Genomic DNA, 55,859 nt, shown 5'->3' with positions numbered 1-55,859 from the left:
CGCCGCTGTCAGCAGCGCAGCAACTCTCGCCGCATAGAGTTGAACATGTTGCGTTTTCGTTCGTTCACGGGAAGTTCCCGCTCAGCGGAACCCGGCGTGACGAACCGAAAGTGAGGATCGGAGTGAGTACTGTAAGCAACATGAGCATCCCGGCGGAACCCTCCGCTTCGAACGTCCGCCGGTACGCGGGGTCGCGCTGACGGTGTACTTCGCACAGATCAGGGGCCTGCTCCTGACCTCGTTGGCGCCGCTGGTGGCGGAGGTAAAGAAGGACTTCCCGGTCGTCAGCGAGCGATTCGCGGAGCTACCCTGGAAGTACGACACCGAGGATGACGCGCCGATCCCGCTGCCTGAGGATGACGCGTTCCCGTTCCCCTACCTCTCGTTCGGCAACGGCAGCGGGCACGCCATCAACTTCCAAGACGACCGGTTCCGACTGACCTGGACCTTCTCCGACGCCGCGGACTACCCCGGTTTCGACGAACTGAGCCGGCAGCTTGGAGTGCACCTCGACACGTTCGCTGACCACGTCCGTAGCGAGGCTGGTGCCGATGTCTCCATCAGCCACGTCTCAGTCCAGTACGAGAATCAGCTCGGCGACACCTCAGTCCCAATCGACATCGCGTTGCGCGCGCATGGTGTCCAGTACGACGCTGTCGCATCAGCAACAGCACAGGACGTGCAGGAAGCAACGTTCCACGCCACCGTGCCGTTCGAGTTCGACGGCGGAACCGCGGAGGTGTACCTCCTGACTAGACGCGACGTCGACGGCACGATGTTGGGGTTGCGATCGACGGCTCGGCTGCCCGAGCCCGCCGACACAGATTGGCGGGCTCTTCTGCACCGAGCACACGACAACCTGATTAGTACGTTCGACCGGGTGACGTCGAGGCAGCAGAAAACAGACTGGGGGATCATCAAATGAGCGTTGTCAATGACTTCTATCAAGCACGCGCGACGAATACGTCGTGGGCGAGACGACAACGAAGTGCCTGGCTTCAGAAGCTGCGTGCGAGCACAAAGGTCAGCTCTCACGAACATCACGACCGTCTCGCCGCTGATCGCGACGTGCTTGCCGACGCAGTCATTGTCACCAACGATGCAATTCAGCGGGCTACCAATCAGATCGCGCAGATCGAAGAACACGTTGTTCTCGGTGGCGATGTTCGCAATCGTCTATTGACCTGCCTTCGCGCGTCGCTCAGCGCTGACTCCGTGTTCCCCACCGTCACTAGCGACGGGGATGATGGGCTCATCGCACAGTGGAGGGCTGGAGAGCGCTTTCTCGCTGTAGAGATGACGTCGGACGGCGACTATTCGTTGATGCTTGTCGATAGTGACGGGGTGCTCCGCAGAAACGAGTCCGCAAGTGGGTACCCAGACTTGGACAATCTGAAGGCGCTTGTCCGCGATTTCACTGCCGCGGTCGTTGCACGAAACCCGCGCTGGCGCGACCTGTTCGAATGACCGCCCCCGACCCTGAGTGGGTCGTCGACGATGAAGACGTGCCGGACGAGGCGACTCTTTTCCGGCGGGTCCCCGATCAACCCGACTTCCTCGACGTCGACCTAAACGGCGGCCCGCCCCGTCTGGGCCTTGGCGTCTTCTCCTACAGGGATGAAGACGGAATGTCTGTGTACGTCTCGAGCCGGATGAAGGACGAGGAAATCACAGACGAGGAACTCATCGACTGGAAACGTGTTTACCTCTGCCGGTTCCCCGTCGCTACGGTCCGGCGTGCCGATGCTGCGGGGCCTTATCCGGACGGCACCGCACCGGTTGGATCGGACACGGAGACAGCAGGCGGCGTAATCCTAGATGTCGCCGCATTCCCGGACGACGAGCGTGTGCAGCGGTCGCATGGGCTCGTTCGGATCCCCATCCCGCCCAAGGCGACAGGTTGGCGTCCGATGTGGAACGCGTTCCGGATCAAATTGATGCAAGCCACACATGTCAAGGTCGCGAAATCCGCGGATTGGATTGTCCCGACAACGAACGGCAACCCCGCGCGCTCGACGTAACGCTCGAGACGCAACCGCGCAGGTGGGAAGCCCAGCACTGAGCAGCGTCTCGGCTGTGCTCGCTGGACGAGGGTTTCAGCACGGAAAAGGACGGCGCAGGAAGCGGGAGACGAGGGGTGAAGCAGCTGCGATGCCGGCGCAGATGCTCTCTGCCGAGCACGTCGGTTGGTGCCGCTATTGTCTAGCTGTGGCGCGGAACCGACGACACCGGGAGCAGGTACCGGTCAAGGTCAGAATCGGCCGCGCACTTATCTGGCCGCTCAAGCCCCCGGCACGCGACTCCGAACATGCTTGGGACCTCGAAGCAGTTGCGCGCGAGGAACGTGACGTCCGAACAGGCCTCCTGAGCGCGGGAGTCGCGCTCCTGCCGCTCGGCGCCGCTCTTCTCGCAGCTCTCAACCTGCTACAGCAAGCGCACGGTGACACCCGCCTCACCCTCGCTGTTCTCCAGAATCTCTCACTGACCAGCCTCGCCTTCGCAGTCCTATTCGGCCTATCGACCGCGGTCAGCGCGGGCCTCGCAATCGGGTTCTCCTCCGTCAGCGGTGACCGCTCTATGCCTCCTTCGGTGCGTCGCGCCGCGTCCCTCGGCTCGACTGCCCTCCTGATCGTCACCTTTTACACACAAACAGCGACCGTCTTCCTCTTCGCGCTCGGGATTTGCTACTTTTTCTGGCGATTTCCACCAAAATGGCTTCGAGCCCGCGACCGGCAGCAGTCAGGGTTGCCCGTCGAGGAGTGGCTTCAAGGCTCCCAGCCGCAGGACCGTGTTCTGCGTCAACTCTGGCAGAAAGCACGTCAGCATCCAGCAGAGATGCGTCCCATCGCCGAAAAAGTTCTTTCCCGACAGGAAAACATTGCGCAACACCGCGTGCCCGGACTGCTCTCCGCTGCCTGGGTTGTGCTCTGGGCAATCTTTGGAACCTACGGCTACTCGCTACTCACGACGCCAGTGCAACTCGCCCCACTTGAATCCGTCACCTTCGGAAAGGGCGCATCGGAAGTAGGGTATATCTTCGCGGACTCCGACTCCGGAGGCATCTTCGTCTACCGGGACATGCGAAGCGTCCGGCGCCTCGACAGTGCAACCATCACAGCGCGACAGCTCTGCTGGAGCCCGCCATCCATTTTCAGCCGCACACTCATCAGTGCGTTTAACCACGAGAAACGGCCCGCCGGTCGAGCGGAATGTTGACCGGCATGACAGAGGTCATGGCGGTCGCAGAACCTCAGCTTGTTTCCACAGGGCTCCTCGGCTCGTTGAAGCATTGGGCTCATTCGCGGCGACGTTCGGGCGTTCGCCTTGCCAGCAGGCCCGTCAATGGACGGAGGGGGCACGCCTGTGAGCCGTCGTGACCGCAACTTCTGGAACAGCGATGAGGGGAAGCGCGCACAAGACCGTGCGCGGCAGTTGCGTATCCTGCGTATCCGTCTCGATCGCCAGCCGCTGACGAAACGGTCAGCGGCACGAAGCAAACGAAGGAACGCTGACTTCGCTGAGCTGGTCGAGCGTGAGACGGAAATCTATCGAGCGCTCCCTCGTGACAGTTGGCCGAAGCCACGAGCTGGCGTCGCGCTCGAGGTCATCGTCTCAAGTCCGCAGCCTCCGCGGGTCGACAGCGTCTGTAAATGGCTTCTGGATTTGCTCGGCTCGGAGACTCGGCCTGCCGTGTACGTCGATGATCGGCAGGTCGAGATGCTTCACGCTCGATGCTGGCCGCCGTACGACGTGCGGGAACCGCTCATGCTGATCAGTGCGCGGACAGCAGCGGACGCTCGAGCCGCGCTCCGGCGACGTCACGACCCGGATGTGCGAGATGGCTTCGACGATCTCGACGACCGGCCCTGGGACCGCCACCGTGCGGAGGCCGAACTCGAATTCGCCCTCGACGACCTCGGCTACGCCCCGGACTCACCTGAGTCAGTGGAGGAGCGAGAGTCAGCCGAGCAGCGAGTTCGGAGGACCTGGCAGTCGTACGACCTGGGATCAGTGGACGAGACGATCCGGCTGGTGTACCGAGCGGTCGCCGAGGGACGCGAAGGGAAAGTGAGTCCGGGTGCGACCCTGGAACAGTTGAACTCTGGGCGGCTACCGGTTTTCAACCTCGGTACGGTCCCTAGCGAACACGGTCGAGGCGCCGACTTCAAAGATAGCTTTCGGCGTGCGTTGACTGACTTCACGGCAGCCCACCGCTGGTGGCGGTCCGTTGAAGTGCCCGTCGGGCTGAGCATCTTCCATGCGCCAGGTCCCGCCGGGAAGGACCTCGACAACATCCTGCTGAACCTCGTGCCAATCCTCATCGAGATACTCGAGCCGCCACAGTACGAACGGTGGACCTTGGACAGTGAGACCACCCCGTGGATCTCGTTCATCGAGGCCACAACAGTGCAGGCCGACGAACACCTTCCTGCTGGTGATCTCGTCGTCGCGCTCACCAACGGGGATCGGTACCAAAGCTGGTGGTCGCAGGCCGAGGACGAAGTCGAACGGCATCTCACGGAGTGGTAAAAGTGTCGGCCCACGGTGACGAGTCCCGTCGAGATGCCGCTACGACTTCGTGACGGCGCCTCGGAGGTCATCAGGACGGCGGGAGGCCGACAGTCCAAGGGCTCGAGAACTTGCGTGCCGACGTCGAATCGGCCAGTTGGCAACTCACCAGGGCCGATCTGAGCGGCCTCGCGGTAGCGTAACGCCATGGCAATCGACCCTTATGATCTGGGCCCCGCCCGCGTTCAACACGACCAGTGGCTCGGCACGGCGGCAGCCGAGGAAGACATCACCACGACCTCGGATGATCTGTATGAGGTCGTTGGGTTGGACCGTGCTAAGTGGACGATCGTCGGTCTCGAGTTCTTCGATGGCACATCTGCTCGCGCTTCCCGGGTCACGGTGCAGGCTTTGGATCGGGTGAAGCACGGACTGCTGGACGCCCGGTACGAGGACCTCCGAGCGTTCACCGACAGCCGCGGCCATCTACCCGTCACCAGCTTCGAGGTGCACGGCACGCAGGTCGAGGAGATCACGAAGCGTGTCTTCAAGCGGTATATGGTTCGGCTGACGACCGCGTCGTTTGCCGACACGCCGCTGCGGGTTGAGAAGCTCGGCGACCTGAAGCTCGACGAGTAGACGGTCCCGCGTCGCCCGAATCTGCCGTCCCTCCTGCTGTGCGCTAGAGAATTCGCATTCATCCCGGCGCCGACGAGAGCCTACTTGCCGCCACCACCGGTACGACCCACATCCCGCCCTCGTCCCGCCGTCCGCCCGAGTTCGGGGCGAACGGCTCAACTGAGTGTGACGAGGTCAGGACCCATCGGTCTGCGGAACGAGTCAGCTCAACGCGCCGGATGAGAACGTCGACGGTCAGATCCGCGGTGACCGGCGCCGAACAACGCCATTTGCGAGAATGAAGTCATGGATGACTCCTGGGTTCCGATTGGCGCCAACCCCTTACCTAAACCGCCGCCGCTTGTACCCGGCGTCCCGGAGTGGCTGCGTCCCGAAGTCGGGCAGTTCCTCGCACGATCGGCGCGACGACGCCCGCATTGGCTCGTCGAGTACCGGCTGACTCGCCGGAACACCGTCGACTACGACGAACTGTTCGAGCACGTAGACATGGTGGATCTAGTCAAGGCCCTAGGCGAGGACGAAAGCCTGAATCTTGTCGATTTCGTGTTGCGGTTCGGCGACCCACAACGCCAGCACGTCGAGGAGCTTGCTCACTGGCTGCACATCGGCGGGTCCATGTGGAGAGTCGGGCAACGTTTCGGCCATCCTGGCCTCGAACAGCGAGTGCCCACCTCCGTGCAGAATATCGCCGACGCCGCGATGGATGCTCCCGGAGGTGCCGGCGACCTTCTCGCCGATGCATGGGCAGCAGCTTTTGGCGTGCAGCCGGATCCCGAAGTTGCATACATGAAGACCGTGAAAGCTGTTGAAGCGGCAGCGGTACCTCTCATGTACAGCGATTACAAACTGGCCACGCTCGGGAAGGTGATCAAACGTCTCGAGGATCGGAAAGAATGGACCCTCGGTTTTCGCCTGGAAGGAGCGGGTGTCGACTCCGGCGAGATGCTGTTGGCGATGATGCGGACCATTTGGCGAGGCCACGCCGACCGCCACGGTGGACAGGCCGATTACCAGCCGAGTTCGCAGTCAGACGCGGAGTCAGCCGTGCTTCTAGCCACCGTCCTCATACAACTGATCACCAGCGGCAAGGTCATCCAGCGCGACGCGCGAGATTCAGACCGGCCGTGATGCATCGGGCGCGACAGAGGTGACGAGCCGGACCGCACCCGGGACATGGTTAGTCATCGGGGAAGTGGCCGTGCGCCCGACCACTCGACCCGTACTGACGGCACGACCGCCTCCCGTTATCGTTCCGCGAGGTTCGCAGGGGATTCTGGCGGATCGCTTAGACCATGATGGGGCTGTGTCTTGGCTCGGTTTCGTTGACTCTTTGGTGCGCTCACTCGCGTGGCCCGCTGTTGTCCTCATCGCTGCTCTGCTGTTCCGGACTGAGGTTGCGGGTCTTGTCGCCCGGTTGACGCACCTGAAAGTACCTGGCGGTGAGGCGACGTTCGGCGAGAAACTGGCGAAGGCCGAGCGGACATTCGAGAAGTTTCAGGCATCGGTGACGGGTGCTGAAGCTGCGTCCGGTCAACCGGGTGTGGAGGAGCCTGACGGGGCGGGCATCGCTGATTTCGGGCCACTGGAGCCTTCGGCGCTGGTGTTGAGCTCCTGGGAGCACCTGGCGGAGGAGATCATCGGTCTCGCGCATGTGGCCGTTCCCGGAGTGCGCACGACGAACGCCGCATCTGCAGCGGTGGCTCTTGAACGCGCTGGCACCGTCAACGACCTCTTCGTCGAGACGGTGAATGAACTCCGCCAACTTCGGAACGCAGTTGCTCACGCTAGGGAGACCCCGACCCCGGGCTCGGCGATAGCGTACGCAGAACAGGCCCGCGAGCTGCGGGTGGCCTGCAGAGCGCTCGCGCAGTTGCACAACGGTCGCAGCGAAGCAGCGTCTTGACCCCGAAGCTTAGGTGCTTCCAACTTCGCTTCCCCCGTTCACATGTCAGAGTCGATGTGTGGACCTTGACACGCTGCGGACGCTGCCATCCTCTGACCAGCGGGTGTTCCTGCTCGGCAGGATCACCTCGGAGACGACGAGTCTCGATGCGGCACTCCGGTTCGTGCATGCTGCTCTGCGCGGACGTCACGAGATCGATGCGTTCCTCGACGCGCCGCGGTACATCACGACGATCGTCAAGGAGTGCAAAGCGCTCCTCAGCCAGCGAGATGACATCGATGATGGCGGCCGGCGAGCAGTGAATGCGATCCTGACCGCCGCGAACAAGCTATACACGTCACGGAACCGGTTCATCCACGACATGCTCCGTGCCGACCTCCTCAGCGGTAGATGGGAACTCGCAGGGCTCGAGCGTCAGCCAGACGGCGAGCAGGACATCACCGCGACCACATTCGACGGCATGGTCGGACTTGTTGAAGATCTCGTCGGCGTGACCTGGCGGCTCCGGGGCGCGGCGTTCTACATCCTCAACGGCTCCTGGAGCGGACTCGCGACCGGAGCCGTCGAGGGGCAATGGGACGGCAGTGCCGACTACGTCGGCTGAGGGCTGACGGGGCAGCCGACTCTGCCGCAGCGACACCCTCCCACACTCCTGGAGCGTCCGCGCCTGGTGGCGAGAAGCTCAGATGCGAAGCAGAAGCAGCGGCGAGCGGAATCTTCGGAGAAGTCAGTCGATCCGGTGCACTCGGACCGCCCGGTTCATGCCGTCTACCATCATCTTCCCGCGTTCGATGGTGACCCATGGCATGAACGAGTACCGATACTCGTAGTAGTACTCGTCCTGCTTCCACCGAGAGCCGTCGAAAAGCTCGACGACTGTATCGCCGTCCCATCCGGACCATTCGCCGGCTAGTCGCTGCCGCATCTACGTCACTACCTTCCGCCCGAGTTCATTCGAGGCTATCTTCACACGTCGTCGGATCGTCTTACAACCAATGGTCAGAGAACCGCTCCGCGCGCGAAAAAACAGGTGGCCCGATTCAAATGATCCGTTGACCTCGGGACACAGTCGCTGGTGTTGTTAGGCCGCACCGGAAAGCCCCACCGCGTGCCAGGGGGGCGTGTGCACTCGATCACTTGGAGCCCAGGTCGCTCTTCGGGCGCTTGGTTCTCGTAGCCGGCAGTGACTGCCGGCTTTGTGGCTCCGGTCGTGCGCGCGGACTTCACTGCACCCGATCCATCAGGACTTGACGAATCCCATCGCCCTGAGCGTCTCCACGAGTTGTGACTCGTCATCGGGGTCCCAGGCGACGATCCAGATCCCTTCAGCTCGATACGGTGCCGCGAACTCCTCAGGAACGCCGCCGTCGACGATCAGGAGCTTGCGCTCCCAGTCAGTGGCCCGCAGCTGCCGGATGGCGTCGGCAGCCTGTCGGAGTCGCATCCGCCCCTTCACCTCGACGCCAACCTTGCGATCAGCATCGTCGGTGAGGACGAAATCCACATCGCGACGATTTCGGCCCGACGGGCTTGTCACGTTGAAGCCGTTTGCGAGTCCTATGCGGCGAAGCGTCTCATCAACGCGAAGTTCGAGTTCGACCCCCGGACGCGGGACGCGGACTCCGTTGTCTTCTGCGATCTCCGCCAACCGCTCTTTCGTTTCGAGCGGGATCGCTGGATCAGCAGCTGCTTGGCGCAGCGTCTTTTCCAGCTGTGCGACTCGGCTCAACACAAATCCGTCCTTGTTAAGCTGAATCAGTTGCTGGCCCGTGAGCGATACGTAGAGGAACGCGGCTCCGGCGACGATGAGGAGCGGAACGCCCGCGACGTTGGTGCCTTGCGCGAAGACCGCGATGCAACCGGTCGATGAAAGCCCAATGCCAGCAATTCCGAGGAGGATCCGCGACCAGGGCTTCATCGCTGCTACTGCCTCGTTGTTATTCTCCTCAGACACCAGAGAAGCGTATCGAAGAGTGCGACTGGACGGTACCTTTCTGCACACGACCTGCTGAGCGTGGCCAGCGCCGCGGAACCTCAACGGTCTCGAATGGCGCCGCGCCATGCTCCATGAACAGCTCACCGTGCATGATGGCGCTGCTCGTCCGCGGCATAGCCGGACGAGCGCTGCGTTAGGGCATCGGTTACGGAGCGGTTTCCTCGTCGCTCTCCGGCTCTTGGTCAGGCTCAGCGCCCTCGTTGAAGAGTTCGACGCTGATGAATTTGATGTTCCTTGCGCTGATCAGTGTGGCGGCTGCCTGCATCTCGATCAGATCCTCGGCGCCTTCGGGCTGAACCCACATCGGGTGCTGCAGTACGAGTTCGCGGTCTCCGTGCTCGGCGACTTCACGGCTGAAAGAGTTGAGGTTACCAACGATGAGCGTCCCATCCGTGAGGTGTACAGACACCCTCCGGACAGCGGCGTCGCCCTTGTCGTTCGCGGAGAACACATTCCACCACGCTGACGCCGTCGGATCGTGTCGGCTGTCGTGTCGCGAGATGAGGGCACCGACTCCGGCGACGGCTGCGGCGAGGACGATCGCGAGTACGACGACAGCAAACACCAGGAGCGGACGGTCTTGCCAAGCCGCGACCGGTTCCCGAAGGAACGCCTCAAGCTGTGCTCGTGCATCAGCGTTAGTCACTGCGACGAGAGCCAACCCGACCGCCGGAATGACGTAGGAAGCGGCACTGACTGCCAGCACCACCGATGTCTCGCGGAACGCGGCGCGAGTCCGTGACGGACCCTGTCGATCCCGGAGCGACACGAAGACGAAGCCCGGGAGGAGCGCGACGACGAGGACAGCCAGACCGGCGAACGTGGTGGGGATCACCTGTCAAGGATGCCTGTATCGGAACGGAATGCGAGAATGATCGCAAGCAAAGTCGTATCAGGAGGTCGGTCATGTCCAGCAACAAACAACCGAAGTCGCCGCAGACGCCGTCACGCCGCAACGAAGGGCAGCAGTCCGCGCCTGGAGCGCAACCGCTTCGACGCGACAGCAAGGTAACCAAGCCTGCCCCGCGCCCGGGAACGTCGAAATGACCGAGAAGCGGCCCCGAGACGAGGGCGCCGGTCAGAAAGACACGATGGACGCCCGCGGAGAGACGATGGACGCTCGGGACATCATCGAACACAGTCAGCAGGAGGCTCCCGGCGCTAAGCCGCTGACCGTGCAAAACGTTGTTGTACCGCCGCAACCGAAGCCCCGACCGGAGCCCTGACCTCAGGTGTAGTCAGCACACGAAAACTGCTCACTGCTCACTGCTCACTGCTCACTGCTCAGGGCGTCCACCACTGACGCCAGCGTCCGGTGCAGCTTCACCGGAGCGTGCAGACGTCGGACCGATTGCTCAAGTAGACCAATCGTTCGTCGCTCACCGACAACGTGGTCGGCATACCCGGCCGCGGTGCACAGGTAGAAGAGATCGGTGAGGTCGTTACCTTCCCACCGACCTGAACCGAGCAGCTTGTCGATCATCGTGGCGCGGAACAGCGATATCGCGGGTGCTCCAAGCTCCGGAAGGTGCCACGTCGACTGGGTCCACGCGGACATCTCGCTCAGGCTCAGCCCTGCGTCGAAGCTGGCACGCGCGATCTCCCGGGTGGCATCCGAGAACATGAAAACCTCTGCGGCGCGCCTTCGTTGCTGCTTCGTTCGATTGGTCTCGCCGGAGAGCCATGTAGAAAACTCCTGCACTCGCTGCACCCAACCCGTCATGTCGCCGCGCGGCGTCGCCTGCTGGTCGAGCATCATCGAGGCGTAGACCATGCTCGACAACGACGCCGTGTAGGCGTAAGTCCACTCAGCAGGGAGCTCAGCGTGGTCCTTGCGCGGCGAGGACCCTTCTCGAGTTGCAGGATCGAGAGCAGCGTACGGCTCCAGCGTGAAGACGTCTGGCACTAGCGCCGCCGGCTTGCCGGAGGAGCGGGCGAGGACTTGACGGAACTCTGCGGCCCGAACCTGGAGGGGGTCGCGCATCTGCCATCCGCCGCTGCAGGACAAGATCGCCACCGCCAGCTCGTAGCGTCCCTCGTCGTTCCCGAAGCTGCCTGTCTCTCCAAGATGAGCGGCGGAGAGTGGCAGAACCACCCTGCCAGACGAGGCCAGGCCAATGAGACGCCAAGCCGCCTTCAGCTCGTCGTCTGATTGCACGCGCCAGGGAGCGTGGACCGACTTGCTCAGGGTGCTCCACTGATTCTGATCCAGGTACACAACGGGCCGGTCACGAAGGGGTGACGAGTTGAAGCGCGATCCGAATCTCGACGAGAACCCATCTCCTCGCGTCGTCTTGAAGAACACCGACCGGCGCCACGGGTAAACCTCCACCATGGCAAAGTCCTTCGCATGAATCGCGTGCAAGGCGTCACCGCTGAAACCGCGCACCACGCCGCTTCGGAACCGAAGCGCAACCATGTTGTCGTCAGCGCGCCACTGGAAAGCCTCGATGAAGTCGGATGACTTGCCGTCCCCGCCGCTCGTTGTCTCAGAAGCATCGTCGTCAGGGAGAGTCGTCGGCACAGAGGTCTCGTCCACGACCGGATCGTCCCATCAGCGGACGACATCGGGGTGTGCCTGCCGCAGAACGGTGCTGCCACGCTGGGCTGGGATATCGAGGGGAGCTGCGGACGTACCGCCCCTGAACTGGGGTTGATGCGAAAAGGGGAAAAACTGGGTCAGCCCAGGGGAAACTCAGACCCCGAGCCCAAGAGCAGGGCCCCCGATCGGCCTAACAGCAAGGGGCTCCGAGACCTGCAAATGACCCGCCACAGAAAACCCCCGTTCACGCGGGGGTTTTCTTCTTTCGAGGAGCGCCCCTGGTGCCTCTGCGGTGCACTCTCGTGAGCTCGCGACTCGGTGCCCTGCCTGCCTCCTCCATGCCAGCGGGGTGAGCCATAGTGCGTCGGACCAGGTGTGCCGGGCGCACACGCCTGTTCCTCGAGCGCGAGCAGCGAACCGCAAGCCTTCGTCACTCTCCACTAACGGGTCTCGCCACTGCGATGCGCCGCTGAAGCCCTAGATCAGCGCACAAATGTGTGGCACAGACCCGAGGGGACCCTAGAACCACAGGCGCAGCCAACAGCGACCGTTGCGCTGGGGCATACCCCACCGCTGGGGACTGCTGCAGGTTGAGTTGACTCGTTCGTTTAGGCCGCGAGTGCGACCTGTGGGTTGATGATCGTCTCGTACTCGATAGGGGTCAACTTCCCCAGACCACGTTGGCGTCGTTTCCGGTGATAGGTCGCCTCGATCCAGGTGATGATCGCCAGCCGGAGCTCTTCCCGCGTGGCCCATCGTTTCCGGTTCAAGACGTTCTTCTGCAGGAGCGCGAAGAACGATTTCATCGCAGCGTTGTCCGCGCACGCACCGACTCGGCCCATCGACCCGAGGAGCCCGGCGTCGCTGAGCGCGCGGACGAACTTCTTCGACCGGAACTGGCTGCCGCGGTCCGAGTGCACGACCGTCCCGGCCGGATTCCGGCGGTCCACCGCCATCTGTAGGGCCGCGACAGCGAGCGAGGACCGCATGCGATCGCTGATCGAGTAGCTCACGATCCGACGGGAACAGGCGTCCTTCACCGCACACAGATAGAGCTTCCCCTCACCCGTCGGATGCTCGGTGATGTCCGTCAACCACAGCTTGTCGAGGTCCGGCGCCGTGAACGCACGTCGAACCCGGTCGTCATGCACCGGCGGCCCGGCCTTGCGATTCAGGCCGCGCTTCTTCGCATGCAACGACCACAACTGCTGCTGCGAGCACAACCGCCACACCCGACGCTCGGACACCCGATGGCCGGCTGCATGCAGGTCGTCGGCGATGAACCGGTAGCCGAACGTCGGGTCGTCGCGGTGCGCGTCGATCGCGGCGTTGGTGAGGTGCGCGTCCGCCCAGTCGCGATCGGTCACCGGACTGGCACGCCACCGATAGAACGCCTGCTTCGAGAAGCCCAGCACCCGGCAGGCCACCGCGACCGGGATCCGGTCGGCGGCGAGTTCGAGGACCAGCGGGTACATCATTTTGGGAGATGCGCCTGCGACAGATACGCGGTCGCCCGACGGAGGATCTCGTTCTCCTGCTCGAGGAGCCGAATCCGTTTCTGCGCGTCCCGCAGCTCCGCCTGCTCAACGGCTTTCGCCGACGGCGCCGCTGCAACATTGACGCCGTCGTCACGGTCCGCGAGCCGCAGCCAGCGGGCCAGGCAGGACTCGGAGACACCGAAGTCCCTCGCGACCTGCCGCACCGACGTCTCACCCTTTCGGGCGACCGCAATCACATCACGGCGGAACTCTTCCGGATACGCCTTCACCATGGCGCACATCCTTCCAGCAGGAGCCAACGCCCCTACCCGTCAGGAGTCAACCAAACCTGCAGCAGTCCCTTCCTGACGCATCGGCAGGTCGAGGCGCTGGCTTCGGAGGCCAGGTACGGCCAGCTTGTCCGGCTACTTGCGTACACCGGGCTCCGATGGGGCGAGGCGACGGCCTTACGAGTTCGTAGCGTTGACCCCGGTCGACGTCGCCTGAACATTCGGGAGGGAGTGACGGAGGTGAACGGTCAACACGTCCTGGGCAGTGTGAAGTCGCATGAACGGCGCTCCGTCGCATTTCCTGACTTCCTCGACTCGGCTGTTGCAGCGGCCTGCCGGGACAAGCACCCCGACGATCGTCTCTGGTCGTCACCGGCCGGAGGTTTCCTCCGGCCAGGGCACTCCAGCCAGGGGTGGTTCGCGAGGGCCGTCCAGCGAACAATGGTGGCCGATGCAAGCTTCCGCCGAGTCACACCGCATGACCTCAGGCACACCGCTGCATCACTCGCGATCAGCGCTGGTGCCAACGTCAAAGTGGTCCAGCGGATGCTGGGCCACAAGTCGGCGAAGGTGACGCTTGACACTTATGCGGCGCTGTTCCCCGACGATCTGGACAACGTCACCTCCGCGTTGAGCCGGCAACGAGCGGAACAGCTGTAGCGGTGGTCGTGGTCGTGGTCGTGGTGGCGGCCGCGACCGCGGGCGCGACCTCCTCCGTCCTGAAGCTCGAGTGCTCTCGCATGACACCGTCTCGCATAGGGCACCTTGCCGGAATCAGTTTCGGACCAGCTATCTGAGACGCTCGGAGTCCCGAAGACGCGCGGGTGCAGGCACGCGACGCTCCGTCTCGCTGGACGATCGTCGTCCGGACGGTGAAACTACCCACTGCCATCCGGCGTCCGGTAGCAGTCCCCTGCTGAACGGTGCGGGGAAAACGCCCGTTGCTCTTACTGGTCGAGCCGTCGAGCGAAGTGATGGGCGGTAATGTCCATTCGTTCGCGCAGGTAGAAGCGATGCGCCTCGAAGCGTTGCACGCCGGAGTCGAGCTCGATCGCGCTGCACCCTAGTTCTCGACCGCGCTCCGCCAGGGCGGTTAGGAGTCCCGCGCCGTGGCCGTGGGACCGCTCGGCGGCGGCGGTGGAGAGGTCATCGATGTAGAGCTTCCTGATGGCGCTCGTGTTGACGACTACTCGCCAGCCGGCGACAGCCACGCAGCGATCGTCTTGCAGTAGGGCGGTGAAGCGGAGGCCTTGGGGCGCGCCTTCACGCAGTACCAGCTCGAGCAGTTCGTCAGTGAGATGGGGGCGCAGCTCGCGGAGGACGGGAAGGGCGGTCGTCCACCGCGCGTCGCCGGGCTCTAGATCAATGATCACGGCGAGGAGACTAGCGCTCGCATCGTCCCGTACGGGAACGGGTTAGAGGGCGTCCCGTTTGGGCATCGTCGTCCGGACGGTGAAACTACCCACTGCCATCCGGCGTCCGGTAGCAGTCCCCTGCTGAACGGTGCGGGGAAAACGCCCGTTGCTCTTACTGGTCGAGCCGTCGAGCGAAGTGATGGGCGGTAATGTCCATTCGTTCGCGCAGGTAGAAGCGATGCGCCTCGAAGCGTTGCACGCCGGAGTCGAGCTCGATCGCGCTGCACCCTAGTTCTCGACCGCGCTCCGCCAGGGCGGTTAGGAGTCCCGCGCCGTGGCCGTGGGACCGCTCGGCGGCGGCGGTGGAGAGGTCATCGATGTAGAGCTTCCTGATGGCGCTCGTGTTGACGACTACTCGCCAGCCGGCGACAGCCACGCAGCGATCGTCTTGCAGTAGGGCGGTGAAGCGGAGGCCTTGGGGCGCGCCTTCACGCAGTACCAGCTCGAGCAGTTCGTCAGTGAGATGGGGGCGCAGCTCGCGGAGGACGGGAAGGGCGGTCGTCCACCGCGCGTCGCCGGGCTCTAGATCAATGATCACGGCGAGGAGACTAGCGCTCGCATCGTCCCGTACGGGAACGGGTTAGAGGGCGTCCCGTTTGGGCATCGTCGTCCGGACGGTGAAACTACCCACTGCCATCCGGCGTCCGGTAGCAGTCCCCTGCTGAACGGTGCGGGGAAAACGCCCGTTGCTCTTACTGGTCGAGCCGTCGAGCGAAGTGATGGGCGGTAATGTCCATTCGTTCGCGCAGGTAGAAGCGATGCGCCTCGAAGCGTTGCACGCCGGAGTCGAGCTCGATCGCGCTGCACCCTAGTTCTCGACCGCGCTCCGCCAGGGCGGTTAGGAGTCCCGCGCCGTGGCCGTGGGACCGCTCGGCGGCGGCGGTGGAGAGGTCATCGATGTAGAGCTTCCTGATGGCGCTCGTGTTGACGACTACTCGCCAGCCGGCGACAGCCACGCAGCGATCGTCTTGCAGTAGGGCGGTGAAGCGGAGGCCTTGGGGCGCGCCTTCACGCAGTACCAGCTCGAGCAGTTCGTCAGTGAGATGGGGGCGCAGCTCGCGGAGGACGGGAAGGGCGGTCGTCCACCGCGCGTCGCCGGGCTCTAGATCAATGATCACGGCGAGGAGACTAGCGCTCGCATCGTCCCGTACGGGAACGGGTTAGAGGGCGTCCCGTTTGGGCATCGGCTATCGAGACGGACTGCTCAGCTCGGGTAGCCAACCGCTAATCCGCGCCGCTACTAAACCCCTCTCGTCCGGCATGCTCTTGCAATGGAGTTTTCGTGGTGGACGTGGTGGGGGCTCGTAGTCGTCATGTTGATCGGGCTCGGGCTGATCGGGCGCGCTGCTGTCATCGCCGTCCGCAGGGATGGGATCGGCCGGGCCAGAGCAGAGCGCGGGACCAGTGCTCGGTGGTTCTGGTCAGGGATCGGAGTGCTCGTCGTCGCGGGTGCGCTACTGGTTGTGTGGGTCATCGCGCTCGACAGCTGACCGTGGGCTGGTTGGCTGTGCCTCGGTGCAGGATCGGCTACCGGGACGGGTGAGGAGCCAATGTTGCTGTGCGAGCATCACAGGATGCACGACGACGTTGCGAGAGACGTGCGGAGCGAACCGTTCCGTGCTGGTGAATCCGTAGCCCTTCGCAGTTTGCACACCTTCGGCTCGCGCGGCCGGGCCGTTTCGTTCGCGGTCGCGGGCCGAGTGCTCGTCGACGATGATGACGTCGCCGTGGTCGCAAGCCCGCTCGACGCCGCGGTCCGCCGTCGAGCTGGCGTTGGAAGCGGGCCGAATGCAAGGCTGGTCCTCCCCGCCGACTGGGACGGTTCCTACGTCGAGGACAGCTGGTTCGGAGCGCCCGTTGTTCGCGTGCACCCGAAGGGGTCAGCGTGGTCGGTGTGGCGTTGGCACGACGGAACACAGTGGCTCCCGGACTGGTACATCAACCTCGAGCTGCCGTGGATCCGAACTTCAATGGGCTTCGACAGTCAGGACTGGACTCTCGACGTCATCGCACGTCGGCACGCCGAGGGTCGTTGGTCAGTTCGATACAAGGACGAAGACGAACTCGCCTTCTACGCGGACCAGGGCCTGGTCTCGGAAGCAGACCGCTCGATGATCGAACACACCGGCGAGGAAGCCACCGCTGCCGCGCACGCCGGCTCATTCCCGTTTGATGCGGATTGGTCCCAGTGGACGCCGCAACCGAACTGGGTCGCCCCGCAGCTGGCAGCAGGGTGGGATGCAGTCCGGTAGTCGATCGGCTATTGAGACGTCATCAGCGGTTCCGCCAGAGGCGTAGGCGCAGGTCCTCGAGCAGCGGGGACTGCTCACACGCGCACCCTCGCCTACTTCGTGCGGGTGTTGTGCCGCGTGCGTGAGCACCTGCGTGCAGCACCTCGTCGGTCAGTGACGCGGCGCAAGGCTCGCTGACCGCCCGGGGAGCGGCATGCGGCTTCACTGACGCCGAGATGTATCCGGTCGCCACAGTGGTCCTCACAGTCGTACGATCTGCTCATGGCCGACCCATGGCGCACCCATCATGCTGGACCGTTTTTCTTCACAAAGACGGCGCCCCGATCGAGAAGGGACGCTCTTGACGCAAGTAAGACTCACCCTCACTCGAGAAAAAGTGACCTTGGCCCGCTCCTCGCAGAAGTAATTGCAGGATGGGTGATCTCAGGCCTGATCCTCACAGGCATCATCGCATTGCTCACCGCCGTTGCGGTCCGCTAGAGCCGACCGGAGACCTGTCGGGACTCGCTATCTGACCGGCCGGCAAGTCCTCGCACCGTCTCGCTCGGGGGTGGGCTACCGAACGCCCCCTCGGTCGCTCGTGGTCGCCCCGATAGGGGATCGTCTATCGAGACGCGTCTGACCCGTGCCAGGATCGTCGATGTGAGTGATATTCGCGAAAATCTGAAGCTGAAGTCCGCGTTCGGAGATCTGCAGGCGTGGGTGAGCCTCCACGACGCAAAGCTGACCCGTGCCATCGATGCTTTGCGAGAGGACTGCTACACACTTCCGGAAGCGGTAGTCCGTGCTGACGGTGACCGTCTTGTCGACAAGGCCGCGGCGCTTGCGAAGAGAAAAAAGGCGTCTAAAAGCGACGACGTGTGGGGCTACGTCGAAGCCCTGAGGAACAAATTGTCGGCACTCAGCAGGGACTGATGTCCCAATAGGGGTACCTATCCGGAACGTTCGGAGACGGAGCTCTCCTGCCCGAAGGTGGGGGAGCGCTTTTTCCGGAGTCTTACTGGGCGCGGCGGGATTCGCGCAGACGCGCGACCCGCTTCGTCAGCTTCTTCCCGCCCAGGGCGATGAGGACGTTGGTGGCGTCCTCCGCCCTGGCGGAAAGGAAGTTCATCACGTGCTCGTTAGTGAGCAGGGTGACGAGGATGACGACCCAGATGGGTGCTCCGGAGGCAAGGGCGATGGCCGCGGCAGAAGCGTTGGACATGACTTCCTCCTTCGGGATACGGCCGTTTGGCCGACCCGCCTTGAGGGCGGGCGTTCAGGGCGCCGGTCTTCGGCGCGAGCGCCCGGTGGGCGCCTGGTGTTTCTATGGGCGGACGGATCGCGTTTCTTGCGATTGCGCGTCCGGGCATGAAAAAGGCCGGTCCTGGTGGGGGACCGGCCTGATGGGGTTGCGACTGAGGGCAGAGTCGGCGCGAGCAGGTCCAGCCTACGGCCGGACATGAAGAAAGCCAGTCCGAAGGACTGGCTTTTTGCGCGCACTAATGACGCACGGCTCAGCTTAGCGCACAAATGCGAAGTACCGGCAACTGTGCGGATCGAGGGCCGGCGGTGTCGGCGCTGGCTTCTACGATCCGGGTCGTGGGTGGTCGTCGACGGGATCGGTACAGCGCGCCCGAGGAGGCGCGGTACACGCTGTCGCCCGAGGCGATCGGAGCCCCGGTCGAGGGCAGCGGTCTCCGCCCGGTCCGTGCGTGGGTGCCGGCGAACGACGGCACCCAGTCCCGCGTCGCCGCCGTGTACGGACGTCCGGCTCCGCGCAACCGGCTTCCGCGGAGGATCGCAGCAGCTTGAGCAAGGCGATGCTGCAGCTGCTCTGTCGCGGTGTCGACGACTACGACGCCAAGCAGTAACGGATTGCTGTCGCAGTGCTTGTGGTGAGGTAGCACAGTGACAGTGGGGGAGTGGATGGGGCGCCGGGAAAGTGGTGACCGTCGGCACGGAGGCCGACGGTCTGACGGGCCCGCTCCGCGGGACAGCGCGAAGCACCAATCCTTTGACCTTTCCGGCGGGTCGATCATAGCTCGCTCCACGCCGGTGACCAGGGCTTTCGCGGCATATCCTCCCTCGCTGCGCTCAGTCCGGTATTCCACCGTCCCTGGTCGCCGACGCTCCCGCTCTCACTCGGTCCCCTTAGCCGGAAACGGTCAGAAGAGAAGTTGATCGGGAGGGGTTTGAGGATGATGAGCAACGTCACCATCTACAGCAAGCCGAGCTGCGTGCAGTGCACCGCCACGTACCGGGCATTGGACGGTAAGGGCATCGCGTACACCGTCGCCGACCTCGAGCACGAGCCGGTCGAGACCATCGAGCAGTTCAAGGCTCGGGGACTGATGCAGGCGCCCATCGTCATCACCGACACCGACGAGTGGGCTGGCTTCCGGCCCGACAAGATCGCCACCCTGACCGCCTGACCGGGCGCGCCCGCTTCGAGCACAAGGAGCCGAGCATCATGAGCGACACCGTGAAAGACCAGCCCACGTCGGCGTCCGCACCGGCGCCGGTGGAGGACGTGTTCTCACGGCCGGCGGACTACGACGAGCTCCAAGCACCACCGGCCGAGGATCCCGGGGCGGAGATCCCGGTGGGGGGGGGGGGGGGGAGTTCACCGCCCGTGAGTGGGCGATCTTCCGTCAGGGACAGCGGTGGGGGTGGGAGTCCCGACAGGCGGAGCTCGACGCCGTCCGCAACGCGTTCATCGCCGCGGACTTCGACGCCGATCGGTACTACCGGGCCGCGTTCGACCACGACAACCACGACTGCGCCATCCGCACCAACAAGGGCCAGTACCAGGGCGCCGCCACTCGGCTCCTGCAGTGGCACGAACCGGACGACGGGCAGCGAGACGCAGAGCAGCGTGGTGTCACCGGTGTGCGCCACCATCGACCGGAGCACTCATGACGAAGGACACTGACACCATGACCGAACAAACCAGGTCTCGTCCCTAGACCGCTCGAGCAGGTCGCTCTCTCCGACCCCGCTCGAGCAAGGCGGCACTCCCTTCGGCCGCCGCCGAGGAAGCCCCCGCCCACTCTCTCCGGGCGGGAGCTTCCTCGTTCCGGGCCCGGGTATCACCGGCCTACGCTAATGTCTAACGTTTCCTTACTGCGCTCCTATCGGCCACGGAATGACCCGCTCCCGCCCCTATTGCTCATATGACCCGAGTGTCGACGGAATTCGCCGAGGGCACGAGGGACCAAATGGGCCAACCTTGAAGCATTTCCTTATCCGTCGCCCCGAAATCATCCAGCAGTACGTCAAGTTCGCTGAACTCTCCCAGTAGGATGGTCAGACAGGCTTCAAGCATGTGGGCATCGTCCGGCCCGCTAATGCGCACCTCACGGCGAGCTGAGCGAATCTGACGCTCAACGTCGGTTGTCAACTTCTCTGAGCGTGACCACGTTTGCCGCCGATTGATCAAATATGTGAGGTCTTCCTTACCTTCGACTACTAGCCAATCGCACAGGTTCCCTGCTCCACGAAGCAGATAATCTCGCATTGGCGCAGCGGCAGCAACATCAGCCGCGCGTAGGAGGTTGAGAACGAAGTTATTCGCTGTGGCTAGGGCAATATTCCGGTCGTCGATAGCAGCGTAGGCATCCGCAATGCTATCGACGTGCAAGTTCAACGTTCGACCAATGTCTTCTATGCGCATCGTGTCGATTGGGTACCTCGTCGCGCAGACGTTGAATATCGCGATCAACCCAAACTTCCCTCGGCCTCTGCTGTACACGCTCATCAACGCGCCGTACTTCATCGTCTGCGCGGTCGTGGCGACCATCATCCTCACCCTCTGGCAGTGACCTCACCGTTCGAAGGAAAACACCTATGAAGATGCGACCCCTCGGCCGAACCGGTATGACGGTGAGCCCGTACTGCCTCGGCACGATGATGTTCGGCCCTGCCGGCACGCCTGACCCCGACGACTGCCGTCGCATCGTCGACCGGGCCGTCGGTGCCGGTATCAACTTCATCGACACCGCCGACGTCTACGGTGGCAGCGCAACCGAGACGATTCTCGGCGCCGCGCTCAAGGGACGCCGCGACGACGTCGTCCTCGCGACAAAGTTCACTGGTCCGATGGGCGATGACCCGAACCGTCGCGGCGCGTCGCGACGCTGGATCATGACCGCCATCGACGACTCGTTGCGTCGTCTCGGCACCGACTACATCGACCTGTACCAGATCCACCACTTCGACCCCACGACGGACATCGAGGAAACGCTTGCAGCGCTGACCGACCTCATCACAGCCGGGAAGGTCCGGGCCATCGGATCGTCAAGCTTCCTCGCCTCCGACATCGTCGAAGCGCACTGGACGAGCGAACGACGCAGTTCGGCGCGGCTCCGGACGGAACAGCCAAGCTACTCAATCCTCGCCCGAAGCATCGAACGAGAAGTTCTCCCCGTCTGCGATCGATACGGCATGGGAGTGCTCACGTGGAGCCCGCTGGCGTGGGGACTGCTCACCGGTAAGTACCGAGACGGGAAGAACACACCGGTGTCGCCGGGTCGCCTCCAGTGGGGGCCGCAGCACATGAGCGACCAGCGGAAGTTCGCCGTCGTCGAGCAGCTCGCCTCCGTCGCCGAAGATGCTGGGATCTCGATGACCCACCTGGCGATGGGGTTCGTCCTGGCGCACCCCTTCGTGACGTCAGCCATCGTCGGACCGCGCACGCTCGAGCAACTCGACGACCTCCTGGCCGGCGCCAACGTCAGCCTGAGCGACGACATCCTCGATCGAATCGACGAGATCGTCCCTCCGGGTACCGATGTCGGCGTCAGCGAGGTGAATTACGTCCCGCAGTCGCTGTCCCGCACCAGCCTCCGCCGGCGTATAGCCGACGCGCGTTCGGCCGCGTGACCCATGGTGGAGCGGAGCGCACCTGAGCAGCTGATCGTCCCCAACGCGGCAGCATGGCGCGCCTGGCTCGATGAGCGTGAAAGTGCCAGCGACGGCGTCTGGCTCGTGCTGGCGAAGAAGGGCACGCAGAGCCCGACTTCCCTCACGTATACGCAAGCCCTGGACGAAGCTCTGTGCAGCGGGTGGATTGACGGACGCAAGAGCGCAGTCGACCAGGCGACCTTCCGTCAGCACTTCACTCCCCGCCGGGCACGTTCCATGTGGTCGCAACGGAACATCGCCCTCGTCACCGCGCTCCTCGACTCGGGACGCATGCGCGACCGCGGACTGGCGGAGATCGAACGCGCACAGGCTGACGGACGCTGGGAACGCGCCTACGCAGGAGCATCTTCAATTGAATGCCCCGATGACCTGGTGCAAGCGCTCAGCGCATCTCCTCGCGCGGACGCGGCTTTCCGTGCCCTGACGAAGTCGGCCCGCTACCCGATCCTTCTCGACGTAACAACTGCGATGACGGCCACGACACGGGCTGCACGAATCTCTCGGCACGTGGCGAGGTTGGCGGACAGCCCTGACAACCGCTTCGGATGAACGCCGGACGACCGTCCCGATAGCCGGTCCTCCTGCGTACGGGCCGTCGCGGTCGCGCGCAGCTCTCACCATCTGTCTCACACAGGTGGTCCGCAGACAGTCGCGATGGCGGGGTGCTGTCCGGACGCCCATCCAGGGGCGGGTGTTTCGCCTCCGCGCTGCTCTCGGGAGCGAGCGTCCCCCTTCGTTCGGCTGCACGGTCGGCCCTCGTTGGCAGCCGGTGAGGAGGAACGGGACGGCGACGAGCAGTGCGACGGTCGCAGCCACTCGGCTGGTGCGTGTCCTCATCGAGCCCCCGATGGATGCGGACGGTCCAGGACGGCTTGCTCGTCCGGTGTCACCGCCGCCGCCACGATGTCCGGCGCGATCGCCATCGGTCTCAGCCCCTCGGCAGCACCGCACGCCGCGCCAGCCCCAGGACGACCCCGTGCGCCACCCGCGCAGCCCGCGCCGCGGCGTCGTCGAGGTGCTCCCGGAACTGCTCACCGTCAGGTGCGCACAGGTCGCTGATGCCCCGGATCGACACGAACGGCATGGCGTGCACGTGCGCGAACTGGGCGATGGCCGCGGACTCCATGTCGACCGCCGCCACCGTCGGGAAGGCGTCGCGGAGGAGCAGCGCCCGCCCTTCCGTGACGAAGACCTCGCTCGAGCCGATCGGTGCGGCGCGGACGACGTCGTCGGTCACCACGGCGCGTGCGCTGCGCACGAGGTCGGCGCCGGCCGAGAAGCCCGGCGGCATGCCCGGCACCTGGCCGAGCGCGTACCCGAACGCGGTGGCGTCGGCGTTGAGGTTGACGTACCAGTCGCCGACCACCACGTCCCCGAGCGCGACGTCGCGGGCGAGGCCACCGGCGGTCCCGACGCTGACGACGGGGATGCCGGAGCCGAAGTCGTGGAAGGCGTGCGCGACGGCGGCGGTCGCGTTCGTGAACCCGATCCCGCTGCGGCGGACGGCGACCGTGGCGCCGTCGACGTCGAGCAGGTGGTGTTCGTCGTGCCCGCCGGTCGGGCCGTCCAGGACCGGGTCGCCGCCGAACAGGTCGGTGAACGCCGAGACCTCTTCGCTCATCGCGGCGATGACGACTGCGACGGGTCGTCGGGAGGCTTCCACCCACCGATCCTCCCACAGCGGCCGTGCCGCGTCTGCAGACGCGACCCCGGACGGACGGGAGGCCCGGTACCAGCTGGTACCGGGCCTCCCGTCCGTCGTGTGGTCGCGCGGGGCCGTCAGGCCGTGGCGGCCGCCTCGCTGCGCTTCGGCAGCACCCAGTTCGGGCGCACGTAGTGGCAGGTGTACCCGTTCGGGATCTTCTCGAGGTAGTCCTGGTGCTCCTCCTCGGCCTCCCAGAACGGGCCGGCCGCGGTGACCTCGGTGACGACCTTGCCCGGCCAGATGCCCGAGGCGTCGACGTCGGCGATGGTGTCGAGTGCGACGTCGCGCTGCTCGTCCGAGGTGAAGAAGACGGCCGACCGGTAGCTGACACCGACGTCGTTGCCCTGCCGGTCCTTGGTGGACGGGTCGTGGATCTGGAAGAAGAACTCGAGGAGCTCGCGGTACGAGATCACCGTGGGGTCGAAGACGATCTCGACGGCCTCGGCGTGCGTGCCGTGGTTGCGGTAGGTGGCGTTCGGGACGTCGCCGCCGGAGTAGCCGACGCGGGTGCTGAGGACTCCGGGCTGGCGGCGGAGGAGCTGCTGCGCTCCCCAGAAGCATCCGCCGGCGAGGATCGCGGTCTCGGTGGTGGTCATCGGTACCTCCGTGGTTCGTGACGCTGGCTGCGACAGTACCCGGTGCAACACACGAGGGGCCCTGCGTGTTCCACGGTCACGGAACCCGCGTGCTGCCGACCGTGCGGATCAGCGGCGCAGCGTGTTCCGCGGGTACTCGCCGAAGGTGGCCCGGTACGCGGCCGAGAACCGACCGAGGTGCGCGAAGCCCCAGCGGCGGGCGACGGACTGGACGGCCGTGGTGCCGACGTCGGCGTGCAGCAGTTCGCGGCGCACGTGGTCGAGCCGCACGTGCTGCAGGTACTGCATGGGCGTCACCCCGAGGTGCCGCTGGAACGCCTCCTGCGTGGCCCGGACGCTGAGGCCGGCGGCGCGCGCGACCTCGGAGACGCTGACCGGCTCGGCGGCGTGCTCGTGCACGTACTCGACGGCGGCGCGGAGGCGGGCCCGACGCGGCAGGAGGACGGCCGGCGGCAGCTCGGCCGCGGTCGGCGGGTACATGCGGAGGAAGGCGGCGGCGGTCCCGCGGGTCAGGGTGTGCCAGAGCAGGGTGTCGACGCCGCCGGTCCGCAGTTCGCGCGAGAGCAGCGCCAGGCTGTTCCGCCAGAGCGTGACGGCGGCGGGGTCCAGCACGCGCAGGTGGTCGATGCCGAGGTCGGCGACCTGGCCGGTGTGGAACTGCTCGTCGGCGACCTCGTGCACGAGTCGGCGGGACATGTGCACGACGCGCTGGTCGTAGTCCTCGTACTCGAAGACGAACTCGCGGGCGGTGGGGAACAGCATCGGCACGTCGCCGGTCATCGGCACGCGGTCGCGCAGGACGTCGGGGACACCGTGGCCGGTCGTCAGCCACTGCACGATGTAGTCGTCGGACGCCGGGATCGCACCGCGGATGGCGCCGGAGATCTGCGAGCGGCGGAGGGTCACGTCGGCGTCGCCCACGGCCGTGTACCGGTACCCGAAGGGACGGTCGGTGGCACGAGCGGACCACCCGCGTCCGGCGTAGTAGCCGCTCAGGTCGAGGACGGCCCGGTCGGGTGCGCTGCCGGCGGCCTCGATGCGCACGGTGCTGCGGGACTCGACGTCGTCACACGCGGTGGGCCTGCGGTCGTCGATCGTGGTCATCGTGCGCGCAGCTCCTCCCGTTCGTGGTGCGGGCACGGCCGTCGGCCCTGCCCGGTGCGCGCGCGGAGCGCACCACGCAGGACCATACGGAGGCGCGGATCGCGGCCGACAGGGGTTGACCCGGCCTGTCCCGATGCGGTATTGCACCTGTGTCGCCGTGCGCGGAGTCACCTGGATGGGGCAAGGTCAGTGCATGCGCACCGAACCCGCCGCCGCCATCCGCGCCGCCCGCGACGTCCTCATCGCAGCACGAACCGACAGCGCCGCGGCCCGCGCGACGTTCCGCTGGCCGGACGTCGGCGACACGTTCAACTGGGCGATCGACTGGTTCGACGTGGTCGCCGCCGGCAACGACCGGGAGGCGCTCGTCATCGTCGAGGAGGACGGCAGCGAGTCGCGCACCACCTACGCCGAGATGTCGGCGCGCTCCGACCGGCTGGCGGCCCGGCTGCACGACCTCGGCGTCGCGAAGGGCGACCACGTGCTGCTCATGCTCGACAACCAGCTCGAGCTGTGGGAGTCGATGCTCGCGGTCATGAAGACCGGCGCGGTGATCCTGCCCACGTCGACGATGCTCGGTGCGGCCGACCTGCAGGACCGCATCGACCGCGGCCACGTGGCCCACGTCGTGACGAGCCTGCGCGAGACCCCGAAGTACGCGGACGTCACGGGCGACTTCACCCGGATCGTGGTCGGTGGGGCCGCCGACGGCTGGACGAGCTACCCGACCGACCTGGGCGAGCCGGCACCCGCGGGGGAGTGGCGACCCGAGGTGGTGACGGCGGCCTCCGACCCGTGCCTGGTCTACTTCACCTCCGGGACGACCGACAAGCCGAAGATGGTCGTGCACACGCAGACGTCCTACCCCGTGGGGCACCTCACCACGATGTACTGGATCGGCCTCGAGCCCGGCGACGTGCACCTGGCGATCAGCTCGCCGGGCTGGGGCAAGCACGCCTGGAGCTGCTTCTTCGCCCCCTGGATCGCCGAGGCCACCGTCTTCGTGCACAACCAGGAGCGCTTCGACCCGGCGGCCCTGCTGCACCAGCTCGAACGGGCTCGGGTCACGTCGTTCTGCGCGCCGCCGACCGTCTGGCGCCTGCTCATCCAGGCCGACCTCGGCAGCCGCCCGAGCGCCCTCCGCGAGGTCGTGTCCGCCGGCGAGCCCCTCAACCCCGAGGTCATCCGCCTGGTCGAGGAGTCCTGGGGCCGGACGATCCGCGACGGCTACGGGCAGACCGAGACGACCGCGATCGTCGGCAACGCCCCGGGCGACGTCGTCCGACCGGGCGCGATGGGCCACGGCCTGCCCGGCGTCACCATCGCGCTCCTCGACCCGGTGACCGGCGAGCCCGGTGCGACCGAGGGCGAGGTCTGCCTCGACCTGACGACGACGCCGGTGAACCTGATGGCCGGCTACCTCGGCGCCGCCGACCGCACCGAGGACGCCCTGCGCTGCGGCTTCTTCCACACCGGGGACGTCGCCACGCGGCACGAGGACGGCTCGCTGACCTTCGTCGGCCGCACCGACGACGTGTTCAAGTCCTCCGACTACAAGGTGTCGCCGTTCGAGGTCGAGAGCGCCCTGCTCCAGCACCCCGCCGTCGCCGAGTCCGCCGTCGTGCCCGCCCCGCACGAGGAACGCCTGGCCGTGGTGAAGGCGTACGTCACGCTCGCCGCCGGGTGGGAGGCGGACGCCGAGACCGCGCGGAGCATCCTCGCGCACGCCCGCACCGCGATGCCGGCCTGGCAGCGCGTGCGACGGGTCGAGTTCGGACCGCTGCCGAAGACCGTGTCCGGCAAGATCCGCCGCGTCGAGCTCCGCGCTCGCGAGGACGCGGCGGCGGGCGGCCCGCAGCTCGAGGGCGAGTGGCGTGACGAGCAGTTCCCGGGCCTCCGCACCGGGCGCCGCGAGGACTGACCGCCACCGGTCACGCCGGGCCGGGTGCCACCCGCTGGACGCGGGGGGACCCGCCCGCGCGTAGCGTCCCCGTCATGAGCGATGCAACGAACGGAACCGGACCCGACGGCGTCTCCGACGAGGAGACCCGACGCACCGACGCCCTCCCCGACGGCTCGGCCTCGGGCGACGCCACGCAGGACCCCGACCAGGACAGCGACGTGGACTCCGGCGGCGAGCCCGCGGAGCCCGAGCACTCCTGACGGACGGGCGCCGCCGGTCGCTCGGGACCCGACCGGCCCTGAGCGGACAGCGGACCGCCCCTCCCAGCCGCGCCGGAGTTCGCTGGCATCCGGTTCCTCACCCGCCCTCCCCGGGTGTGCCGGGCCGGCCGGACCGGAAGCGGTGACCCCATGCTGTCGTTGATCTACTCCAGCGTCGCGACGGACACGTTCGACGACGCCGACCTCGCGGCCCTGCTCGCACAGAGCCGCACCGCGAACGAGCGCAACGACGTGACCGGCATGCTGCTGTTCCGCAACGGGTACTTCCTGCAGCTGCTCGAGGGCCCCGACGCGGCCGTCCGCGCGAAGATGGCCACGATCAAGAACGACACGCGCCACACCAAGGTGACGATGCTGCTCGAGGAACTCGTCGAGGAGCGGCAGTTCCCCGAGTGGACGATGGCGTTCGTGCCGACCTCCGAGGCCGACCTCGACGAGGTGCCGGGCTACCGCTCGACCTTCGACGACGTCGAGGCGGTCTCCACCGAGACGCCCGCCGCCGACGCGGTGCCGCGCAGTGCCTCCCCGGCGCTCCGCGAACTCATCCGCTGGTTCCAGGCCCGCCCCGACCGGTTCCGCACCACCGCCTGACCGCGGGCCGGGCCGGCTCAGGTGCCGACGTCGAACACGACCACGCGTGCGCTGTGCGCCCCGATGTGGTCGGCCACCGGCTGGTGTGCCGGGTGCGGTAAATACGCGTCGCGTGCCGCAGCGTCCCGGAAGCGGACGACGAGCGCCCACTGGAAGCCGCTCTCCATCCCCTCGGGGCTGACGCTCGGCCCCGCCGCGACGGACAGCACGCCGTCGATCGTCGGCAGGTGCTCCTGCGCGAGATCGGTCGCCCGGTCGGCGCCGGTCGCGGTCGCCTCGTCCCACTCCACCAGCACGACGTGCACGATCTCGGTCACGGGGACCCCTTCCTCGGTCGCGCGCCGTCGGCCGTTCCGACGAGGGGCGTCACCGGAAGCCTCCACCGCGGTGGCTGGGCGTACCCCGATCCGGCCGCCGTACTGGGCTGGTGCCCACCCGACGCGGCCTAGCGTCCGGGACACACCACCGACGAGAGGAAACACCATGGCAAGCGGAGTCGCAGCAGTCTGGGTCCCGGTCAGCAACATGGAGCGCGCCGTCGCGTTCTACCGCGACACCCTCGGTCTCACCGTGAAGGACCAGTCCGACGACTGGAGCGAGATCGACGCCGACGGCCTCATGATCGGCCTGAACGGTCGCGAGTCGGCCGGCGGTTCGAGCGAGGGCGGCGCGGTCGTGTCGTTCCAGCCGGACGGCAGCATCGAGGACGAGGTCGCCGACCTGAAGCGCCGTGGCGCGGACATCCAGGGCGAGATCAGCGAGCACCCGTGGGGCAAGATCATCCCCTTCAAGGACAGCGAGGGCAACGACCTGCAGCTGTACGCCCCGCCGCAGGGCTGAGCGACGCCGACGCGCTGCCGCGCGTCTGCCGGACGGGAGGCCCGTGACCAGCCGGTCACGGGCCTCCCGTCTGTCGTGTGTGCGCAGGGCGGACAGGTCTTCTACGTCTTGTAGAGTGAGGGTCGTCGTGGTGCCGGACCCGACGCGAGCCCGCCGAGGACCCGATGACCGCTGTGCACGACCGCCCCGTTCCGCCGCCCGCCGCCCCGGCCGCGACGCCGACCGGTCCCGACCGCCGGCGGGGGTGGATCCCGCAGCTGCTCCTCCGCCTGCACTTCCTGGCCGGACTGTTCGTCGGCCCGTTCATCCTGGTCGCCGCGCTGTCCGGAGCGGCCTACGCGATCGGCCCGTCCGTTGAGCGGATCGTGTACGCGCACGCCCTGAGCGCGCCGTCGACCGCCGCACCGCTGCCGCTCGCCGACCAGGTCCGAGCCGCCCAGGCGTACGTCGACGTCCACCACCCGACCGACACCCTGGCCGCCGCCCGCCCCGCACCCGGACGCGGCGACACGACACGCGTGCTGTACGCGGAGGACGGACTCCTCGAGTCGCAGTCCCGAGCGGTGTTCGTCGACCCGGGCACGGCCGAGGTCCGCGGCGACGAGCTCGTGTACGGCACGTCGGGGTCGCTGCCGTACCGGACGTGGGTGAGCACGTTCCACCGGTCGCTCATGCTCGGCGACGTCGGCCGGCTCTACAGCGAGACCGCGGCGTCCTGGCTCGGCGTCGTGTCGCTCGCCGGTCTCGGCCTGTGGGTCGTGCGCTTCCGGGCGACGCGTGCGCGGACGGCGTCGGGTCGTCCGGCGACGACTGCGCGGCGAGACCTGCTCCGGCCGGCCCGCGGCGTGACCGGGTACCGCCGGACGTCCTCGTGGCACGCGTCGACGGGGGTGTGGCTGCTGCTCGGCGCGGTCTTCCTGTCGGCCACCGGCATCACGTGGTCGCAGTTCGCCGGCGACAACGTCGGGGCGCTCCGGTCGGCGTGGGGCTGGTCGACGCCGTCGCTCGACCGGTCGCTCGGCGATGGTGCCGCCGCCCCCGCCGGGGGTGAGCACGCCGGTCACCACGGCGGCGGGACGGCCGCCGCGGGCACGGCGGTCACGGTCGACGCCGACGCCGACGCCTTCGACGCGGTGCTCGCCGCGGCACGGCGGGTCAACATCGACACCGGCCAGGTGGAGATCACCCCGCCGGCGACGACCGACCAAGCGTGGAGCGTCGCTGAGATCAAGCGCTCGTGGCCGACCCAGGTGGACTCGGTCGCCATCGACCCGCGGGACCTGTCCACGGTGTCGCGGACGGACTTCTCGTCGTACTCGATCCCGGCGAAGGCGGCCCGGTGGGGCATCGACACCCACTCCGGCACGATGTGGGGCCTGCCGAACCAGGTGCTGCTGTTCGTCACCGCGCTCGGCATCGCGGTGATGGTGGTCCTCGGCTACGCCATGTGGTGGCAGCGCCGGCCCACCGGTGCCCGGGTCGGCCGGGCGCCGCGCGGTGGTGCGCTCGCGCGGGCGCCGTGGTGGGGGACCGGGATGGTCGTCGTGGTGGCGCTCGGGCTCGCGCTGCTCCTGCCGACGCTCGGCGTGACGTTGCTCGCGTTCGTCGTCGTCGACGCGCTCGTGGTCACCTTCCGGCGCCCGTCGGCCTGAGCGGGAGGGGCGGCGGCCGCCGGTCCGACCGGCTTCCGGGTCGCTGCGCCGGTGGCGATGTGGCGGCCGGCCGGCGGCCCCAGGTGAACCCGCCGGGACGCGACAGAGCCCCCGGGGTGACCCGGGGGCTCTGGAGGTGGTGCTGGTGCCGACCCGAGGTCAGCGGGCGGTGCGGGCCCCGGCGCGCGGGAGCACGATGCCGAGGATGATCATCGCGACGGCGAGGATCAGGTGCAGCACGTTGTCGGCGCTGTTCAGCGGGACGAAGTTCGCCGCGCTGGCCATGCCGGCCGTGAAGAGGCCGTAGATGAAGAGCACGGCGTAGATGATGCCGCCGACGAGCAGGTACTGGCGCGAGAAGCCGAACGAGCGCGCGGCGATCAGGCCGACGATGCCGAACAGCAGGTGGACGATGTTGTGCAGGACGGACACCTGGAACAGGCCCAGGAGCTGCGCGTTCGAGTCGTTGCCGGCGGCCATCATGCTGCCCATGTCCATGGTCAGGCCGGGGATGAAGCCGGCGATGCCGACGATGAGGAAGACGACGCCGAAGACCAGCGCGCCCTTCTGCGTGAGCGTCCGGCCGTAGCCGTGGTCGGTGCGGGTCGATGCGTTGGTGGTCATGAAGGAACCTTTCGTCAGGAGTCGACGCGGTCGGTTGCCATGCGCCTCGCAGGACATTCGGAGTGGACCAGCAGTCGGTTTGGTGGGACGTCCCAGCAGTACACGCACTTGGCACGTCAGGACCGGACCAAGCGCTTGATGGCCAGAGCCGCCTCCTGGATCTTCTCCTCGGCGGCCGGTCCACCCTGGGCGACGGCGTCGGTCACGCAGTGCCGCAGGTGGTCCTCGAGCAGGCCCATCGACACCGCCTGCAGCGCCTTCGTCATCGCGGACACCTGCGTGAGGATGTCGATGCAGTACTGCTCGTCCTCGACCATCCGCTGCAGCCCGCGCGCCTGGCCCTCGATCCGGCGCAGGCGCTGCAGGTAGTCGTCCTTCGCGGAGATGTAGCCGTGGTGGCGTGCGGGTCCTTCGGACATCGGGAACAGATCCTCGTCGTCGGCGTTACGGTAGGGGTACCCCCCGAGGGTACCCGCACGCACCGACGAGGAGGACCGCATGAGCGACCAGCCGACCGCCACCTACGGCATCGAGGGCATGACCTGCGAGCACTGCGTGATGAGCATCGACGAGGCGTTCCGCGAACTCCCCGGCGTCACCGACGTCCGGGTCGAGCTGGTGGTCGGTGGCCGCTCCACCGCCACGGTCACGAGCACCGCGCCCCTCGACGACGCCGCGGTCGACGCCGCGGTCGACGAGGCGGGCTACACCCTGGTGGAGCGCTGACGACGGTGACCGCCACGGGAGCGCCGGTCGAACTCGCGATCGAGGGCATGACGTGCGCCTCGTGCGCGAACCGCATCGAGCGCAAGCTCAACAAGATGCCCGGCGTCTCCGCGACCGTGAACTACGCCACCGAGACGGCCACGGTCTCCCTGCCGGACGGCACGGCGGTCGACGACGCCATCACCACCGTCGAGCAGGCCGGCTACGGTGCGCGGCTGCCGGAGCCCGAGCAGCCCGACGTCGACGCGCTCGCCCCGCTCCGCCGTCGGCTGGTCGTCTCGACGGTGCTGGCCGTCCCCGTGGTCGCACTGTCGATGGTCCCCGCGCTGCAGTTCCCCTGGTGGCAGTGGGTCGCACTCGTCCTCGCGGCGCCGGTGGCGACCTGGGGTGCCTGGCCGTTCCACCGTGCCGCCGCGGTGAACGCCCGGCACGGTTCCGCGACGATGGACACGCTCGTCAGCATCGGTGTCGCCGCCGCCGCCCTCTGGTCGGTCTGGGCGCTCGTGTTCGGCGGTGCCGGCGGGCCCGACGTGCACATGACCTTCGCGCTCACCGCTCCCCGGGGAGCCGCCCCGGAGCCGTACCTCGAGGTCGCGGCGGCCGTGACCGTGTTCCTCCTGGCCGGTCGGTACGCCGAGGGCCGCGCGAAGACCCGGTCGAGCGCGGCACTGCGGGCGCTCCTGGCCCTCGGCGCGAGCACGGCGCGGGTGCTCCGCGACGGCCACGAGGTCGAGGTCCCGGTCGTGTCGCTCCGCGTCGGTGACCGCTTCGTCGTGCGCCCGGGCGAGCGGATCGCCACCGACGGCACGGTGGTCGACGGCACGAGCGCGGTCGACACGAGCGTCATGACGGGCGAGAGCGTCCCCGTCGAGGTCGGCCCCGGTGCCCCGGTCACCGGCGCGACCGTGAACGTCGGCGGACTGCTGACCGTCGAGGCGCGCCGCGTCGGTGCCGACACCGAGCTCGCCCGGATCGGGAAGCTCGTGACCGCGGCACAGACCGGCAAGGCCCAGGTGCAGCGGCTCGCCGACCGGGTCTCCGGGGTGTTCGTGCCCGTCGTGCTCGGGCTCGCCCTGCTCGCGCTGGTCGGCTGGCTCCTGCTGACCGGGGACGTCGAGGCGGCCCTGACCGCGGCCGTCGCCACGCTCGTCATCGCCTGCCCCTGCGCGCTCGGACTCGCCACGCCCACGGCGCTCCTGGTCGGGACCGGCCGTGGCTCGCAGCTCGGCATCCTCATCCGCGGCCCGCAGGTGCTCGAGGCCACCCGCCGCATCGACACCGTCCTGCTCGACAAGACCGGGACCGTGACGACCGGCACCATGCGCGTGACCGCCGTGCTCCCCGCCGACGGCGAGGACGCCGACGCCGTGCTGCGTGCCGGTGCCGCCGCCGAGTCCGGGTCCGAGCACCCGATCGCCCGCGCCCTGGTCGCCGCGGTGCCCGACGCACCCCGGCCGGAGTCCTTCGCCTCGACCGCCGGACTCGGCGTGCAGGCCGTCGTCGAGGGTGCCCTCGTCCTGGTCGGTCGTCCGGCCTGGCTCCGGGACGCCTGGGCCGTGTCGGTGCCGGAGGCCCTGACCGCCGCCGCCGAGGAGGCCGAGGCCGCCGGTCGCACCACGGTCGCGGTCGCCCGGGACGGCCGGGTCCGGGGCCTCGTCGTCGTCGCCGACACCGTCGCGCCCGGTGCGGCCGACGCCGTCACCCGCCTGCACGACCTCGGCCTCGAGACGATGCTCCTCACCGGGGACGCCGAGGGGGGCGCCCGGAGCGTCGCCGACCAGGTCGGGATCGCCCGCGTGACCGCCGGGGTCCGGCCCGAGGACAAGTACCGCATCGTCACCGAACTGCAGGCCGCGGGACGCACCGTGGCGATGGTCGGCGACGGGGTGAACGACGCCGCCGCGCTCGCCGCCGCCGACCTCGGCATCGCGATGGGCACCGGGACCGACGCCGCCGTCGAGGCCGCCGACATCACCCTCGTGCGCGCCGACCTCCGTGCCGCCGTCGACGCCGTCCGGCTGTCGCGACGGACGCTCTGCACGGTCCGGACCAACCTGTTCTGGGCCTTCGCGTACAACGTGGCGGCGATCCCGCTCGCGATGGCCGGGCTGCTCAACCCCGTGATCGCGGGCGCGGCGATGGCGCTGTCCTCGGTGTTCGTGGTGACCAACAGCCTCCGACTGCGCCGCTTCCGGTCCGTCGACGCGAGCACACGGTGAGCGGGCACGACACGGCCACGACCACGTGGGCGACGGCCGCGCAGGCGACGCTGCACTGCCTGACCGGCTGCGCGATCGGCGAGGTCCTGGGCATGGTCGTCGGTACCGCGACCGGGCTGCACAACGCCGGCACCGTGGTCCTGTCGATCGTGCTGGCCTTCGTGTTCGGCTACGCGCTGACCATGCGCGGGGTGCTCCGGTCCGGCCTGTCCCTCGGCGCGGCACTGCGGGTGGCGCTCGCTGCCGACACGGTGTCGATCACGGTCATGGAGATCGTCGACAACACCGTGGTGGTCGCGATCCCCGGTGCGCTCGACGCGCAGCTCGACCAGTGGCTGTTCTGGGGTTCGCTGGCCCTGTCGCTGGCGATCGCGTTCGTCGTCACGACGCCGGTGAACCGCGCCCTGATGCGCCGGGGGCTGGGCCACGCGAAGGTGCACGCGCACCACTGACGACGACGAGCGGCGGACGGGCTGCCCAGGGCCGACGGGCACCATGGTCGGCATGTCCACGACGAACCCACCCGCCTCCGGGCCCGTGACCGCCGACGACCTCCCGCCCGGATCACCGGCCGACACGAGACGGTTGCGGCCCTGGGTGTTCTGGCCGGCCGCGGTGGTCGTGCTCGGCTTCGTCGCCTGGACCCTCGTCGCCCCGGGCTCCGCCGAGGCCGTGTTCGTCGCGCTGCAGGACGGCATCGTCCGGAACTTCAGCTGGTACTACGTGCTCATCGCCGCGTTCTTCGTGGGCTTCTCGCTCTGGGTCGGCTTCAGCCGGTTCGGCGACGTGAAGCTCGGCAAGGACGCCGACGAGCCGGAGTTCTCGACCGCGTCCTGGTTCTCGCTGCTCTTCGCAGCCGGCATGGGCATCGGCCTCGTCTTCTACGGGGTCTCCGAGCCCCTCAGCCACTTCGCCTCCCCGCGCCCGGGTGTGACCGGCTCCGAGAGCGAACTCGCGCAGCAGGCACTCACCCAGACGTTCCTGCACTGGGGGCTCCACGCGTGGGCGATCTACGTCGTGCTCGGCCTCGCCCTGGCCTACGCGATCCACCGCCGCGGTCGCCCGGTGTCGATCCGCTGGGCGCTCGAACCGCTCCTCGGCAGCCGCGTGCGGGGCGGGTGGGGGAACCTGATCGACGTCATCGCGCTCGTCGGGACCCTGTTCGGCGTGGCCACGTCGCTCGGGCTCGGCGTGATCCAGATCGGCGCCGGCCTCGACGCCGCCGGGATCGTCGAGAGCAGCGTCGTCAGCCAGCTCGCGATCATCGCGGCGATCACCGCACTGACGATCGTCTCCCTGGTCACCGGGGTGAGCAAGGGCATGAAGGTCCTGTCGAACTTCAACCTGCTCCTCGCCGCCGCGCTCCTGCTCTTCGTGCTCGTCGTCGGTCCGACGCAGTTCCTGCTCCGCGACTTCGTCCAGTCGATCGGCGCCTACCTGCAGAACCTGGTCGGCCTGTCCTTCAACGTCACCGCGCAGCAGGGCCGGGCGGGCGAGGAGTGGCAGGGCACCTGGACGACGTTCTACTGGGGCTGGTGGATGTCCTGGGCACCGTTCGTCGGCGTCTTCATCGCGCGCATCTCGAAGGGCCGCACGGTCCGCCAGTTCGTGTTCGGCGTGCTGCTCGTCCCCACCGTGCTGACGTTCCTGTGGTTCGCCGTGCTCGGTGGTGCGGCCATCCACCGACAGACGGACGGCGCCGGCGGCCTCATCGGCGCGGACGGGTCGGTCGACGTCGAGGGGTCGCTCTTCGCGCTGCTCGCCGACCTGCCGGCCGGTGTCGTGCTGACCTTCGGCGCGATCCTGCTCATCGGGGTCTTCTTCGTCACCTCGTCGGACTCGGGCTCGCTCGTGATGGCGATGATCGCCTCCGGCGGGGACATCGAGCCGAGGAACTGGCTGCGGGTCTTCTTCGCCACGGTCTCGGCACTGCTCGCGGTCGCGCTGCTGCTCACCGGCGGGCTCACCGCCCTGAAGACCGCGGCCATCACCACCGCACTGCCGTTCAGCATCGTGCTGCTGCTCACGTGCTGGTCGATGGTCATCGCCTTCACCCGGGAACGTCGCGCCTACGACAAGGCCGAGCGTGCCCTGCTGCTCGAGAAGGTGGGCGAGTACTACGGCCTCGAGGTCGACGCCCCCGCCGAGCGCCCGGTCGGTGCCGGACTCGCACGACCGTGGCGGGCCGTCGCCGACCGCGTCCGGGGCCGTCGCGGCGCACGACCCGGCGCACCGGTCGAGGGCGGCACCGCGGTCCCCGAGCACGGCCGTACGGTCCCGTCCGCTGCTGCCGGACCGGACACGTCGGCAGCCCCCGCCGCCGACGCGACGGACCGGAGCGACGACCGCTGACGCAGCCCACACGACGGACGGGAGGCCCGGTACCAGCTGGTACCGGGCCTCCCGTCTCGTGGTCGGCGCGTCCGCGCCCGGCCGCTCAGACCTCGGTGTCACCCTCGGCGGCAGCGTCCTCCTCCGGGTTGAAGTGCGAGTCGTCGCCCGCGAACCCGGCGGCGATGCCCTCGGGCTCGTTGGGGACGGTCCCGTCCTCGCCCAGGCCGTCCGGCTTCGGCGTGCCCTCGGGGTCGTGCGCCGTGGTGTCGCGCGCGGTGTCGTCGTTGCTCATGGTGTGCTCCTTCGCAGATCGTGCCGGCCGGGGTCCGACGGCGGTCAGAAGGCGGGGGTGCCGCCGGCGATCGTGATCGTCGACCCGGACTGGTAGCTCGATTCTGGACTGACCAGGTGGACGTACGCCGCACCGAGCTCGGCGGGCTGGCCCGGACGGCCGAACGGCGACTGCTGCCCGAACGTCGACACCGTCTCGGCGTCGTCGGAGCCCGGCTGCAGGGGCGTCCACACGGGGCCCGGGGCGACCGAGTTGACGCGGATGCCCTTCGGCGCGAGCTGCTGGGCGACCGCCTCGGTGAAGAGCTTGACAGCGCCCTTCGACACGGCGTAGTCGATCTTGTCCGGCGACGGGGTGGACGCCTGGATCGAGCCGGTCGTGACGATGGTGGAACCCGGCTCGAGGTGCGGCACGGCGGCCTTCGTCAGCCAGAACAGCGAGTAGATGTTCGTCTTGAAGGTCGAGTCGAACATCGACGTGTCGAGGGTCAGGATGTCCTCGTTGCTGTCCATCCGACCCGCGACCATGACGAGCGTGTCGAGGCCGCCGAGCTCGTCGACGCCCTTCTGCACGAGGTCGATGCAGTACTGCTCGTCCGAGATGTCACCGGGGAACAGCACGGCCCTGCGGCCCTCGCCCTCGAGCAGGTCGCGGACCTCCTCCGCGTCCTCCTGCTCGTCCGGCAGGTAGGACAGCACGAGGTCGGCGCCCTCGCGGGACAGCGCGATCGCGGCGGCGCGCCCGATGCCCGAGTCGGCGCCGGTCACGATGCCCCGGAAGCCCTCGAGTCGACCCTTGCCGACGTAGCTCTCCTCGCCGTGGTCCGGCTTCGGGTCCATCTTCCACGCGGCACCCGGGAGCGACTGTTCCTGCTTCGGGAACGGCGGCACCGGGTAGAGGGTGGTCGGGTCCTTCTTCTCGTACTGGCTCATCGTTCCACTGTCCTCTCGGTCGTCTGACGGGGCTCTCGTGCTGTCCTGCCGGTGCCGACTACTGCAGCGCCGTGAACGAGGCGTCGCGGACGAGCAGCGTCGTCGCGTCGCCGTCGACGGCCTGGTCGGGGTCGCTCGACAGGCCGAGGCTCCACGAGCCGCCACCCGGGCGCTCGGGGAGGGTGAACTCGACGGTCGTCTCCGAGGCGTTGAGCAGCAGTGCGACGGAGTCGTCGCCCTCGGTGAGGACGAGGATCACGGCACGGTTGCCGCCGTCGGTCCAGTCGCCGTCCTCGAACCCGTTGGCGTCGGCACGGAGCACCGACACGGTCGAGGCCGAGTCGCCCGGCGCGGTGCGGTACCAGCGCGGGCGGAGTGCGGTGTGCGCCTTGCGGAACGCGATCGCCGCGGTGGTGAAGGCGAGGAGGTCCTCGTCGGCACGCTCCCAGTCGAACCACGAGATCTCGTCGTCCTGGCAGTAGGCGTTGTTGTTGCCGCCCTGCGAGCGGGCGATCTCGTCGCCGCCCAGGATCATCGGCACGCCGGCGGAGAGCAGCAGGGTGCCGAGGAAGTTCCGGCGCTGGCGGTTCCGGTAGTCGTTGACGCTCTCGTCGTCGGTCGGGCCCTCGATGCCGCCGTTGAACGAGGTGTTGTCGCTCTCGCCGTCGTTGTTGTCCTCGCCGTTCGCCTCGTTGTGCTTCTCGACGTACATGGTGAGGTCGGCGAGGGTGAAGCCGTCGTGCGCGGTGACGAAGTCGACCGAGCAGAGCGGCGACCGGCGGGAGCCCTCGTAGACGTCCGGGCTGCCGAGGACGCGCTGCACGGCGTCGCCGAGCGTGCCCTCGTCGCCGCGCCAGAACGCGCGGAGGTCGTCGCGGTACTTCCCGTTCCACTCGGACCAGTCGGCGGGGAAGCCGCCCACCTGGTAGCCGGCGGTGTCCCACGGCTCGGCGATCATCTTGACGTCGCGGAGCACCGGGTCCTGGTGGATGATGTCGAGGAACGCGGAGTGCTTCTCGGCCTCGCCGTCCTGGCGGGTCAGCGTCGTCGCGAGGTCGAAGCGGAAGCCGTCGACGTGCATCTCCTCGACCCAGTAGCGGAGCGAGTCCGTGATGAGGCCGAGCGCCGTCGGGTGCGACACGTTGAGGCTGTTGCCCGTGCCGGTGGTGTCGAAGTAGTTCGCCTCGTCGCCCTCGACCAGGCGGTAGTACGACTGGTTGTCGATGCCCTTGAAGGACAGCGTCGGGCCCATGTGGTTGCCCTCGGCGGTGTGGTTGTAGACGACGTCCATGATGACCTCGAGCCCCGCGGCGTGCAGGGCCTTCACCATCTCCTTGAACTCCGCGACCTGCTGGCCGGCGGTGCCGCTCGAGGAGTACTCGTCGTGCGGGGCGAAGAAGCCGATCGAGTTGTAGCCCCAGTAGTTGCGCAGGCCCTTGTCGGCGAGCGTCGAGTCCTGCACGAACTGGTGCGTCGGGAGCAGCTCGACCGCGGTGATGCCGAGGTCGGTGAGGTGCTTGATGGCCGCCGGGTGCGCCAGGCCCGCGTACGTGCCGCGGATCTCCTCGGGCACGTCGGGGTGCTGCTTCGTGAAGCCCTTGACGTGGACCTCGTAGACGACGGTGTCGGCGAACGGGGTCTCGAGGCGGGTGTCGCCCTCCCAGTCGAACGAGCGGTCGGCGACCACGGAACGCGGCATCGCGGCGGCGGAGTCGGACTCGTCGATCTGCTCCGGGTCGTCCATGTCGTGGCCGAACAGCTCCTGGCCCCAGGCGTAGCTGCCGTCGATCGCCGTGGCGTACGGGTCGAGGAGGAGCTTGGCCGGGTTGTGCCGCAGGCCGTTCGCCGGGTCCCAGGCGCCGTGCACGCGGAAGCCGTAGCGGGTGCCGACGGTGACGTCCGGCACGACGTCGTGGAAGGTGTAGCCCGTGCGGTTCGTCAGTTCGGTCCGGTGCTCGGTGCCGTCGTCGTCGAACCGGCAGAACTCGATGCGTTCGGCGGTGCTGGAGAAGACGGCGACGTTGGCGCCGCCCTCGACGAGGGTGACGCCGAGCGGGTTCCGCGTGGAAGAGGTCATGCATCCTTCTACCGGTCGGCGACTGTGCCCGCCGCTCGGCCGCGTACCCCGGCCCGGGCCGGGGATCGGGCAGCCGGGAGGCGCGGGTCCGGTCCGGCGCTGGCCCCCGCACCGGGGGCGGTCGACCCGCCGCGGCGCTCGCGCAGATCGGACAGGCATGGGAACATCAGATGGTGACCCATCTGCGCCCGAGCTCGGGGACCTCCGACGGGTTCCGTGCCGTGCGCCTGGCCGGGACGAGCGAGACCCGCTCCGGCGTCCTCGCCGACGCCTACGGCACCACCGGCGGGGTCGGTGACGAGCGCTCGTCCTTCCGCTACACCGGCGCGGGCGACGCCGACCTGTCCCTCCGCGGTTCCGCGGTCGACGGCGGCACCCGCTTCGGCACGATGGAGCCCCGCCCGGACCACATCGTCTTCTGGATCGGCGACGGCACCGCGACCATCACCGACGACCAGGGCACCAGCACCGTCGTCCGCCCCGGGCAGCCGTTCCTGCTCGCCGCCTCGGTGCGGTACGAGTTCGAGGCCACGATTGGACGCGTGTCGATGATGCACCTGTCCGACCGGCTGCTCCGGTCGGCGCTCGCCGGCGAGGGCACGCAGGTCGCCGGGCCCCTGCGCTTCGGCCGGACCCTGGCGGACGCCGACCTGGCGGACCTCCGGTCGCTGCTGCAGTCCGTCGGGCACACGATCACCGACCCGGACGTCACGGGCCGGGAACGCGCGGCACTGAACCTGCGGGTGGCACGGGCCGTGGTCGCCACGTTCCCCGTCGACGCCCCGGCGACGACGAGCAGCGAACGCCTCCGCGACGCCCTGACGTACATCCAGCAGCACGCGCACGACGTCGTCACCCTGGCCGACGTCGCGGCGGCGGCGGGCATGAGCGCGCGTGGGCTGCAGCAGTCGTTCAGCCGGTCGCTCGGCGTCTCGCCGCTCGCGCACGTCCGCAACGTCCGGCTCGACGCGGTGCACGAGGAGCTCGTCGCCGCCGACCCGTCGACCGCGTCGGTGGCCGAGGTCGCCCGCGACTGGGGCTTCGCGCACCTGGGCCGGTTCTCGGGCGCCTACCGGGAGCGCTTCGGCGAGCTGCCGAGCGCGACGCTGCGCGCGGGCAAGGGCAACGCCGCGGACACCGGCGACGCCGCACCCGGCCCGACGCCGGACGACGGCGCCTGACCGCGCGGCGTCCGACCGCTCGGCGTCCGACCGCTCGGCGTCCGACCACCGGGCACCCGGCGTCGAACCCCCGTCCGCCGGCCAGCCTGCCACCGCGGCGCGGTGTCCCGGACGGGAGGCCCGCCCCGCGTCCGGCACGCTCGGCCAGCCGGTCCTACCCGGCGTCGACGGTGGCCCGCGCTGCCCGCACCACCTCGGCGTCCGTCTCGAAGTGTCCGCCGCCGACGTCCCCGGAGCCCATCGGCACGCCCCCGTGCGCGGTGTCCGCGAGCCGCTTGGCGGACAGGTGCACGGCGGCCGCACCGGTCGCGAGGAGCACGGGCACGTCCGCCGGGGTCACGCCCGCGCCGGCCATCACCTGTACGGGCCCGGCGGCGTCGACCATCCGGGTGATCGTCACGGCGCCGGCCAGCGCGGTGGGGGCGCCGCCGGAGGTCAGGACCCGCGTGAACCCGAGGTCGGCGAGCCCGGCCGCGGCGGCGACGGGGTCGGCAGCGTGGTCGATCGCCCGGTGCAGCGTGACCTCGGCCGAGGGACGCTCGGTGCGGGCGGCCTCCACGAAGCGGGCGAGCGCCTCGGTGTCGAGCGTGCGGTCCGGTCGGAGCGCGCCGACGACGACGCCGGCGGCCCCGGAGCGCAGGACGGCTCGGAGCTCGCGGACCATGAGGTCGACCTCGTCGCGGTCGTGCACGAAGCCGCCCGGTCGGCAGCGGACGAGGACGTGCACGGGGACCCCGGTGGCGACGGCGGCCTCGACGAGCCCCTGCGACGGGGTGAGGCCGCCGAGTTCGAGGGCGCTGCAGAGCTCGACGCGGTCGGCGCCGCCGGCGAGGGCGGTGCCGGCGCCGACGGGGGAGGTGACCGCGATTTCGAGCGCGGGCGTGGGGGCAGCGGGCGTGCGGGCGGCGGGCGTGCGGGCGGCGGGCGTGCGGGCGGCGGGCGTGCGGGCGTCTGTCATGCGGAGGCTCCGAGCGGCTGGTCCGAGGCCGGGACGATCCGGGCGGACAGGTCCGGCGGCTCCGGGAAGGTCCGGTCGAACGGGAACACCGGCCGCTCGATGCGGTGGTGCCCGAGGCGTTCGAGGTCCTGGTCGACACCGCCCGGGGTGAGCGCGAGCATCCAGTCGGCGGCCATGTCGTAGAGCTCCGGTTCGAGGTAGCCGATCTTCACGACGACGAGGTCGGCGCTCCGCGGGTCGAGGTCCAGGTCGGTGAAGTCGTGCTCGTGGTGGTACGGCTTGCGGAGCTCGGTGAGGATCGCGAACACGCTGCCGACCTGCAACACGACCTCGACCCGGGCGTCCCGGTCGCCGTGCTTCACCGCGTGCACGCGACCGGTCATCGTGACGGGCCCGGCGTGCAGGTCGTCCACCGCGGCGCCGGCCGTGACGGTCACGGTGGCCCCGACGCCGGCCTCGACGCACGCGGCGACCGCGGCGGGCCCCGGGACGCTGGCGTAGAGGACGACGGGGCCGTCCTCGCTCCGGAACTCCGCACGCGCGAGCAGCTGCGTGAGCCCCCACGTCATGTCGCCGGAACCGCCCGCGGTCGGGTTGTCGCCGGAGTCCGACACGAAGTACGGCCGAGCCGCACCCGGGGCGAGCGCGGCGGCCAGGCACTCGTCGAACGAGCCGGCCGGGGCGACGAAGGCGAAGTCCTCGCGGGCGTCCCAGAACGCCCGGGCCAGGCGCTCGGCACCGGCGGCGACGGCGGCCTCGTCCCAGCCGGTGACGACGGTGACGGCCCGGTTGCGCGCCTGGTCGGCCCACGCGTAGCCGACCCAGATCGCGGCGTCGAGCACGCCCTCGACCCGTTCGACCTCCGACACCAGGCCGTACACCGACGCGGCCGGCTCGATGCGGGTCGAGGTCTTCTCGCCCGGCAGCAGCACCGGGATCGGGATCCACGCCTTCACCGGGCGGCGGGCACCGACGGGTCGGGTGGTCAGGACGTCGACGAGGTTCCGGACCGCGCGCTCCTTCGTCTCGAGGGCGTCCTCGTGCGGGGCCATCCGGTAGCAGGTGATCAGGTCGCACTGGTGGGCGAGGTCGCGCGACACGTTGCCGTGCAGGTCCATGGACGCCGACACGACCACCTCGGGACCGACGACGGCACGGATGCGCTCGAGCAGGGTGGCCTCGGCGTCGTCGAGCCCCTCGACCACCATCGCGCCGTGGATGTCGTACCAGAGCCCGTCGATCGTCGTGTCGGCCGCGATGGCGGACAGGCGGTCGGTGATCTCGGCGCTGAGCTCCTCGAAGTCCGCCCGCGGGACGACCCCGCCGGGCAGGGCGTGCCCGATGAGCGCGCCGCGGAAGTCCGCACGGTCGGCCAGCGGCCCGAGGAAGTCGTAGCGTGCGACGACCTCGTCGCCGCGGTCCGGGTGGAACGCCGGGGCGAGTGTCCGCGTCGGGGTGAACGTCGACGTCTCGATGGCCAGGCCGGCGATCGCGACGACCGGACGGCGGGCGCTGGTGGGGGCGGAATCGGTGTCAGACACGGGTGCTCCTGTTCCTGGTGGTGCGCAGCGGGACGGGGGTGGACAGCTCCTCGAGCGAGGCGGCGAGGCCCCGCTGCAGCGCGAACTGGCCGGCGCCGACGAGACCGGCGTCGGCACCGAGCGAGGCGCGTTCGATGACGAGGTGCTGCGTCACGAGCGGGTGGCAGCTCTCGTACAGCTGGCTGCGCACGGCCGCGACGAAGGGGTCGAGGGTGGAGAGGATGCCGCCGAGGGAGACGGCGTCCGGGTTGAAGAAGTTCACGTTGGCCGCGAGCACCTCGCCGAGGTACCGGCCGGCCAGGCGCACGGCGCGGGTGGCCTCGGGGTGCGCCTCGGACGCGAGCCGGACGACGTCCTGCGTGGACGACACGTCGACCCCGGCGTCGCGCAGGATCCGGACCAGTGCGGCGCCGGATGCCACGGTCTCCAGGCAGCCGGTGTTGCCGCACGAGCACGGGGTGTCCCCGGCGGCGTCGATCCGCACGTGCGTGATGTCTCCGGCGGCTCCCGTCGACCCGCGGTACAGGTGCCCGTCGATGATGATCCCCGCGCCGATCGCCGACCCGGCCTTCACCGTGATCGCCTGGCGGCGGGTGGACGGCTGCACGGTCTGCTCGCCCGCGGCCATGCAGTTCGCGTCGTTGTCGATCGCCGCCGGCACCCCGAAGTGTGCGGTGAGCCACTCGGCGACGGGGAACCCGTTCCACCCGGGCATCCGGCTCGGCAGGTCGACCACGCCCGCCTCGACGTCGACGGGGCCCGGGAGGCTCAACCCGACACCGCGCAGGCCGTCGCGTCCGCGCTCGGCCACGAGCGCGTCGAGGAGCGCGGCCAGCGCTGCCAGGCCGGCGGTCGGGCCGTCGGCGAGGGCGAACGGCACGGTCGAGACGGACTCGAGCACGCCTCCCGGCAGCACGATCCCGATGCGGACGTGTCCGCCGCCGAGGTCGGCGGCGACCGCGTACTCGTCGGTGCCGCCGATGCGGAGGACCTTGCGCGGACGGCCGCCGGTCGAGACGTCGGTGCCCTCCTCGGCCAGGATGCCGTGCCCGAGGAGCTGACCGACCACGTGGGAGACGGTCGAGGGTGCGGCGCCGAGCAACTGGGCGATCTCGGTGCGGCTCGAGGCCTGGCCGCTCGCGATGAGTTCGAGCACGCGGGCGCTGAGGTCCGGCACGACTTTCTCCAATCCGCGGCGTCGGGGTCCGGGATGCCCCGGTCGCACCGAGCCTACGGGGCAGACCAGGCCGTCCGCGCTTTCCGCCGATCCGCAGAAACAGACTATTTACACGAGAACGTTTGTTTTTCCAACGACTTCGGCCATTGACTGTGCCTGTGTCGCCCGGCCTCGCTCGGGCTCCACTCCCCGATCCTCCCCGACGCCGATGGTGGCGTCCTCGCACAAGGAGACACCGCATGACCAAGCCCCGTCGCTGGGCCCTCCTCACCGGAGCCGCGCTCGCGGTGAGCGCCCTGCTCGCCGGCTGCTCCGGAGGCGGGTCGGCCGCCACCGGCACGAAGTCGGACGAGATCAACTACGCGCTGCCGGCGAACTTCACGCCGAACTGGATCCTGCCGATCGGCACCGCGGCGCACCTCAACACGAACAACGGCTCGATCGCGCAGTCGCTGTACGAGCGCCTCATCGCCTACGACGGGTCCACGGGCAAGATCGCGTGGAACAAGGCCGGCTCGGTCGCCACCGCGGCGGACTTCGCGTCCGACGGCAAGAGCGTCACGATCACGCTCGGCGACCGGCACTGGTCGGACGGCACGCCGATCACGAGCCGCGACGTCGAGTTCTGGTTCAACCTGATCAAGGCGAACGCGAAGGACTGGGGCTCGTACTCCGAGGGCAAGGCGCCGGACAACTGGACGTCCTTCACGACCGTCGACGACACGCACTTCACGATCGCGTTCGACAAGGCGTACAACCAGGACTGGATGCTCGCCAACCAGCTGAGCTACATCATCCCGCTGCCGCAGCACGTCTGGGACAAGACCAGCGCCTCCGCCGAGGTGACCGACGCCGACCGCACCGCGGCCGGGGCGAAGCAGGTCTGGAAGGCCCTCAACACCGCCGCGGGCAAGATCGCCGACTACGACTCGGACCCGCTCTGGAAGACCGTCTCCGGGCCGTACGGGCTGTCGTCCTTCACCACCGCGGGCAAGGTCCAGCTGACCGCGAACCCGAAGTACGACGGCGGCGAGAAGGCATCGATCGGGACCGTCAACCTGCTGCCCTTCACCACCGCGGACGCCGAGACGAACGCACTCCGTTCCGGAGCGGTCGACTACGGCTACATCAACGCCACCGACCTCGACCAGAAGGACTCCTTCACGTCGAAGGGCTACGAGGTCGACCCGTGGACCGGCTGGGCCGTCACCTACATGCCGTACAACTTCAACAACCCGGACATGGGCGCCGTCTTCCAGCAGCTGTACGCCCGCCAGGCCGTGCAGATGTCGATCGACCAGACCGCGCTGTCGAAGGTCGTCTTCAACGGCACCGCCACCTCCACCTACGGTCCGATCCCGCAGGCGCAGGAGTCCGACTACGTCTCCGACGTGCAGAAGGACAACCCGTACCCGTTCAGCACGAAGAAGGCCAAGGCCCTGCTCACCAGCCACGGCTGGACCGCGAAGGGCGGCACCATGGTCTGCACCGACGCGGGCAGCGGCGACGACCAGTGCGGCGAGGGCGTGGCCGCCGGGACGAAGTTCACCATGCAGGTGCTCTCGCAGTCCGGCTCGACCGTGACCGACAACATGATGAGCGCGATCCAGTCGTCCCTCGCGAAGACCGGCATCGGCTTCACGATCAAGACGGCCCCGGTGTCGAGCGTCCTGTCGCAGACGCCGACCTGCACCGCCGACGAGGACAGCTGCGACTGGGACCTGTCGTTCTTCGGCACCGCGGGCAGCTGGTACTTCCCGGCCTACCCGACCGGTGAGTCGCTCTTCTCGACGGGCGGCTCGGCCAACTTCGGCAGCTACTCGAACGAGCAGGTCGACGCGCTCATCGACGCGACGACCACCTCGACCGACACCAGCGCGGTGCAGGACTACAGCGCCGCCGTGGCGAAGGACCTGCCCGTGATCTGGCTGCCGAGCCCGGACTACCAGATCTCCGTCAAGAAGAGCGGTCTGAGCGGGTTCGACCAGGACTCGCTCGCGAACTTCCACCCCGCCCAGTGGAAGTGGAGCAAGTGAGCCGCTGACGCGGCCGCCCTGGGAGGCGCGGTGCGGGCCCGACCCGCACCGCGCCTCCCGGGGGACCATCCCCGACCACCTCGACGACGGAAGCAGCATGACCACTGCCCTCTACCTCACCCGCCGGGTGCTCCAGGCGCTCGCGGTGATCCTCATCGTCACGATCGTCGTGTTCTGCCTGCTGCACGCACTGCCCGGCGGCCCCGCCCGCGGCGTGCTCGGTGTCTCCGCGACGCCCGCCCAGATCACCGCGTTCAACCAGGCGCAGGGACTCGACCAGCCGCTCCCCGTGCAGTACGTCCGGTTCCTCGGACGGCTGCTCACCGGGGACCTCGGCACCTCGTACACGCTCAACGAACCGGTGTCGCAGCTCATCCAGGAGCGCATCCCGAAGACCCTCGTGCTGACCGGCCTGTCGGCGGTGCTCGGGCTCGTCGTCGCGATCCCGGTCGGCATGTGGCAGGCGGCCCGACGCAACGGCGCCATCGACTACGCCGCCACCGCGCTCGCGTTCGTGTTCTACTCGACGCCCGCGTTCTTCCTCGGGCTCGTCCTCATCGTCGTGTTCAGCCAGCAGCTGCCGTGGCTGCCGTCGCAGGCGCCGAGCGGCACCACCCTCGCCGAGGTGTTCCAGCAGCCGGCCGGACTGGTCCTGCCCGTGCTCACCGGCGCCCTGGCGATGATCGCGGTCTTCAGCCGGTACATGCGGGCGGCGACGCTCGAGAACCTGCAGGAGGACTACGTCCGCACCGCCCGCGCCGGCGGGTCGTCGACGGCGACGATCCTGCGCCGCCACGTGTTCCGGAACTCGCTCACGCCCGTCGTCGCGATGCTCGGGTACTACCTGCCGGTCCTGTTCGGCGGGGCGCTCGTCACCGAGCAGCTGTTCAACTACCCCGGCATGGGGCTGCTGTTCTGGAACGCCGCACAGACCTCGGACTACCCGACCCTGCTCGGCTGCGTGCTCGTCATCTCGATCGCGACCGTGGTCGGCACCCTGCTCGCCGACGTCGCACAGTCCCTCATCGACCCGCGAGTGAAGGCAGGCCGCGCATGACCTCCGTCCAGATCGCTCCCGAGACCCCGGGCGCCCCGGTCACCGTCGCCGCCACCGGGTTCCGGCTCGCCGCCCGACGGTTCCGGCACAACACGCTCGCCGTCGTCGGCCTCGTGGTGCTCGTCGTCATCGTCCTGTTCTGCTTCGTCGGGCCGTTCGTGTACCCGACCGACCAGACCCACACCCTGCTCGAGCAGGCGAACCAGCGGCCGGGCGGCGGCCACATGCTCGGCACCGACGCGGTCGGGCACGACGTGCTCGGACGGCTGATGTACGGCGGCCGGGTGTCGCTCCTGGTCGGCATCGCCGCGGGCCTCCTGGCCACCGTCGTCGGCACGCTCTGGGGCTCGGTCGCCGGGTACGTCGGCGGGTGGGTCGACGCGGCGATGATGCGCGTGGTCGACGCCGGCATCGCGATCCCGGCCCTGTTCATCCTGCTCGTCATCTCCGCGATCACGACCCCCGGCGTCTGGGGACTGGTCGTCATCCTCGGGCTGGTGTCCTGGCTCGTGCCCTCCCGGCTCGTCCGCGCCGAGACCCTGACGCTGAAGAACCGCGACTTCGTGCTCACCCTCCGCGCGATCGGCGGGTCCCACGCCCGCGCGATCGGTCGGCACCTGCTGCCGAACTCGGTGTCGACGATCGTCGTCGCCGCGACCTTCCAGGTGGCCGACGCGATCCTCCTCGTCGCCTACGTCTCGTACCTCGGGCTCGGGGTGCAGCCGCCGGCGACGGACTGGGGCGGCATGCTCTCGGCGGGACTCACCGCCGCCTACTCGGGCCGCTGGTGGCTGATCGTGCCGCCGGGACTCGCCGTGATCCTCGTCGTCTGCGCCCTCAACGCGGTCGGCGACGGACTCCGGGACGCATTCGACGTGAAGGGCCGCGGATGACCGCCACCGAACCGATCCTGGCCGTCGAGGACCTCGGCGTGCACTTCAGCACGGAGTCCGGCGACGTGCACGCCGTGCAGGGGGTCTCGCTGTCCGTCGCACCGGGGGAGACCCTGGCGCTCGTCGGCGAGTCCGGCTCCGGCAAGTCCACCGTGGCGCTCGCCGCGATGGGGCTGCTGTCGCCGAACGCGACCGTCACCGGCAGCGCCGTCGTGGACGGCCACCAGGTCGTCGGCGCGGGTGAGACCGCCCTGCGCGCCCTCCGTGGTCGCACCGTCTCGATGGTGTTCCAGGAGCCCGCGACCGCGCTCGACCCGCTCACCCGGGTCGGCGCGCAGATCGCCGAGGTGATCCGGAACCACCGGCAGGTGTCCGCCGCGGACGCCGCGGCCCGCGCCGTCGACCTCCTCCGGCGGGTCGGCATCCCCGCCCCGGAGGACCGCGCGAAGGCGTTCCCCTTCCAGCTGTCCGGCGGGCAGCGGCAGCGCGTGGTCATCGCGATGGCGATCGCGAACGAGCCCGCGCTGCTCATCGCCGACGAGCCCACGACCGCGCTCGACGTCACGGTGCAGGCCGAGATCCTCGAGCTGCTCCGGGCGCTCGCCGCGGACACGGGCACCGGCGTCCTGCTCGTCACCCACAACATGGGCGTCGTCGCCGACTTCGCCGACCGGGTCGCGGTGATGCTGCACGGGTCGATTGTGGAGACCGGCGGCGTCGAGGACGTCCTGCTCCGCCCGCAGCACGAGTACACCGAGCGGCTGCTGGCCGCCGTGCCGCGCCTCGAGACGGCGGCGTCGGCGCAGGACGCCGCCGAGTCGGCGACGCACCGCCCCGATCGGCGGCGTCTCGAGGTCACGGAGGCGTCGCCGGACCGAGCACCGGACGGGAGGCCCGACACGCCTCCGGTGGTCGACCTACGCGACGTGTCGGTCACCTTCGGCCGCGGGACCCGCGCGGTGCACGCCCTGCGCGGCATCGACGTCCAAGTCCACGCGGGGGAGACCGTCGGTCTGGTGGGCGAGTCCGGCTCCGGGAAGTCGACCGCGGCCCGCGTCGCCCTCGGCCTGGTCCGCCCGAGCGCCGGCAGCGTCCGCCTGTTCGGGTCGGACCTCCGCCGCACCCGGGGCCGCGACCGCCGCGCACTCCGGTCCGGCATCGGTGTCGTCCTGCAGGACCCGGTCGCCTCGCTCGACCCGCGGATGTCCGTGGGCGAGTGCATCGCCGAACCGCTCGCCGTCCACCGCCGGGGCACGTCCAGCGCCGACCGCCGCCGCCGGGTCGACGAGGTGCTCGACGCCGTGCGCCTGCCCCGCGCCCTGGCGTCCCGTGCACCGCGCGAGCTGTCCGGCGGGCAGCGGCAGCGCGTCAGCCTGGCCCGCGCGCTCGTGCTCGACCCGCGGCTGCTCGTGGCCGACGAACCCACCAGCGCGCTGGACGTCAGCGTGCAGGAGGCCGTGCTCGAGGTCCTCACCGAACTGCAGGGCGAGCTCGGCTTCGCGTGCCTCTTCGTGTCGCACGACCTGGCCGTCGTGCAGCAGTTCGCCGAGCGGGTCGTCGTGATGCGGGCCGGTGCGGTCGAGGAGCAGGGACCGACCGGGTCGACGCTCCTGCACCCCACCACGGACTACACGCGGCGGTTGCTCGCGGCGGTACCCGTCCCCGACCCGGTGGTGCAACGGCAGCGCCGAGCGGACCGTCTGGCCTCCCTCGCCGCGGTGACCTCGTGACGGCACCGGTCGTCGCGGGCATCGACGTCGGCGGCACCAACACGAAGGTGCTGCTCGCCACGCCCGACCTCGACGTCCTCGACCGGGTGGACCTGCCGACACCCGCGCACGACGGCGGCGACGCGATCGTCGAGGCGGCGGTGACGGCGGTGCGGTCCCTGCTCGACCGGCACCGGGCCTCCCTGCTGGGGGTCGGCGTCGGCTCGGCCGGCGTCGTGGACCCGACCAGCGGCACGGTCCTCGTCACCGCGAACTCGTTCACCGGGTGGGCCGGGTACCGGGTGACCGACGCCGTGACCGCGCGGCTCGGCGTACCGGCGACGCTCGACAACGACGTGAACGCGTTCCTGCTCGGCGAGGTCGCCACCGGGGCCGTCGCGGGGGAGCGTGACGTGCTCGGGATGACCCTGGGCACCGGGGTCGGCGGGGCCCTCGTGCTCGGCGGCACGCTGTTCGGGGGTCCGCACGGCGCCGCCGGCGAGATCGGGCACGTGCCCGGCTTCGGCGACACCCCGTGCACCTGCGGGCAGCGCGGGCACCTCGAGACCGTCGCGGGTGCCCGGGGGATGGCGGACCGCTACGCCGACCGCACTGGCCGACGGCGCTCGACGCACCAGGTCGCCGACGCCGCCCGTGCCGGTGACGCGGACGCGCAGGCGGTGTTCGCCACGGCCGGGTGGGGCATCGCCCGGGCCGTGCTGCTCACCGCCGGGATCCTCGACGTGACGACGGTCGTCATCGGCGGCGGCGTCGCCCGGTCGTGGGACCTGCTCGCGCCCGCGGTCACCTCGGCGCTCGCCGCGGAGCCCCCGGTCAGCGGGGCGGCGATCCGCGTGGCGCAGTCCGCGCTCGGGGCGGACGCCGTGGCGCTCGGGGCGGCGGCGCAGGTGCGGGCGCTCGTCCCCGTGGGGTGACCGCCCGCCGCCGCCGCCGCCGACCGCCGCTCGTCGCTGCCCGCTGCCCGCTGCCCTGGTGCCCGGTCTGAACGAGCTCTGATCTGCGGGGTGCGCCGCCACCGGTCGTTCCGCACCCGGCCCTGGGACGATGGCCGGATGACCGCTGCGCCGTCCCAGACGCCTGCCCGCCGGGAGTCCGCGCCGAGCGGCATCCTCGTCCGGACGCCGTACCCCCTCGCCACGATCGCGATCGCGGTCGGCACCGTGATCGTCATCACCATCGTCGGGTTCGTGCTCGGCGACGTCGACCTCGGGCTCGCCCGGGCGCTCAACGCGCTGCACGTCGGCGCACTCGGAGCGATCACGACGGCGGTCTACCACGTCATCAGCCCCGGCCCGGCGATCGGCATCACCATCGTGGTGACCGGCGTGCTCTGGCTCGTCCGGCGCGACGTCCGACCGGCGGCCGCGTTCGCCGGGACGGTCGCGATCACCTGGGTGCCGTCCGACCTCGTCAAGGAACTCGTGCAGCGGCCCCGCCCCGACACGTCCGTGCTCCCGCACCCCTTCGCGACGCAGCCGGACCCCTCGTACCCGAGCGGGCACACCGTGTTCATCGTGGCGATCGTCATCGCCCTGACATGGGTCCTCCGCGACACGCGGTGGCACCGGCTCGCCGTCGTCCTCGGCACGGTCGTGGTGGTCGTCGTCGTCCTCTCGCTGACGATCGACGCCGTGCACTTCCCGACGGACACGGTCGCGTCGGTGGTCTGGGCGCTCGCGGTGGCACCGGCCGCGCGCCTGGTCTGGGCGGACTGGGCGATGCCGCGCATCCCGCTGCTCCGGCGCGCCCCGATGTCCGGCGCGCGCTGACCGGCGCACGCCCGTGTCCGGCGCGCGCTGAGCCCGGCACGGCGTGCTCGCTGCCGCCCGGCACTACGGTGCTCGGATGACCTCCCCGGCACCCGACGACGCGCTCGCGCAGCTGGCCGACGTCGTGCTCCGCGTCGCGCGCGAGCTCGACCCGTCCGTCCGGCGCTCCGACGACGTCGTGCCGCTCACCGGCACCGAGGTGCTCGTGATGCGCTGGGTCGAGACGAACCCCGGCACCACCCCGAGTGCGACGGCCGAGGCGACCGCCCTGCGGCGGAGCAACCTCAGCGTCGCGCTCGGTGCCCTCGTGGCGAAGGGCATGGTCGAGCGACGGCCGCACCCCGGCGACGCCCGGCTCGCGCAGCTCTTCCCGACCGCGCTCGCCGCCGAGAGCATCGGTGTGCTCAAGGCGCGGTGGGCCGGGACGCTGCGCGCGGCCCTGCGGAGCGGTGCCCCGGAGACGGGCGACGGGACGGCCACGGACGGCGCCGCCGGGGAGTCGGCCGAAGTCACCGCTGCCGTCACCGCCGCGGTCGCCCTGCTCGGTCGCGTCGAGGCCGGCCTCCGGCGACCGCGCGCCGACTGACGTCGGCGGCGGTGCGGCCGGGGATCACGAGCGCGCGGTCTCGAGCATCGCGACCACGTGCGGCGTGCTCCAGCGCAGGAGGGCGTCGGCGGGGGGAGCCGCCAGGTCCTCGCCCCAGATCGCCACGGCCGCACCCGCCATCGGCGTGCGGAGGAGCGAGCCGGAGTCGCTGTCCCACGCCCGGAGGGACCAGTGCTCGCGGAGGTCGGCGGCGGTGTAGGCGCTGTCCGCCGGGTCGAGGTCGCTCGGGACCTCGTACAGGTAGTACGAGTTGTAGTTGAGCAGCTCGATCCCCGCCGCGGACAGGTCGCCCGCCCGTGCCCGTCGCTGCCGGCGTTCCGCGCGCTCCGTCTCGTCCTCGGTGTCGCCGTCGAGGCTCCAGTACGTGATGCGGATGCGCGGGTCCAGCCGCTGCACCGCCGCCCGGTCGATCCCGTCGTTCCAGGCCCACACTGCACGGTCGCCGAGCGAAGCCGCCATCGCGTTCAACCAGTCGACGCGGCCGGCGGCGGTGACGCCGTCGCCCCACTCGTCGCCGCCGATGTGCACGGCGCGGCTGGACGGGAAGGCCCGCGTGACCTCCGCTGCCAGGTCGGTCGCCAGCGCGAGGCTCCCGGGCGCCGACGTGTCGAGCTCGCTCTCCCCGGCACGGATGCGGTCGACCCACTCCGTCCCGTGCCGCGCCTCGAGCAGGGCGAACGCGGCAGCCATGTGGCCGGGGGTGTCGACCTCGGGCACGATCGCGACGTGCCGCTCGGCTGCGTAGCGGGAGATCCGGCGCGCCTGGGCGGCGCTGAGGAACGGGCGTCCGGTGACGCGACTCGTGTACACGCCGTGGTCGAGGTCCGCGTCCGCGAGGGTCTGGCCGAGGACGTCGCTCTCGATCCCGACGTTCTGGTCGTCGGTGAGGTGCAGGTGCAGGAAGCGGCCACCGTGCGCCGCGAGCAGGTCGACGTACTCCTCGATGAGCGACACCGGGTAGTAGGCCCGCGCGACGTCGAGCATCACCCCCGTCTCGGGACGCGCGGGGGTCGCCCGCTTCGTCGTGACGGTCCCGGGCGAGGTGCGGCAGTGCTGCGCGGAGTACGTCCCGGAGCAGCCGAGGACCGAGTACCTGCCGGCCGCCGCACGGCGCGGTGCGGCGTGGGTCGCACGGACCGTCGCGCTCGCACCGGCGGCGAGCGACGGCACCGCGACCCGGCCGAGGGCGTACTCCCTGCTGCCGGAGGCCAGGTAGAGCCAGGCCTGGGAGGCCGGCTTCCGCGCCGACGTCCGGTTCCGCACCGTCAGGGTGCTGCGCACGGCGGTCCGGCCCGAGCTGGCGGTGCTGGTCGCTGCGACCTTCGTGACCGTCACCGTCGGCGCCGTCGCGCCCTCCGCCGACCGCGTGACCGCCTCGACGCCGACCAGGGCTGCCGACAGTGCGATCGCGAGACCGACGGCGATGAGCCGTCCCGTCCGGCGCGGTGCGGGCGCCCCGGACACCGAGGACCGGTGCACCACGGCGCCTCAGGCCGTCGCTCGGCGGACGAGCTCGGCGACGGTCTGTTCGTCCGCCTCCGAGAACGCCGGCGTGACCGCGAACGAGGTCGGCCAGAAGGTGCCGTCGTCGAGCGCCGCCGGGTCCTGGAACCCGAGGGTCGCGTAGCGCGCACCGAACTTCGCGGCGTCCTGGAAGAAGAAGACCACCGCGCCGTCCTTCGCGTAGGCGGGCATGCCGTACCAGAGGCGCGGGGCCAGGTCGGGGGCGACGTCGAGGGCGATGCGGTGGATGCGCTCCGCCAGGCCCCGGTCCGGGTCGGGCATCGCGGCGATCTTGTCCACCACGGCCTGGGCGGCGAGCGCGGCCTTCTCGGCCTTCGACGTCCCGCGCTTCCGGCTCGCCGTCACCTCGGCCGCGTGCTCGCGCATCGCCGCACGCTCCTCCGGGCTGAAGGTGCTCTCGGACGTCTCGTCCCGTGCTGCCATGGCGGCCTCCTCGTCGATGAGCATCACGGTAGCGCCGTGGCAGGCTCGGGTCCATGACCTACACCGCGGCCGACGACCGCTACGACTCGATGACCTACCGGCGGACCGGCCGATCCGGCCTCGACCTGCCGCTGCTCTCCCTCGGCTACTGGCACAACTTCGGCGACGACGTGCCCTTCGAGACCCAGCGTGCCGTGAGCCGCCGGGCCTTCGACCTCGGCATCACGCACCACGACCTCGCGAACAACTACGGCCCGCCCTACGGCGCCGCGGAGCTGAACTTCGGCAGGCTGATGCGCGAGGACTTCGCGCCGTACCGCGACGAGATGGTGATCTCGACCAAGGCCGGCTGGGACATGTGGCCCGGTCCGTACGGGCAGGGCGGCGGCTCCCGCAAGTACGTCCTCGCCTCGCTCGACCAGTCGCTGCAGCGCACGGGCCTGGACTACGTCGACGTCTTCTACTCGCACCGTCTCGACGCCTCGACCCCGCTCGAGGAGACGATGGGCGCCCTGCACACCGCGGTCCAGCAGGGCAAGGCGCTGTACGTCGGCATCTCGTCCTACGATGCCGAGCGCACCCGTCAGGCCGCCGCGATCCTCCGTGACCTCGGCACGCCGCTGCTCATCCACCAGCCCTCGTACTCGATGCTCAACCGCTGGATCGAGACCGAGGGCCTGCTCGACGCCGCCGGTGAGCTCGGCTTCGGCGTGATCGGCTTCACCGCGCTCGCGCAGGGGCTGCTGACCGGCAAGTACCTGCACGGCGTCCCGGAGGGCTCGCGTGCCGCGGCCGGGAAGTCCCTCGACCCGTCGTCGATCACGCCCGAGGTCGTCGAGCACCTCCGCGCGCTGGACACCGTCGCCGAGTCCCGCGGCCAGACCATGGCGCAGCTCGCCCTGGCCTGGGCGCTCCGCGACGAGCGGGTCACGTCCCTCGTCATCGGCGCCTCCCGGGTCGAGCAGCTCGAGGACAACGTCGCCGCGCTGGCGAACACGACGTTCTCGGACGAGGAACTCCGCACGATCGACGAGCACACGGTCGGGATCGCCGACGTCGACCTCTGGGCGGGTGCCCGCGCCGGCGAGGTCTCCTGACCCTCCGCCCGTCACCCCCGGGGGCCCGAGTCCGACACGTCACAGGCCACGTGTCGAACCC

At 69.3% G+C, this 55,859-nt stretch carries 57 protein-coding genes and 1 pseudogene (1 of these 58 only partly in view); 34 read left to right on the top strand and 24 right to left on the bottom strand.

The window, feature by feature from the left end:
• Positions 1 to 12, bottom strand: a pseudogene (locus tag KM842_RS16105) (Lsr2 dimerization domain-containing protein) (its annotated part extends 204 nt beyond the left edge of the window); the annotation flags it as partial.
• Between the two features lie 190 nt (positions 13 to 202).
• Here KM842_RS16105 and KM842_RS12440 point away from each other — a divergent pair.
• From KM842_RS12440 to KM842_RS12400, 9 genes are all read left to right on the top strand, one after another.
• Positions 203 to 925, top strand: a complete 723-nt coding sequence (locus KM842_RS12440) for a hypothetical protein (protein WP_216258799.1) — start codon at positions 203 to 205, stop codon at positions 923 to 925.
• Positions 922 to 1,467, top strand: coding sequence for a hypothetical protein (locus tag KM842_RS12435; protein WP_216258795.1), 546 nt, complete (start codon positions 922 to 924; stop codon positions 1,465 to 1,467). The genes KM842_RS12440 and KM842_RS12435 overlap by 4 nt, the downstream gene beginning before the upstream one ends.
• On the top strand, positions 1,464 to 2,021 hold the full coding sequence (locus KM842_RS12430) for a hypothetical protein (protein WP_216258793.1): 558 nt from the start codon (positions 1,464 to 1,466) through the stop codon (positions 2,019 to 2,021). The genes KM842_RS12435 and KM842_RS12430 overlap by 4 nt, the downstream gene beginning before the upstream one ends.
• Before the next feature lie 130 nt (positions 2,022 to 2,151).
• A complete protein-coding gene (locus KM842_RS12425) occupies positions 2,152 to 3,216 on the top strand; it encodes a hypothetical protein (RefSeq protein ID WP_216258791.1) in 1,065 nt (354 codons plus the stop codon).
• Between the two features lie 147 nt (positions 3,217 to 3,363).
• Positions 3,364 to 4,530, top strand: a complete 1,167-nt coding sequence (locus tag KM842_RS12420; protein WP_216258790.1) for a hypothetical protein — start codon at positions 3,364 to 3,366, stop codon at positions 4,528 to 4,530.
• A 186-nt stretch (positions 4,531 to 4,716) separates the two neighbouring features.
• Entirely contained in the window at positions 4,717 to 5,148 is a 432-nt protein-coding gene (locus KM842_RS12415; RefSeq protein WP_216258789.1) for a hypothetical protein, read from the top strand.
• A 285-nt stretch (positions 5,149 to 5,433) separates the two neighbouring features.
• Entirely contained in the window at positions 5,434 to 6,276 is an 843-nt protein-coding gene (locus KM842_RS12410; protein ID WP_216258788.1) for a hypothetical protein, read from the top strand.
• Positions 6,277 to 6,451: 175 nt separating this feature from the next.
• A complete protein-coding gene (locus tag KM842_RS12405) occupies positions 6,452 to 7,051 on the top strand; it encodes a hypothetical protein (RefSeq protein WP_216258787.1) in 600 nt (199 codons plus the stop codon).
• A 58-nt stretch (positions 7,052 to 7,109) separates the two neighbouring features.
• Complete coding sequence (locus KM842_RS12400; protein ID WP_216258786.1) at positions 7,110 to 7,655, top strand: hypothetical protein; 546 nt, start codon at positions 7,110 to 7,112, stop codon at positions 7,653 to 7,655.
• 123 nt (positions 7,656 to 7,778) lie between these two features.
• On the opposite strand, the gene KM842_RS12395 is transcribed toward KM842_RS12400, so the two are convergent.
• The 5 genes from KM842_RS12395 to KM842_RS12375 form a co-directional block, all read right to left on the bottom strand.
• Positions 7,779 to 7,976 (bottom strand): hypothetical protein, encoded by a 198-nt coding sequence (locus KM842_RS12395; RefSeq protein WP_216258785.1) that lies wholly within the window; start codon positions 7,974 to 7,976, stop codon positions 7,779 to 7,781.
• Positions 7,977 to 8,291: 315 nt separating this feature from the next.
• Positions 8,292 to 9,005, bottom strand: coding sequence for a hypothetical protein (locus KM842_RS12390; protein WP_216258782.1), 714 nt, complete (start codon positions 9,003 to 9,005; stop codon positions 8,292 to 8,294).
• A 187-nt stretch (positions 9,006 to 9,192) separates the two neighbouring features.
• Complete coding sequence (locus KM842_RS12385; protein WP_216258780.1) at positions 9,193 to 9,882, bottom strand: DUF6338 family protein; 690 nt, start codon at positions 9,880 to 9,882, stop codon at positions 9,193 to 9,195.
• A gap of 435 nt (positions 9,883 to 10,317) precedes the next feature.
• Positions 10,318 to 11,586 carry a hypothetical protein gene (locus tag KM842_RS12380; protein ID WP_216258778.1) on the bottom strand — a complete coding sequence of 423 codons (1,269 nt, stop codon included), beginning with the start codon at positions 11,584 to 11,586 and terminating at the stop codon, positions 10,318 to 10,320.
• A gap of 611 nt (positions 11,587 to 12,197) precedes the next feature.
• Positions 12,198 to 13,360 (bottom strand): IS3 family transposase gene (locus tag KM842_RS12375; RefSeq protein ID WP_216258776.1). Its coding sequence is split into 2 segments (ribosomal slippage): positions 12,198 to 13,081 and positions 13,081 to 13,360, totalling 1,164 coding nucleotides; the frame shifts between segments, so codons are not numbered across the junction.
• Between KM842_RS12375 and KM842_RS12370 the strand changes: the two genes are divergently transcribed.
• Positions 13,283 to 14,017 (top strand): tyrosine-type recombinase/integrase, encoded by a 735-nt coding sequence (locus tag KM842_RS12370; protein WP_216262408.1) that lies wholly within the window; start codon positions 13,283 to 13,285, stop codon positions 14,015 to 14,017. The genes KM842_RS12375 and KM842_RS12370 overlap by 78 nt on opposite strands.
• Before the next feature lie 287 nt (positions 14,018 to 14,304).
• Here KM842_RS12370 and KM842_RS12365 read toward each other — a convergent pair whose 3' ends face one another.
• The 3 genes from KM842_RS12365 to KM842_RS12355 all read right to left on the bottom strand — a co-directional run bounded on the left by KM842_RS12365 (position 14,305) and on the right by KM842_RS12355 (position 15,890).
• Entirely contained in the window at positions 14,305 to 14,730 is a 426-nt protein-coding gene (locus KM842_RS12365) for a GNAT family N-acetyltransferase (protein ID WP_216258774.1), read from the bottom strand.
• A gap of 154 nt (positions 14,731 to 14,884) precedes the next feature.
• The gene (locus KM842_RS12360; protein ID WP_216258774.1) at positions 14,885 to 15,310 is read right to left on the bottom strand and encodes a GNAT family N-acetyltransferase; all 426 of its coding nucleotides are present in this window, start codon (positions 15,308 to 15,310) and stop codon (positions 14,885 to 14,887) included.
• Between the two features lie 154 nt (positions 15,311 to 15,464).
• Entirely contained in the window at positions 15,465 to 15,890 is a 426-nt protein-coding gene (locus KM842_RS12355) for a GNAT family N-acetyltransferase (RefSeq protein ID WP_216258774.1), read from the bottom strand.
• Positions 15,891 to 16,346: 456 nt separating this feature from the next.
• Here KM842_RS12355 and KM842_RS12350 point away from each other — a divergent pair, with 456 nt between their 5' ends.
• Both KM842_RS12350 and KM842_RS12345 read left to right on the top strand, forming a co-directional pair.
• Positions 16,347 to 17,024, top strand: a complete 678-nt coding sequence (locus KM842_RS12350; RefSeq protein ID WP_216258771.1) for a ribonuclease FAU-1 family protein — start codon at positions 16,347 to 16,349, stop codon at positions 17,022 to 17,024.
• Positions 17,025 to 17,666: 642 nt separating this feature from the next.
• Positions 17,667 to 17,939 carry a hypothetical protein gene (locus KM842_RS12345; RefSeq protein ID WP_216258766.1) on the top strand — a complete coding sequence of 91 codons (273 nt, stop codon included), beginning with the start codon at positions 17,667 to 17,669 and terminating at the stop codon, positions 17,937 to 17,939.
• An 82-nt stretch (positions 17,940 to 18,021) separates the two neighbouring features.
• On the opposite strand, the gene KM842_RS12340 is transcribed toward KM842_RS12345, so the two are convergent.
• Positions 18,022 to 18,228, bottom strand: coding sequence for a hypothetical protein (locus KM842_RS12340; RefSeq protein ID WP_216258764.1), 207 nt, complete (start codon positions 18,226 to 18,228; stop codon positions 18,022 to 18,024).
• A gap of 979 nt (positions 18,229 to 19,207) precedes the next feature.
• On the opposite strand from KM842_RS12340, the gene KM842_RS12335 reads away from it, so the two are divergent.
• The 4 genes from KM842_RS12335 (at position 19,208) to KM842_RS12320 (ending at position 22,478) form a co-directional block, all read left to right on the top strand.
• Positions 19,208 to 19,438, top strand: a complete 231-nt coding sequence (locus KM842_RS12335) for a glutaredoxin domain-containing protein (RefSeq protein WP_216258763.1) — start codon at positions 19,208 to 19,210, stop codon at positions 19,436 to 19,438.
• A 1,224-nt stretch (positions 19,439 to 20,662) separates the two neighbouring features.
• Complete coding sequence (locus KM842_RS12330; protein ID WP_216258761.1) at positions 20,663 to 20,827, top strand: hypothetical protein; 165 nt, start codon at positions 20,663 to 20,665, stop codon at positions 20,825 to 20,827.
• A 25-nt stretch (positions 20,828 to 20,852) separates the two neighbouring features.
• A complete protein-coding gene (locus tag KM842_RS12325; protein ID WP_216258760.1) occupies positions 20,853 to 21,887 on the top strand; it encodes an aldo/keto reductase in 1,035 nt (344 codons plus the stop codon).
• A 3-nt stretch (positions 21,888 to 21,890) separates the two neighbouring features.
• Positions 21,891 to 22,478 carry a YdeI/OmpD-associated family protein gene (locus KM842_RS12320; RefSeq protein WP_216258758.1) on the top strand — a complete coding sequence of 196 codons (588 nt, stop codon included), beginning with the start codon at positions 21,891 to 21,893 and terminating at the stop codon, positions 22,476 to 22,478.
• 379 nt (positions 22,479 to 22,857) lie between these two features.
• Here the strand turns inward: KM842_RS12320 and mtnN are convergent, their stop codons facing one another.
• The 3 genes from mtnN to KM842_RS12305 all read right to left on the bottom strand — a co-directional run bounded on the left by mtnN (position 22,858) and on the right by KM842_RS12305 (position 25,334).
• Entirely contained in the window at positions 22,858 to 23,592 is a 735-nt protein-coding gene (gene mtnN / locus KM842_RS12315; protein ID WP_253206122.1) for a 5'-methylthioadenosine/S-adenosylhomocysteine nucleosidase, read from the bottom strand.
• A 116-nt stretch (positions 23,593 to 23,708) separates the two neighbouring features.
• Complete coding sequence (msrA, locus tag KM842_RS12310; RefSeq protein ID WP_216258754.1) at positions 23,709 to 24,230, bottom strand: peptide-methionine (S)-S-oxide reductase MsrA; 522 nt, start codon at positions 24,228 to 24,230, stop codon at positions 23,709 to 23,711.
• A 108-nt stretch (positions 24,231 to 24,338) separates the two neighbouring features.
• Complete coding sequence (locus tag KM842_RS12305; RefSeq protein WP_216258752.1) at positions 24,339 to 25,334, bottom strand: helix-turn-helix transcriptional regulator; 996 nt, start codon at positions 25,332 to 25,334, stop codon at positions 24,339 to 24,341.
• A 193-nt stretch (positions 25,335 to 25,527) separates the two neighbouring features.
• Here KM842_RS12305 and KM842_RS12300 point away from each other — a divergent pair, with 193 nt between their 5' ends.
• The 3 genes from KM842_RS12300 to KM842_RS12290 all read left to right on the top strand — a co-directional run bounded on the left by KM842_RS12300 (position 25,528) and on the right by KM842_RS12290 (position 28,109).
• Positions 25,528 to 27,255, top strand: coding sequence for an AMP-binding protein (locus KM842_RS12300; protein ID WP_216258751.1), 1,728 nt, complete (start codon positions 25,528 to 25,530; stop codon positions 27,253 to 27,255).
• 74 nt (positions 27,256 to 27,329) lie between these two features.
• Positions 27,330 to 27,497 carry a hypothetical protein gene (locus KM842_RS12295; RefSeq protein WP_216258750.1) on the top strand — a complete coding sequence of 56 codons (168 nt, stop codon included), beginning with the start codon at positions 27,330 to 27,332 and terminating at the stop codon, positions 27,495 to 27,497.
• A gap of 150 nt (positions 27,498 to 27,647) precedes the next feature.
• Positions 27,648 to 28,109 (top strand): BLUF domain-containing protein, encoded by a 462-nt coding sequence (locus KM842_RS12290; RefSeq protein WP_216258749.1) that lies wholly within the window; start codon positions 27,648 to 27,650, stop codon positions 28,107 to 28,109.
• Positions 28,110 to 28,126: 17 nt separating this feature from the next.
• On the opposite strand, the gene KM842_RS12285 is transcribed toward KM842_RS12290, so the two are convergent.
• Positions 28,127 to 28,426, bottom strand: a complete 300-nt coding sequence (locus tag KM842_RS12285) for a Dabb family protein (protein ID WP_216258748.1) — start codon at positions 28,424 to 28,426, stop codon at positions 28,127 to 28,129.
• Between the two features lie 166 nt (positions 28,427 to 28,592).
• On the opposite strand from KM842_RS12285, the gene KM842_RS12280 reads away from it, so the two are divergent.
• Entirely contained in the window at positions 28,593 to 28,949 is a 357-nt protein-coding gene (locus KM842_RS12280) for a VOC family protein (RefSeq protein ID WP_216258747.1), read from the top strand.
• 164 nt (positions 28,950 to 29,113) lie between these two features.
• Positions 29,114 to 30,601, top strand: coding sequence for a PepSY-associated TM helix domain-containing protein (locus KM842_RS12275; protein ID WP_216258746.1), 1,488 nt, complete (start codon positions 29,114 to 29,116; stop codon positions 30,599 to 30,601).
• 159 nt (positions 30,602 to 30,760) lie between these two features.
• Here KM842_RS12275 and KM842_RS12270 read toward each other — a convergent pair whose 3' ends face one another.
• Both KM842_RS12270 and KM842_RS12265 read right to left on the bottom strand, forming a co-directional pair.
• Positions 30,761 to 31,225 carry a DUF4383 domain-containing protein gene (locus KM842_RS12270; protein ID WP_216258745.1) on the bottom strand — a complete coding sequence of 155 codons (465 nt, stop codon included), beginning with the start codon at positions 31,223 to 31,225 and terminating at the stop codon, positions 30,761 to 30,763.
• A gap of 116 nt (positions 31,226 to 31,341) precedes the next feature.
• Positions 31,342 to 31,644, bottom strand: coding sequence for a metal-sensitive transcriptional regulator (locus KM842_RS12265; protein ID WP_253206121.1), 303 nt, complete (start codon positions 31,642 to 31,644; stop codon positions 31,342 to 31,344).
• 79 nt (positions 31,645 to 31,723) lie between these two features.
• Here KM842_RS12265 and KM842_RS12260 point away from each other — a divergent pair, with 79 nt between their 5' ends.
• From KM842_RS12260 to KM842_RS12245, 4 genes are read left to right on the top strand one after another with little or no spacing between them, the layout of a single operon-like run.
• Positions 31,724 to 31,951: a heavy-metal-associated domain-containing protein gene (locus KM842_RS12260; protein WP_216258742.1), complete on the top strand. Its 228-nt coding sequence runs from the start codon at positions 31,724 to 31,726 to the stop codon at positions 31,949 to 31,951.
• Between the two features lie 5 nt (positions 31,952 to 31,956).
• Positions 31,957 to 34,170 (top strand): heavy metal translocating P-type ATPase, encoded by a 2,214-nt coding sequence (locus KM842_RS12255; protein ID WP_301183797.1) that lies wholly within the window; start codon positions 31,957 to 31,959, stop codon positions 34,168 to 34,170.
• A complete protein-coding gene (locus KM842_RS12250; RefSeq protein WP_216258740.1) occupies positions 34,167 to 34,622 on the top strand; it encodes a DUF4396 domain-containing protein in 456 nt (151 codons plus the stop codon). The genes KM842_RS12255 and KM842_RS12250 overlap by 4 nt, the downstream gene beginning before the upstream one ends.
• A 52-nt stretch (positions 34,623 to 34,674) precedes the next feature.
• Positions 34,675 to 36,522, top strand: a complete 1,848-nt coding sequence (locus KM842_RS12245) for a BCCT family transporter (protein WP_216258738.1) — start codon at positions 34,675 to 34,677, stop codon at positions 36,520 to 36,522.
• Positions 36,523 to 36,607: 85 nt separating this feature from the next.
• Here the strand turns inward: KM842_RS12245 and KM842_RS12240 are convergent, their stop codons facing one another.
• The 3 genes from KM842_RS12240 to glgX are packed head-to-tail and all read right to left on the bottom strand — an operon-like array spanning position 36,608 to position 39,805.
• The gene (locus KM842_RS12240) at positions 36,608 to 36,796 is read right to left on the bottom strand and encodes a hypothetical protein (protein ID WP_216258736.1); all 189 of its coding nucleotides are present in this window, start codon (positions 36,794 to 36,796) and stop codon (positions 36,608 to 36,610) included.
• A 44-nt stretch (positions 36,797 to 36,840) separates the two neighbouring features.
• Positions 36,841 to 37,728, bottom strand: coding sequence for an SDR family oxidoreductase (locus tag KM842_RS12235; RefSeq protein ID WP_216258735.1), 888 nt, complete (start codon positions 37,726 to 37,728; stop codon positions 36,841 to 36,843).
• Positions 37,729 to 37,786: 58 nt separating this feature from the next.
• Positions 37,787 to 39,805: a glycogen debranching protein GlgX gene (gene glgX, locus KM842_RS12230; RefSeq protein ID WP_216258732.1), complete on the bottom strand. Its 2,019-nt coding sequence runs from the start codon at positions 39,803 to 39,805 to the stop codon at positions 37,787 to 37,789.
• Positions 39,806 to 39,978: 173 nt separating this feature from the next.
• Between glgX and KM842_RS12225 the strand changes: the two genes are divergently transcribed.
• Positions 39,979 to 40,986: an AraC family transcriptional regulator gene (locus tag KM842_RS12225; RefSeq protein ID WP_216258730.1), complete on the top strand. Its 1,008-nt coding sequence runs from the start codon at positions 39,979 to 39,981 to the stop codon at positions 40,984 to 40,986.
• A 154-nt stretch (positions 40,987 to 41,140) separates the two neighbouring features.
• On the opposite strand, the gene KM842_RS12220 is transcribed toward KM842_RS12225, so the two are convergent.
• The 3 genes from KM842_RS12220 to KM842_RS12210 are packed head-to-tail and all read right to left on the bottom strand — an operon-like array spanning position 41,141 to position 44,662.
• On the bottom strand, positions 41,141 to 41,944 hold the full coding sequence (locus KM842_RS12220) for a copper homeostasis protein CutC (RefSeq protein WP_216258728.1): 804 nt from the start codon (positions 41,942 to 41,944) through the stop codon (positions 41,141 to 41,143).
• Positions 41,941 to 43,485 (bottom strand): M81 family metallopeptidase, encoded by a 1,545-nt coding sequence (locus KM842_RS12215; protein ID WP_253206120.1) that lies wholly within the window; start codon positions 43,483 to 43,485, stop codon positions 41,941 to 41,943. The genes KM842_RS12220 and KM842_RS12215 overlap by 4 nt, the downstream gene beginning before the upstream one ends.
• Positions 43,478 to 44,662, bottom strand: a complete 1,185-nt coding sequence (locus KM842_RS12210) for an ROK family protein (protein ID WP_216258726.1) — start codon at positions 44,660 to 44,662, stop codon at positions 43,478 to 43,480. The genes KM842_RS12215 and KM842_RS12210 overlap by 8 nt, the downstream gene beginning before the upstream one ends.
• A 239-nt stretch (positions 44,663 to 44,901) precedes the next feature.
• Here KM842_RS12210 and KM842_RS12205 point away from each other — a divergent pair, with 239 nt between their 5' ends.
• The 7 genes from KM842_RS12205 (at position 44,902) to KM842_RS12175 (ending at position 52,733) form a co-directional block, all read left to right on the top strand.
• Positions 44,902 to 46,698 carry a peptide ABC transporter substrate-binding protein gene (locus tag KM842_RS12205; RefSeq protein WP_216258724.1) on the top strand — a complete coding sequence of 599 codons (1,797 nt, stop codon included), beginning with the start codon at positions 44,902 to 44,904 and terminating at the stop codon, positions 46,696 to 46,698.
• A gap of 97 nt (positions 46,699 to 46,795) precedes the next feature.
• Entirely contained in the window at positions 46,796 to 47,755 is a 960-nt protein-coding gene (locus KM842_RS12200; RefSeq protein WP_216258722.1) for an ABC transporter permease, read from the top strand.
• A complete protein-coding gene (locus KM842_RS12195; RefSeq protein WP_216258721.1) occupies positions 47,752 to 48,648 on the top strand; it encodes an ABC transporter permease in 897 nt (298 codons plus the stop codon). The genes KM842_RS12200 and KM842_RS12195 overlap by 4 nt, the downstream gene beginning before the upstream one ends.
• Positions 48,645 to 50,378, top strand: a complete 1,734-nt coding sequence (locus tag KM842_RS12190; protein WP_216258720.1) for a dipeptide ABC transporter ATP-binding protein — start codon at positions 48,645 to 48,647, stop codon at positions 50,376 to 50,378. Before KM842_RS12195 ends, KM842_RS12190 begins: the two co-directional genes overlap by 4 nt.
• Positions 50,375 to 51,292, top strand: coding sequence for an ROK family protein (locus KM842_RS12185; protein ID WP_216258719.1), 918 nt, complete (start codon positions 50,375 to 50,377; stop codon positions 51,290 to 51,292). Before KM842_RS12190 ends, KM842_RS12185 begins: the two co-directional genes overlap by 4 nt.
• A gap of 138 nt (positions 51,293 to 51,430) precedes the next feature.
• On the top strand, positions 51,431 to 52,147 hold the full coding sequence (locus tag KM842_RS12180; RefSeq protein WP_216258718.1) for a phosphatase PAP2 family protein: 717 nt from the start codon (positions 51,431 to 51,433) through the stop codon (positions 52,145 to 52,147).
• 76 nt (positions 52,148 to 52,223) lie between these two features.
• Positions 52,224 to 52,733 (top strand): MarR family winged helix-turn-helix transcriptional regulator, encoded by a 510-nt coding sequence (locus KM842_RS12175; RefSeq protein ID WP_216258717.1) that lies wholly within the window; start codon positions 52,224 to 52,226, stop codon positions 52,731 to 52,733.
• 24 nt (positions 52,734 to 52,757) lie between these two features.
• Here the strand turns inward: KM842_RS12175 and KM842_RS12170 are convergent, their stop codons facing one another.
• Together KM842_RS12170 and KM842_RS12165 are read right to left on the bottom strand one after the other, a co-directional pair.
• Positions 52,758 to 54,233, bottom strand: coding sequence for a family 20 glycosylhydrolase (locus KM842_RS12170; RefSeq protein ID WP_216258716.1), 1,476 nt, complete (start codon positions 54,231 to 54,233; stop codon positions 52,758 to 52,760).
• Between the two features lie 9 nt (positions 54,234 to 54,242).
• Entirely contained in the window at positions 54,243 to 54,701 is a 459-nt protein-coding gene (locus KM842_RS12165; protein ID WP_216258714.1) for an iron chaperone, read from the bottom strand.
• A gap of 53 nt (positions 54,702 to 54,754) precedes the next feature.
• Between KM842_RS12165 and mgrA the strand changes: the two genes are divergently transcribed.
• The gene (gene mgrA / locus KM842_RS12160) at positions 54,755 to 55,798 is read left to right on the top strand and encodes an L-glyceraldehyde 3-phosphate reductase (RefSeq protein ID WP_216258712.1); all 1,044 of its coding nucleotides are present in this window, start codon (positions 54,755 to 54,757) and stop codon (positions 55,796 to 55,798) included.
• The last annotated feature ends 61 nt before the right edge of the window (positions 55,799 to 55,859 follow it).

The organism is Curtobacterium sp. L6-1, from assembly GCF_018885305.1.
GTDB classification, from domain to species: domain Bacteria; phylum Actinomycetota; class Actinomycetes; order Actinomycetales; family Microbacteriaceae; genus Curtobacterium; species Curtobacterium aetherium.
This window is presented reverse-complemented; position numbering and strand designations above follow the sequence as displayed.

Bases quoted from the DNA above. Each gene is read 5' to 3' on its own strand.
- KM842_RS12435 (WP_216258795.1), top strand. From the start codon at position 922: ATGAGCGTTGTCAATGACTTCTATCAAGCACGCGCGACGAATACGTCG.
- KM842_RS12430 (WP_216258793.1), top strand. From the start codon at position 1,464: ATGACCGCCCCCGACCCTGAGTGGGTCGTCGACGATGAAGACGTGCCG.
- KM842_RS12425 (WP_216258791.1), top strand. From the start codon at position 2,152: ATGCCGGCGCAGATGCTCTCTGCCGAGCACGTCGGTTGGTGCCGCTAT.
- KM842_RS12415 (WP_216258789.1), top strand. From the start codon at position 4,717: ATGGCAATCGACCCTTATGATCTGGGCCCCGCCCGCGTTCAACACGAC.
- KM842_RS12410 (WP_216258788.1), top strand. From the start codon at position 5,434: ATGGATGACTCCTGGGTTCCGATTGGCGCCAACCCCTTACCTAAACCG.
- KM842_RS12395 (WP_216258785.1), bottom strand. From the start codon at position 7,976: ATGCGGCAGCGACTAGCCGGCGAATGGTCCGGATGGGACGGCGATACA.
- KM842_RS12350 (WP_216258771.1), top strand. From the start codon at position 16,347: ATGCACGACGACGTTGCGAGAGACGTGCGGAGCGAACCGTTCCGTGCT.
- KM842_RS12340 (WP_216258764.1), bottom strand. From the start codon at position 18,228: ATGTCCAACGCTTCTGCCGCGGCCATCGCCCTTGCCTCCGGAGCACCC.
- KM842_RS12335 (WP_216258763.1), top strand. From the start codon at position 19,208: ATGAGCAACGTCACCATCTACAGCAAGCCGAGCTGCGTGCAGTGCACC.
- KM842_RS12330 (WP_216258761.1), top strand. From the start codon at position 20,663: ATGTCTTCTATGCGCATCGTGTCGATTGGGTACCTCGTCGCGCAGACG.
- KM842_RS12325 (WP_216258760.1), top strand. From the start codon at position 20,853: ATGAAGATGCGACCCCTCGGCCGAACCGGTATGACGGTGAGCCCGTAC.
- KM842_RS12320 (WP_216258758.1), top strand. From the start codon at position 21,891: ATGGTGGAGCGGAGCGCACCTGAGCAGCTGATCGTCCCCAACGCGGCA.
- msrA (WP_216258754.1), bottom strand. From the start codon at position 24,230: ATGACCACCACCGAGACCGCGATCCTCGCCGGCGGATGCTTCTGGGGA.
- KM842_RS12305 (WP_216258752.1), bottom strand. From the start codon at position 25,334: ATGACCACGATCGACGACCGCAGGCCCACCGCGTGTGACGACGTCGAG.
- KM842_RS12300 (WP_216258751.1), top strand. From the start codon at position 25,528: ATGCGCACCGAACCCGCCGCCGCCATCCGCGCCGCCCGCGACGTCCTC.
- KM842_RS12295 (WP_216258750.1), top strand. From the start codon at position 27,330: ATGAGCGATGCAACGAACGGAACCGGACCCGACGGCGTCTCCGACGAG.
- KM842_RS12290 (WP_216258749.1), top strand. From the start codon at position 27,648: ATGCTGTCGTTGATCTACTCCAGCGTCGCGACGGACACGTTCGACGAC.
- KM842_RS12280 (WP_216258747.1), top strand. From the start codon at position 28,593: ATGGCAAGCGGAGTCGCAGCAGTCTGGGTCCCGGTCAGCAACATGGAG.
- KM842_RS12275 (WP_216258746.1), top strand. From the start codon at position 29,114: ATGACCGCTGTGCACGACCGCCCCGTTCCGCCGCCCGCCGCCCCGGCC.
- KM842_RS12270 (WP_216258745.1), bottom strand. From the start codon at position 31,225: ATGACCACCAACGCATCGACCCGCACCGACCACGGCTACGGCCGGACG.
- KM842_RS12265 (WP_253206121.1), bottom strand. From the start codon at position 31,644: ATGTCCGAAGGACCCGCACGCCACCACGGCTACATCTCCGCGAAGGAC.
- KM842_RS12260 (WP_216258742.1), top strand. From the start codon at position 31,724: ATGAGCGACCAGCCGACCGCCACCTACGGCATCGAGGGCATGACCTGC.
- KM842_RS12245 (WP_216258738.1), top strand. From the start codon at position 34,675: ATGTCCACGACGAACCCACCCGCCTCCGGGCCCGTGACCGCCGACGAC.
- KM842_RS12240 (WP_216258736.1), bottom strand. From the start codon at position 36,796: ATGAGCAACGACGACACCGCGCGCGACACCACGGCGCACGACCCCGAG.
- KM842_RS12235 (WP_216258735.1), bottom strand. From the start codon at position 37,728: ATGAGCCAGTACGAGAAGAAGGACCCGACCACCCTCTACCCGGTGCCG.
- glgX (WP_216258732.1), bottom strand. From the start codon at position 39,805: ATGACCTCTTCCACGCGGAACCCGCTCGGCGTCACCCTCGTCGAGGGC.
- KM842_RS12220 (WP_216258728.1), bottom strand. From the start codon at position 41,944: ATGACAGACGCCCGCACGCCCGCCGCCCGCACGCCCGCCGCCCGCACG.
- KM842_RS12205 (WP_216258724.1), top strand. From the start codon at position 44,902: ATGACCAAGCCCCGTCGCTGGGCCCTCCTCACCGGAGCCGCGCTCGCG.
- KM842_RS12200 (WP_216258722.1), top strand. From the start codon at position 46,796: ATGACCACTGCCCTCTACCTCACCCGCCGGGTGCTCCAGGCGCTCGCG.
- KM842_RS12195 (WP_216258721.1), top strand. From the start codon at position 47,752: ATGACCTCCGTCCAGATCGCTCCCGAGACCCCGGGCGCCCCGGTCACC.
- KM842_RS12190 (WP_216258720.1), top strand. From the start codon at position 48,645: ATGACCGCCACCGAACCGATCCTGGCCGTCGAGGACCTCGGCGTGCAC.
- KM842_RS12180 (WP_216258718.1), top strand. From the start codon at position 51,431: ATGACCGCTGCGCCGTCCCAGACGCCTGCCCGCCGGGAGTCCGCGCCG.
- KM842_RS12175 (WP_216258717.1), top strand. From the start codon at position 52,224: ATGACCTCCCCGGCACCCGACGACGCGCTCGCGCAGCTGGCCGACGTC.
- KM842_RS12165 (WP_216258714.1), bottom strand. From the start codon at position 54,701: ATGGCAGCACGGGACGAGACGTCCGAGAGCACCTTCAGCCCGGAGGAG.
- mgrA (WP_216258712.1), top strand. From the start codon at position 54,755: ATGACCTACACCGCGGCCGACGACCGCTACGACTCGATGACCTACCGG.